The sequence below is a fragment of the Diaphorobacter sp. ED-3 genome, from assembly GCF_027625375.1.
GTDB classification, from domain to species: domain Bacteria; phylum Pseudomonadota; class Gammaproteobacteria; order Burkholderiales; family Burkholderiaceae_C; genus Diaphorobacter; species Diaphorobacter nitroreducens.
Genome location: NZ_CP115182.1, coordinates 665,752 through 720,314 on the forward strand (window position 1 = coordinate 665,752; position 54,563 = coordinate 720,314).

At 68.5% G+C, this 54,563-nt stretch carries 55 protein-coding genes and 1 pseudogene (2 of these 56 only partly in view); 21 read left to right on the top strand and 35 right to left on the bottom strand.

Going from position 1 to position 54,563, the window contains the following annotated elements; all coding sequences use genetic code 11:
* Positions 1 to 778 carry the 3' portion of a M14 family metallopeptidase gene (locus PCQ86_RS03275; RefSeq protein WP_270174856.1) on the top strand. It extends 323 nt beyond the left edge of the window, so only the last 778 of its 1,101 coding nucleotides appear in the window; its start codon lies off the left edge, out of view; it ends in the stop codon at positions 776 to 778.
* A gap of 84 nt (positions 779 to 862) precedes the next feature.
* Positions 863 to 1,120, top strand: a complete 258-nt coding sequence (locus tag PCQ86_RS03280; protein ID WP_220638432.1) for an acyl-CoA-binding protein — start codon at positions 863 to 865, stop codon at positions 1,118 to 1,120.
* Positions 1,121 to 1,204: 84 nt separating this feature from the next.
* On the opposite strand, the gene PCQ86_RS03285 is transcribed toward PCQ86_RS03280, so the two are convergent.
* Positions 1,205 to 2,350, bottom strand: coding sequence for an aminopeptidase (locus PCQ86_RS03285; protein ID WP_270174857.1), 1,146 nt, complete (start codon positions 2,348 to 2,350; stop codon positions 1,205 to 1,207).
* Between the two features lie 74 nt (positions 2,351 to 2,424).
* Here PCQ86_RS03285 and PCQ86_RS03290 point away from each other — a divergent pair, with 74 nt between their 5' ends.
* On the top strand, positions 2,425 to 3,096 hold the full coding sequence (locus PCQ86_RS03290) for a DNA-3-methyladenine glycosylase I (protein WP_270174858.1): 672 nt from the start codon (positions 2,425 to 2,427) through the stop codon (positions 3,094 to 3,096).
* Between the two features lie 69 nt (positions 3,097 to 3,165).
* On the opposite strand, the gene PCQ86_RS03295 is transcribed toward PCQ86_RS03290, so the two are convergent.
* Entirely contained in the window at positions 3,166 to 3,720 is a 555-nt protein-coding gene (locus PCQ86_RS03295; protein WP_253940094.1) for a hypothetical protein, read from the bottom strand.
* 115 nt (positions 3,721 to 3,835) lie between these two features.
* The gene (locus tag PCQ86_RS03300) at positions 3,836 to 4,006 is read right to left on the bottom strand and encodes a hypothetical protein (protein ID WP_270174859.1); all 171 of its coding nucleotides are present in this window, start codon (positions 4,004 to 4,006) and stop codon (positions 3,836 to 3,838) included.
* Positions 4,007 to 4,103: 97 nt separating this feature from the next.
* Here PCQ86_RS03300 and PCQ86_RS03305 point away from each other — a divergent pair, with 97 nt between their 5' ends.
* Genes PCQ86_RS03305 through PCQ86_RS03315 form a run of 3 tightly spaced genes read left to right on the top strand, consistent with a single transcriptional unit; the run spans position 4,104 to position 5,923 of the window.
* Positions 4,104 to 4,238 (top strand): hypothetical protein, encoded by a 135-nt coding sequence (locus tag PCQ86_RS03305; protein ID WP_270174860.1) that lies wholly within the window; start codon positions 4,104 to 4,106, stop codon positions 4,236 to 4,238.
* A 57-nt stretch (positions 4,239 to 4,295) separates the two neighbouring features.
* Positions 4,296 to 5,579, top strand: a complete 1,284-nt coding sequence (locus PCQ86_RS03310; protein WP_011803920.1) for a class I SAM-dependent methyltransferase — start codon at positions 4,296 to 4,298, stop codon at positions 5,577 to 5,579.
* Between the two features lie 20 nt (positions 5,580 to 5,599).
* On the top strand, positions 5,600 to 5,923 hold the full coding sequence (locus PCQ86_RS03315; protein ID WP_011803921.1) for a DUF1840 domain-containing protein: 324 nt from the start codon (positions 5,600 to 5,602) through the stop codon (positions 5,921 to 5,923).
* A 37-nt stretch (positions 5,924 to 5,960) separates the two neighbouring features.
* On the opposite strand, the gene PCQ86_RS03320 is transcribed toward PCQ86_RS03315, so the two are convergent.
* The 9 genes from PCQ86_RS03320 to PCQ86_RS03360 form a co-directional block, all read right to left on the bottom strand.
* Positions 5,961 to 6,998: a Bug family tripartite tricarboxylate transporter substrate binding protein gene (locus tag PCQ86_RS03320; RefSeq protein WP_270174861.1), complete on the bottom strand. Its 1,038-nt coding sequence runs from the start codon at positions 6,996 to 6,998 to the stop codon at positions 5,961 to 5,963.
* Between the two features lie 165 nt (positions 6,999 to 7,163).
* A complete protein-coding gene (locus tag PCQ86_RS03325) occupies positions 7,164 to 8,153 on the bottom strand; it encodes a tripartite tricarboxylate transporter substrate-binding protein (protein ID WP_011803923.1) in 990 nt (329 codons plus the stop codon).
* A 191-nt stretch (positions 8,154 to 8,344) separates the two neighbouring features.
* The gene (locus PCQ86_RS03330; protein WP_220638436.1) at positions 8,345 to 9,592 is read right to left on the bottom strand and encodes a phenylacetate--CoA ligase family protein; all 1,248 of its coding nucleotides are present in this window, start codon (positions 9,590 to 9,592) and stop codon (positions 8,345 to 8,347) included.
* Between the two features lie 92 nt (positions 9,593 to 9,684).
* On the bottom strand, positions 9,685 to 10,494 hold the full coding sequence (locus tag PCQ86_RS03335) for an ABC transporter ATP-binding protein (protein ID WP_220638437.1): 810 nt from the start codon (positions 10,492 to 10,494) through the stop codon (positions 9,685 to 9,687).
* Positions 10,495 to 10,690: 196 nt separating this feature from the next.
* On the bottom strand, positions 10,691 to 12,016 hold the full coding sequence (locus PCQ86_RS03340; protein ID WP_270174862.1) for an ABC transporter substrate-binding protein: 1,326 nt from the start codon (positions 12,014 to 12,016) through the stop codon (positions 10,691 to 10,693).
* Positions 12,017 to 12,092: 76 nt separating this feature from the next.
* On the bottom strand, positions 12,093 to 13,169 hold the full coding sequence (locus PCQ86_RS03345) for a branched-chain amino acid ABC transporter permease (protein ID WP_047350244.1): 1,077 nt from the start codon (positions 13,167 to 13,169) through the stop codon (positions 12,093 to 12,095).
* Between the two features lie 118 nt (positions 13,170 to 13,287).
* A complete protein-coding gene (locus tag PCQ86_RS03350) occupies positions 13,288 to 14,217 on the bottom strand; it encodes a branched-chain amino acid ABC transporter permease (protein WP_011803928.1) in 930 nt (309 codons plus the stop codon).
* Positions 14,218 to 14,227: 10 nt separating this feature from the next.
* Positions 14,228 to 15,013 carry an ABC transporter ATP-binding protein gene (locus PCQ86_RS03355; RefSeq protein ID WP_011803929.1) on the bottom strand — a complete coding sequence of 262 codons (786 nt, stop codon included), beginning with the start codon at positions 15,011 to 15,013 and terminating at the stop codon, positions 14,228 to 14,230.
* Positions 15,014 to 15,035: 22 nt separating this feature from the next.
* The gene (locus tag PCQ86_RS03360; RefSeq protein ID WP_135148009.1) at positions 15,036 to 16,970 is read right to left on the bottom strand and encodes an AMP-dependent synthetase/ligase; all 1,935 of its coding nucleotides are present in this window, start codon (positions 16,968 to 16,970) and stop codon (positions 15,036 to 15,038) included.
* Between the two features lie 224 nt (positions 16,971 to 17,194).
* Here PCQ86_RS03360 and PCQ86_RS03365 point away from each other — a divergent pair, with 224 nt between their 5' ends.
* The 9 genes from PCQ86_RS03365 (at position 17,195) to PCQ86_RS03405 (ending at position 28,424) form a co-directional block, all read left to right on the top strand.
* Positions 17,195 to 18,901, top strand: coding sequence for an ExeA family protein (locus PCQ86_RS03365; RefSeq protein WP_270175414.1), 1,707 nt, complete (start codon positions 17,195 to 17,197; stop codon positions 18,899 to 18,901).
* Positions 18,902 to 18,905: 4 nt separating this feature from the next.
* Entirely contained in the window at positions 18,906 to 19,751 is an 846-nt protein-coding gene (locus tag PCQ86_RS03370; RefSeq protein ID WP_270174863.1) for a general secretion pathway protein GspB, read from the top strand.
* A 158-nt stretch (positions 19,752 to 19,909) separates the two neighbouring features.
* On the top strand, positions 19,910 to 20,716 hold the full coding sequence (locus tag PCQ86_RS03375) for a Crp/Fnr family transcriptional regulator (protein WP_270174864.1): 807 nt from the start codon (positions 19,910 to 19,912) through the stop codon (positions 20,714 to 20,716).
* A gap of 56 nt (positions 20,717 to 20,772) precedes the next feature.
* Entirely contained in the window at positions 20,773 to 21,810 is a 1,038-nt protein-coding gene (locus PCQ86_RS03380; RefSeq protein ID WP_333489937.1) for a pseudouridine synthase, read from the top strand.
* Positions 21,811 to 22,156: 346 nt separating this feature from the next.
* Complete coding sequence (htpG, locus tag PCQ86_RS03385) at positions 22,157 to 24,109, top strand: molecular chaperone HtpG (protein WP_270174865.1); 1,953 nt, start codon at positions 22,157 to 22,159, stop codon at positions 24,107 to 24,109.
* A gap of 141 nt (positions 24,110 to 24,250) precedes the next feature.
* Positions 24,251 to 25,684, top strand: coding sequence for a cytochrome c oxidase accessory protein CcoG (gene ccoG / locus PCQ86_RS03390; protein ID WP_047349430.1), 1,434 nt, complete (start codon positions 24,251 to 24,253; stop codon positions 25,682 to 25,684).
* 152 nt (positions 25,685 to 25,836) lie between these two features.
* The gene (locus tag PCQ86_RS03395) at positions 25,837 to 27,270 is read left to right on the top strand and encodes a cytochrome ubiquinol oxidase subunit I (RefSeq protein ID WP_047349431.1); all 1,434 of its coding nucleotides are present in this window, start codon (positions 25,837 to 25,839) and stop codon (positions 27,268 to 27,270) included.
* Positions 27,271 to 27,273: 3 nt separating this feature from the next.
* Positions 27,274 to 28,284, top strand: coding sequence for a cytochrome d ubiquinol oxidase subunit II (cydB, locus tag PCQ86_RS03400; RefSeq protein ID WP_047349432.1), 1,011 nt, complete (start codon positions 27,274 to 27,276; stop codon positions 28,282 to 28,284).
* The gene (locus tag PCQ86_RS03405; protein ID WP_084001969.1) at positions 28,284 to 28,424 is read left to right on the top strand and encodes a DUF2474 domain-containing protein; all 141 of its coding nucleotides are present in this window, start codon (positions 28,284 to 28,286) and stop codon (positions 28,422 to 28,424) included. The genes cydB and PCQ86_RS03405 overlap by 1 nt, the downstream gene beginning before the upstream one ends.
* A 174-nt stretch (positions 28,425 to 28,598) precedes the next feature.
* Here PCQ86_RS03405 and PCQ86_RS03410 read toward each other — a convergent pair whose 3' ends face one another.
* The 13 genes from PCQ86_RS03410 to PCQ86_RS03470 all read right to left on the bottom strand — a co-directional run bounded on the left by PCQ86_RS03410 (position 28,599) and on the right by PCQ86_RS03470 (position 39,994).
* Positions 28,599 to 30,008 carry an aminotransferase-like domain-containing protein gene (locus PCQ86_RS03410; RefSeq protein WP_047349433.1) on the bottom strand — a complete coding sequence of 470 codons (1,410 nt, stop codon included), beginning with the start codon at positions 30,006 to 30,008 and terminating at the stop codon, positions 28,599 to 28,601.
* A 61-nt stretch (positions 30,009 to 30,069) separates the two neighbouring features.
* A complete protein-coding gene (locus PCQ86_RS03415; protein ID WP_270174866.1) occupies positions 30,070 to 31,110 on the bottom strand; it encodes a serine/threonine protein kinase in 1,041 nt (346 codons plus the stop codon).
* Positions 31,111 to 31,145: 35 nt separating this feature from the next.
* Positions 31,146 to 32,585, bottom strand: a complete 1,440-nt coding sequence (locus PCQ86_RS03420; protein ID WP_270174867.1) for a bifunctional serine/threonine-protein kinase/universal stress protein — start codon at positions 32,583 to 32,585, stop codon at positions 31,146 to 31,148.
* Between the two features lie 43 nt (positions 32,586 to 32,628).
* A complete protein-coding gene (locus PCQ86_RS03425) occupies positions 32,629 to 33,387 on the bottom strand; it encodes a metallophosphoesterase family protein (RefSeq protein ID WP_270174868.1) in 759 nt (252 codons plus the stop codon).
* 130 nt (positions 33,388 to 33,517) lie between these two features.
* Entirely contained in the window at positions 33,518 to 33,934 is a 417-nt protein-coding gene (locus PCQ86_RS03430; RefSeq protein WP_011803942.1) for an organic hydroperoxide resistance protein, read from the bottom strand.
* A gap of 61 nt (positions 33,935 to 33,995) precedes the next feature.
* The gene (locus PCQ86_RS03435) at positions 33,996 to 34,463 is read right to left on the bottom strand and encodes a MarR family winged helix-turn-helix transcriptional regulator (RefSeq protein ID WP_196994469.1); all 468 of its coding nucleotides are present in this window, start codon (positions 34,461 to 34,463) and stop codon (positions 33,996 to 33,998) included.
* Positions 34,464 to 34,859: 396 nt separating this feature from the next.
* Entirely contained in the window at positions 34,860 to 36,041 is a 1,182-nt protein-coding gene (locus PCQ86_RS03440) for a DSD1 family PLP-dependent enzyme (RefSeq protein ID WP_270174869.1), read from the bottom strand.
* Positions 36,025 to 36,669: a histidine phosphatase family protein gene (locus PCQ86_RS03445; protein ID WP_011803951.1), complete on the bottom strand. Its 645-nt coding sequence runs from the start codon at positions 36,667 to 36,669 to the stop codon at positions 36,025 to 36,027. Before PCQ86_RS03445 ends, PCQ86_RS03440 begins: the two co-directional genes overlap by 17 nt.
* Before the next feature lie 22 nt (positions 36,670 to 36,691).
* A complete protein-coding gene (locus tag PCQ86_RS03450; protein ID WP_047350058.1) occupies positions 36,692 to 37,156 on the bottom strand; it encodes a DUF2501 domain-containing protein in 465 nt (154 codons plus the stop codon).
* A gap of 26 nt (positions 37,157 to 37,182) precedes the next feature.
* Positions 37,183 to 37,818 carry a DUF4136 domain-containing protein gene (locus PCQ86_RS03455; RefSeq protein ID WP_442874539.1) on the bottom strand — a complete coding sequence of 212 codons (636 nt, stop codon included), beginning with the start codon at positions 37,816 to 37,818 and terminating at the stop codon, positions 37,183 to 37,185.
* A 44-nt stretch (positions 37,819 to 37,862) separates the two neighbouring features.
* On the bottom strand, positions 37,863 to 38,816 hold the full coding sequence (gene ttcA, locus PCQ86_RS03460) for a tRNA 2-thiocytidine(32) synthetase TtcA (RefSeq protein WP_011803954.1): 954 nt from the start codon (positions 38,814 to 38,816) through the stop codon (positions 37,863 to 37,865).
* Positions 38,817 to 38,820: 4 nt separating this feature from the next.
* The gene (locus PCQ86_RS03465; protein WP_011803955.1) at positions 38,821 to 39,192 is read right to left on the bottom strand and encodes a dihydroneopterin aldolase; all 372 of its coding nucleotides are present in this window, start codon (positions 39,190 to 39,192) and stop codon (positions 38,821 to 38,823) included.
* 16 nt (positions 39,193 to 39,208) lie between these two features.
* Positions 39,209 to 39,994 (bottom strand): SDR family oxidoreductase, encoded by a 786-nt coding sequence (locus tag PCQ86_RS03470; protein WP_270174870.1) that lies wholly within the window; start codon positions 39,992 to 39,994, stop codon positions 39,209 to 39,211.
* Between the two features lie 19 nt (positions 39,995 to 40,013).
* Here PCQ86_RS03470 and PCQ86_RS03475 point away from each other — a divergent pair, with 19 nt between their 5' ends.
* The 4 genes and pseudogenes from PCQ86_RS03475 to PCQ86_RS03490 all read left to right on the top strand — a co-directional run bounded on the left by PCQ86_RS03475 (position 40,014) and on the right by PCQ86_RS03490 (position 43,157).
* The gene (locus PCQ86_RS03475) at positions 40,014 to 41,114 is read left to right on the top strand and encodes a class I SAM-dependent methyltransferase (RefSeq protein WP_442874540.1); all 1,101 of its coding nucleotides are present in this window, start codon (positions 40,014 to 40,016) and stop codon (positions 41,112 to 41,114) included.
* Between the two features lie 45 nt (positions 41,115 to 41,159).
* Positions 41,160 to 41,579 (top strand): annotated as a pseudogene (locus tag PCQ86_RS03480) (ABC transporter permease); the annotation flags it as partial.
* Between the two features lie 276 nt (positions 41,580 to 41,855).
* Positions 41,856 to 42,050: a DUF2905 domain-containing protein gene (locus PCQ86_RS03485; RefSeq protein ID WP_011803958.1), complete on the top strand. Its 195-nt coding sequence runs from the start codon at positions 41,856 to 41,858 to the stop codon at positions 42,048 to 42,050.
* A gap of 96 nt (positions 42,051 to 42,146) precedes the next feature.
* Positions 42,147 to 43,157, top strand: coding sequence for an ROK family protein (locus tag PCQ86_RS03490; protein ID WP_270174871.1), 1,011 nt, complete (start codon positions 42,147 to 42,149; stop codon positions 43,155 to 43,157).
* Positions 43,158 to 43,233: 76 nt separating this feature from the next.
* Here PCQ86_RS03490 and otsA read toward each other — a convergent pair whose 3' ends face one another.
* Genes otsA through otsB form a run of 3 tightly spaced genes read right to left on the bottom strand, consistent with a single transcriptional unit; the run spans position 43,234 to position 47,217 of the window.
* On the bottom strand, positions 43,234 to 44,652 hold the full coding sequence (otsA, locus tag PCQ86_RS03495) for an alpha,alpha-trehalose-phosphate synthase (UDP-forming) (protein WP_270174872.1): 1,419 nt from the start codon (positions 44,650 to 44,652) through the stop codon (positions 43,234 to 43,236).
* A 16-nt stretch (positions 44,653 to 44,668) separates the two neighbouring features.
* Positions 44,669 to 46,489, bottom strand: coding sequence for a glycoside hydrolase family 15 protein (locus PCQ86_RS03500; protein WP_088887714.1), 1,821 nt, complete (start codon positions 46,487 to 46,489; stop codon positions 44,669 to 44,671).
* Positions 46,486 to 47,217, bottom strand: a complete 732-nt coding sequence (gene otsB / locus PCQ86_RS03505) for a trehalose-phosphatase (protein WP_088887713.1) — start codon at positions 47,215 to 47,217, stop codon at positions 46,486 to 46,488. Before otsB ends, PCQ86_RS03500 begins: the two co-directional genes overlap by 4 nt.
* A 126-nt stretch (positions 47,218 to 47,343) precedes the next feature.
* Between otsB and trxC the strand changes: the two genes are divergently transcribed.
* The gene (gene trxC, locus PCQ86_RS03510) at positions 47,344 to 47,781 is read left to right on the top strand and encodes a thioredoxin TrxC (RefSeq protein WP_011803963.1); all 438 of its coding nucleotides are present in this window, start codon (positions 47,344 to 47,346) and stop codon (positions 47,779 to 47,781) included.
* A gap of 144 nt (positions 47,782 to 47,925) precedes the next feature.
* Here the strand turns inward: trxC and PCQ86_RS03515 are convergent, their stop codons facing one another.
* From PCQ86_RS03515 to PCQ86_RS03535, 5 genes are all read right to left on the bottom strand, one after another.
* Positions 47,926 to 49,203, bottom strand: a complete 1,278-nt coding sequence (locus PCQ86_RS03515) for a multifunctional CCA addition/repair protein (protein WP_270174873.1) — start codon at positions 49,201 to 49,203, stop codon at positions 47,926 to 47,928.
* Positions 49,204 to 49,216: 13 nt separating this feature from the next.
* The gene (locus PCQ86_RS03520) at positions 49,217 to 49,390 is read right to left on the bottom strand and encodes a hypothetical protein (protein WP_270174874.1); all 174 of its coding nucleotides are present in this window, start codon (positions 49,388 to 49,390) and stop codon (positions 49,217 to 49,219) included.
* Between the two features lie 119 nt (positions 49,391 to 49,509).
* Positions 49,510 to 50,277, bottom strand: a complete 768-nt coding sequence (locus tag PCQ86_RS03525; protein ID WP_088887710.1) for a metallophosphoesterase family protein — start codon at positions 50,275 to 50,277, stop codon at positions 49,510 to 49,512.
* Between the two features lie 17 nt (positions 50,278 to 50,294).
* On the bottom strand, positions 50,295 to 50,981 hold the full coding sequence (locus tag PCQ86_RS03530; protein ID WP_270174875.1) for a glutathione S-transferase family protein: 687 nt from the start codon (positions 50,979 to 50,981) through the stop codon (positions 50,295 to 50,297).
* 129 nt (positions 50,982 to 51,110) lie between these two features.
* Positions 51,111 to 51,683 carry a 5-formyltetrahydrofolate cyclo-ligase gene (locus PCQ86_RS03535; protein ID WP_270174876.1) on the bottom strand — a complete coding sequence of 191 codons (573 nt, stop codon included), beginning with the start codon at positions 51,681 to 51,683 and terminating at the stop codon, positions 51,111 to 51,113.
* A 14-nt stretch (positions 51,684 to 51,697) separates the two neighbouring features.
* Between PCQ86_RS03535 and PCQ86_RS03540 the strand changes: the two genes are divergently transcribed.
* Positions 51,698 to 53,680 (top strand): lytic transglycosylase domain-containing protein, encoded by a 1,983-nt coding sequence (locus tag PCQ86_RS03540; RefSeq protein ID WP_270174877.1) that lies wholly within the window; start codon positions 51,698 to 51,700, stop codon positions 53,678 to 53,680.
* A 75-nt stretch (positions 53,681 to 53,755) separates the two neighbouring features.
* On the opposite strand, the gene PCQ86_RS03545 is transcribed toward PCQ86_RS03540, so the two are convergent.
* Positions 53,756 to 54,328, bottom strand: a complete 573-nt coding sequence (locus tag PCQ86_RS03545) for a cytochrome b/b6 domain-containing protein (protein WP_270174878.1) — start codon at positions 54,326 to 54,328, stop codon at positions 53,756 to 53,758.
* Positions 54,309 to 54,563, bottom strand: partial view of a PepSY domain-containing protein gene (locus tag PCQ86_RS03550; RefSeq protein WP_011803970.1) — the 3' portion only. 15 nt of this gene lie beyond the right edge of the window; only the last 255 of its 270 coding nucleotides appear in the window; its start codon lies off the right edge, out of view; its stop codon occupies positions 54,309 to 54,311. The genes PCQ86_RS03545 and PCQ86_RS03550 overlap by 20 nt, the downstream gene beginning before the upstream one ends.

Consider the following 54,563-nt stretch of genomic DNA (forward strand, 5'->3'; position numbering starts at 1 on the left):
CGGCTTCGCCCACCTGCGCCGCGTGACGCACGAAAACGTGGACCTGAATCGCAACTTCGTGGACTTCAGCCAGCCGTTGCCGGCCAACCCCGCCTACAGTGCGCTGCACCCCGTGTTGTTGCCGCCCGAATGGCCGCCCAGCGAGGCCAATACGCAGGCCTTGCTCGGTCTGCTGAATGCGCACGGCTTGCAGGCGCTGCAGGCGGCGATCACCCGCGGGCAGTACCAGCACCCCGACGGCCTGTACTTCGGCGGCACGGCGCCCACCTGGAGCAACTGCACGTTGCGCGCCGTGCTGCGCCGCGAGGGCGCGCGCGCCGAACGCATCGCCTGGGTGGACCTGCACACGGGCCTGGGGCCGAGCGGCCATGGCGAGCGCATCCATGCGGGGCGCGACGAGGCGCAGGCCCTGGCGCGTGCGCGCCGCTGGTGGGACGGGGGTGGCGCCACGCCGGTCACATCCACCGAAGACGGCTCCTCCACCTCCGCGCCGCTCACGGGGCTGATGTGCCACAGCGCCTATGAAGAGTGCCCGCAGGCGGAAGTCACTGCCCTCACGCTGGAGTTCGGCACGCAGCCCGCGCCCGCCGTGCTGCAGGCGCTGCGGGCGGACCATTGGCTGCACCGGCATCCCGAGGCATCGCCCGCCCTGGCTGCGCGGGTCCATGCCCAGATGCGCGAGGCCTTCTACACCGACACCGACGCCTGGAAGGGCCAGGTGATCAGCCAGGCGCGGCAGGTGCTGTTCCAGGCCGTGGATGGGCTGTGCATGGCGTGATCCTGGGGAGGCTTTAAAAAAGAACGGTCGTTCGTGTTTTGACTACACTGTGCGGCGATACCAACCCTGAACCGGAGACACTCCATGTCCGATCTGAACGCCACCTTCGAGGCCGCCGTGGCCAATTCCAAGAACCTCAGCGAGCGCCCCGACAACCCGACGCTGCTGAAGATCTATGCGTTGTACAAGCAGGCCACCGCCGGCGACAACGCCGAGAAGAAGCCGAGCTTCTCTGACATCGTGGGCCGCGCCAAGTGGGACGCTTGGGAAAAGCTCAAGGGCACGTCCGGCGACGAGGCCAAGCAGCAGTACATCGACTTGATCGAATCCCTGCGCGGCTGAGCGCTGTGGGCCCGCCAGCGTGCGGGCCAACCGTCCCCCAGGCCGCGAAGCCGCAGCAGGCACGCGGGGGCGGGAAACGCGACGTCAGCCTCCGCCGTGGGCCACCCGGGGCGGCTGTGGCGCCAGCGCCTGCAGCGCGGCGGTGCGCTCGGCCTGCGGCGCCTGGGCCAGCGCCCGCACGGCTGCATGAAAGCGCGGCCAGTCGCGCCCCTCGCGCTCGAACAGCGCCATGAACGCGGGCACCCCTTCGTCATAAGCCGCCTGCGCGGCGAAGCTGGCGTTGTTGGCATCGCGCACCCAACGGTCCAGCGCCGCCAGCTGTGCCTCGGGGACGTGTGCGGCCAGCCAGCGCGCGCGCAGCGTGGCATAGGCCGCGCGGAAGTCCTGCATTGCTTCTTTTTTCATAGCTGATAGCGCTTGATGGTCGGGCGCTACAGCCCCATTTGATGCATAAATCTCGGCCAGCCGCTGGCGCGTTGCCTGGGTCAGCGCGCGCCATTGCGCGCGGCGCTCCTCGCTGGCCGCGAACTGGGCGCGGGTGGCCGGGGTGGCGTGCTGCTGCAGCCAGCGCTGCACGCCCAGCCGCTCCACCGCCGTGGCGTAGGATTCGTTGAACGCGGTATCGCCCTCGGCATACGCCACCTGGTGCGCCAATTCGTGCAGCAGCAGCCGCACGAAGTCGCCCTCGGGCCAGCCGATGAAGGTGGACAGCAGCGGGTCGCCTCCCATCCAGTTGCTGTAGCCCAGCGTGGAATACGCGGGTACGCCGTACACGCTGACCTCCAGTCCGGTGGCCGCCAGGCGCGCGGCCTCGGCCCGTGCGCCGGGCTCGTCGAAGTAGCCGCGGTAGCCGATGCAGCCGGTGATCGGAAAGCACCAGCGGTGCAGCGTGAGCGAATAGGGGCCCGCCGCCACCACGTTCCACACGGCAGCCGTGCGGTCCAGGCGCGCATAGCGGCGGTAGCTGGCATTGTCGGGCAGGGCCAGCTCGTCCACCGCGAACGCCCGGACGCGCTGGGCCAGCTGCAGCCGCTCGCGCAGCGGCGCGGAGGTGTCGGGGTGGGTGATCCACTCCTGCACCGGGCGCGCGGCGTTCATGATCTCCAGGTGCCCGCGCAGGGACTGCCAGTAGTAGCCCAACGTGCCGCCCGACTGGGCGCAGCCGCCCAGCAGCAGCGCGGCTGCCAGCAGTGGCCACGGGCGCCGGGGCGATGGGGTGGATGTGCTCATGGTGGCGGAGGCGGGTGCGGCCAAGCATAGCAAGACGTTCTTGCGCCATGCGACCCAACCCCCACAATGCCCCCATGCTCGAAACCATCGAACCCTCCCCCCCGGACGAGGCCAGTGGCCTGTTCACCGACGAGGGCGGCCATGCGCGCTGCTTCTGGTGCCGCGCCAGCCCGCTGTACCGGCACTACCACGACCACGAATGGGGCTTCCCGGTGACGGACGAGCGCCGCCTGTTCGAGAAGCTCTGCCTGGAGGGGTTCCAGGCCGGCTTGTCGTGGATCACCATCCTGAACAAGCGCGAGGCCTTCCGCGCGGCGCTGGCGCAGTTCGAGGCCGAGCCGCTGGCGGACTTCGGCGCCGCCGAGGTGGACCAGCTGATGGGCAACGCCGGTATCGTGCGCCACCGCGGCAAGATCGAGTCGGCCATCAACAATGCGCGCCGCGTGCTGGAACTGCGCCGCGAGTTCGGGTCGCTGGCGCACTATGTGTGGCGCTATGCGCCCCTGGCCGCGCAGCAGCGGCCCGAGCGCATGACGCTGCCTGCGGTGCGTGCGATGACCACCTCGGCGGCGTCGGTGGCGCTGTCCAAGGATTTGAAGAAGCGCGGGTTCAGCTTCGTGGGTCCGACCACCATGTATGCCTTCATGCAGGCCATGGGGCTGGTCAACGACCACCTGGAGGGCTGCGGCGCACGCGCTGCGGCAGAGGCCGCGCGCGCCGCGTTCACACCCCCCGCTGCGGGCTGATGCGCGCCCCAAAGCCGGCTTAAGGCCTGCTCACGCTATTCGCACTGGCGAAAATAGTGTGAACAGGCCCTAGACCACCGCGTCGGACCGGACCACGATGTGGTCGAACCCCAGATGGTGCAGGCACTCGCGCAGGATGAGCAGCGTGGCCGCGAAGGCGTTGTCCTGCGCAAGGGTGTCCTGCGTGGCGGGGCGCCCCAGGCTGAGGGCGGCCAGGCGGTTGAAGGTGTGCTCCACCGCTTCCAGCGGCAGGCGCAACTCCGGCTGCGCCGGTAGGCCCGCAGCCAGCGCGATCTGGCGTATGCCGCCGTCGGCTGTGTAGAGCGTGGAGCCGGGCGCCAGCAGGTCGCGCACCGGCATCACCGCATCTTCCACCAGCATGATCGCGTGCTCCATCTCGGCCTCCGTGGGCGGCTGGTGGGCAAAGCAGGTGGCGGCCGTCACGCGCGCGCCGATGTCCAGCGTGCGCAGCAGCGCGGGCGCGTCTGCGGCGCCGCTCAGCAGCCGCGTGTGCGCGCCACCGATGTGCAGCGTGGTGAGGGCGTCGGCCATGCCCTCGGCGCGCAGGGCCTGGTACAGCGCGGCGGCATCTTCGGGAGACAGTGGCGCGGGCGTCTGGGGCATGGGGCCTTCCGGTAGCGGGAATGCGGCGATGGTGCGGCACGGGCGGCGTGCAGTGCCGCCCATGAAAAAGCCCTCCGAAGAGGGCTTGCAGGCTAAGCCGGGCAAAAAGGGGCGATCAGCCGCCCTGGTTGGCGCGCTTGCCAGGGTTTTTCTTGCTGCGCGTGGCCACGCCGCGCTCCAGGCTCACGCGCTGGCCGCGGCCTTGGGTGGTCACTGCCATGCCGGGCATGGGGGTGGGACGGGGAGTGCGCTTGCGGTCGGCTTCGGTGACGATTTTGTTGCCCATGATGGCTCCTGAAATGAAAACGGTGAAAACTCCCTATTAGGCCATAGCCGCGAGCGCCCTTCCAAGGCCGAGGGGTGTGCCAGCCGTGATACCAAATATGCTATTAATCAATGAGCTGGTGGCGCATGTCTGGCGGGACATCCACCGCAATTTTGCCGCGGCATTGCCGGTGGCGGTGCGCGCGGCACCTGTCAGACAGCACCTTGCCGGCATGTCGGCCAGCGCCTATTGACGGGCCTGCCCGCGCTCTTCAAGAATGGCAGTTGTCATGGAGACCGAGGGACATGCCATGAAGCATCTGCTCCACTCCCTGGAGGCCAGCTTGGCGCTTTCCCCTGTAGGGGTGGCTGTCGAACTGCCCGACGGCGCGCGCCTGGGTGACGCCAATGCCGACCTGCGGTTGCGTTTTCGCGACCGCATGGCCGTGGTGGCCCTGGCCATGGGCGAGATTGGCAACGTGGGCGCGGCCATCGTCGAAGGCCGCGTAGCGTTGGAAGGCAGCATGCGCCAGTTGATGACGGCGGCCGCGGCGCTGCTCAAGCAGAACCCCACGCACGAGGGACCGGCGACTGGGTGGCAGCGCGTGTTGCTGCGTGCGCGTTCGATGGCGGCGCACACCCTGTCCCATGACGCACGCAATATCCAGTTCCACTACGACCTGTCCGACGACTTCTACGCCCTGTGGCTGGACCCGCGGCGCGTCTATTCCTGCGCCTATTACCGCACGCCTGACATGAGCTTGGCCCAGGCACAGGAGGCCAAGCTGGACCACATCTGCCGCAAGCTCCTGCTGCGTCCCGGCGACCGCTTCCTGGACATTGGCGCCGGCTGGGGCGGGCTGCTGCTGTGGGCCGCGCAGGAGTATGGCGTGGACGCCACGGGCATCACGCTGTCGCGCAACCAGCATGCGCATGTGCAGCGGCTCATCGCGGAGCGCGGCCTACAGGGTCGTGTGCGCATGCAGTTGCTGGACTACCGTGAACTGCAGGTGGAGCAGCCGTTCGACAAGATTGCCTCGGTCGGCATGTTCGAACATGTGGGCCGTTCGCAGATGGAGCGGTACTTCGCCACCGTGCACCGTCTGCTGCGCCCGGGCGGCCTGCTGCTCAACCACGGCATCACGTCGGGCGGGCTGGACAACCCCCGGCTGGGCGCCGGCTTGGGCGATTTCATCGAGCGCTACATCTTCCCCGGCGGCGAACTTCTGCATGTGAGCGCGGTGCTGCACGACATGGCCCGGGCCGGGCTGGAGATGGTGGACACCGAGAACCTGCGTCCGCACTACGCCCGCACGCTGTGGGCCTGGTCGGATGCGCTGGAGGCCCGTCAGGACGAGGCGCGCAGCGTGCTGGTCGCGCAGCACGGCAAGGAACGCGGCGAGAAGGCCCTGCGCGCCTACCGGCTGTACCTGGCGGGCTGCGCCCTGGCCTTCGAGCGCGGCTGGACCGCGCTGCACCAGATGCTGGCCGTGCGGCCCACGGGCCACGTGGAAGATGGCGTGCTCAAGGGTGCGCAGTCCGACTATCCTTTCAGCCGCGCCTACATGTACGAAGGCCCTGCGGCCACCCACTGATCCTTTGTCCTGGAACTTCGATGCTTTTCAAATTCAAATCCCGCGCCACCGCCGACGTCATCATGCTGGAGCCCAATGGCAAACAGCTGCTGGAGATCATCGGCAAGTCGCCGAATGAGCCGCACGGCATCATCACCGCCGCGCAGATTCCTGCCGCCATCCGCGCGCTGGAAGAGGCGGTAGCAGTTGAAGAGGCCGCTGCAGCGGCCACCGCCCCGGACGAGGACGATCAGACCGAGGAAGAGGCCCCTCGCGGCGACGGCGTGCGCCTGCGCCAGCGCGCGGCGCCCTTCATCGACATGCTGCGCCGCAGCGCCGCCGAGGATTGCGACGTGGTCTGGTGACGCGCAGCGCGCCCTGGCGGGCGCGCGCATCCTCTCTTCAATCCACCTTCGCGCCGGACGCCTTCACCACCTGTGCCCACTTGCGGTGCTCGCGGTCGATCAGGCTGGCAAATTCGGTGCTCGAATTGCCGCCGGGAATTGCTCCCTGGGACAGCAGTCGCTCCTTGACGGCAGGGGTGGCCAGCGCCTTGGCCACCTCCTGCTGGACGCGCTGGACGATGTCGGCCGGCGTGCCCGCGGGCGCCAGCAGTCCGAACCATGAACTGGCTTCGAAGCCCTTGAGCGCGGGGCCGCCGGCCTCTTCCATCGTGGGTACGTCGGGCAGTGCGGTGGAGCGTTTCGCGCTGGTGACCGCCAGCGCCTTGAGCTTGCCGCCCTTGATATGGGCCATGGAGGAGGGCAGGTTGTCGAACATCACGTCCATGTTGCCGCCCACCATGTCCAGCAGCGCGGGCGCAGACCCGCGGTAGGGCATGTGCAGCATGTAGGTGCCGGTCATGCTCTTGAACAGCTCGCCGGCCAGGTGGATCGAGGTGCCGTTGCCGCTGGACGCCATGTTGAGCTTGCCCGGGTTGGCTTGGGCATAGCGGATGAAGTCCTGCACGTTGTTGATGCCCAGGCTGCGCGCCTTCTCGGTGTTCATGACCATCACGTTGGGCACCGACGCGACAAGCGTGACGGGCGCGAAGTCCTTGATCGGGTCGTAGGGCAACTGCTTGTACAGCGCGCGGTTGATGCCATGCGTGCCCACGGTGCCCATCAGCAGCGTGTATCCGTCGGGGGCGGACCTGGCCACCAGTTCGGCACCGATGTTGCCTCCCGCGCCGCCGCGGTTGTCCACGATGAACTGCTGGCCAAAGGCCTTGCCCAGCTCGGGCGCAATGGCGCGCGCCAGGATGTCGGTGGTACCCCCGGCGGCGAACGGCACCACGATGCGGACCGGCTTGGCCGGCCATGGGCTGGCTTGGGCATACGCGGCGCCCGTGGCGCCCAGGCCCAATGCAAGAAGCGCCCCGATGGCGTGCAGGGCCTGGCGGCGCGGTGGGGTGCGGCGTGGGGTGGATGTGTGCGGCATGCGGTCTTTCCAAAAAGCGTGAAAGAAGGCTTCGGTTGTAGGCGCCGCAGCCGCGCAGGGGCAGCAGGATTACCCGCAGTTCCCATGAAAAAACGCCCGGTGCGCGGGCACCGGGCGTTGGCAGGAAAGGCGGGCGGACGGACGCGCCCGCCGCGCTGGCGCAGATCAGTCGGCGTAAGTGCCGGCTGCCTTGATCACCATGCCCCACTTTTCGATTTCGGACTGCACGAACTTCTTGTGTTCGGCCGGCAGCACGCGCTTGTCGGCCACCACCACGGCGCCCAGGCCTTCCTGCTTCTTGATGAAGTCAGGATCCTTCACGGCCACTTGCAGCGCTTCGTTGATGCGCGTCAGCACGGCGGCGGGCGTGCCCTTGGGGGCATACAGGCCATGCCAGACGGAGACGTTGAAGTCTTTCAGGCCGCTTTCCTGCAGCGTCGGCAAGTCCTTGAGCGACGGCATCGTCAGGCGCTGGTTGGTGGTCACGGCAAAGGCCTTGACCTTCTTGCCCTCGATCTGCGTCGTGGTGTTGGTGGTCTGGTCGCACATCAGGTCGATCTGGCCGCCAATCAGGTCGGTGATGGCGGGCGCCGCGCCCTTGTAGGCCACGGGCGTCATGTGCGACTGCAGCGCGTGCTGGAACATCAGGCCGCACAGATGGCCGGCCGAGCCCAGGCCGGAGTGGCCCAGGTTCACCTTTTCCTTGTTCTGCGCAATCCAGGTGGCCAATTCCTTGTAGTTCTTGGCCTCCAGCGTCGGGCGCGAGATGATGGTCATGGGCACGTCGTTGACGATGCCCAGGAACTCGAAGTCGTTCAACACGTTGAACGACAGCTTGCGGTACAGCGTGGGGATGGTGGCCATGCCGATGTGATTCAGCAGCAGGGTGTAGCCGTCCGGCTGTGCACGGGCCACCTTGGCTGCGCCAATGGTGCTGCCTGCACCGGCGGCGTTTTCGACGACGACCGTGGCACCGCCCAGGGGCTTGCGCAGGGCCTCTGCCAGGTCACGGGCCACGCGGTCGGTGGGGCCGCCGGCCGAGAAGGGCACGACGATGGTGATGTTCTTGTCCTTGACCGGATAGGCCTGGGCGGATGCGCCGAATGCAGCCAGGATGGCGGCCGCTCCCACGGCGATCTTGAATGTCGTTCTCATGATGCTCCTTGGAAAAGAGGCGCAATCATAGAGAGAAACGGCGTGCCGGACATCAAGGAAACCCCCGAGGCCGCACCGCCTGACAAATGGGCGACGTTTGACCCCAGGGGGTTGACGCGGCTGCGGGCGGCTTGTGTGCCGCGCACGACGCCGTGGCGACGGACGGCGCCGGCCGGCCGCCCCGCGGGGCATCAGCGGTAGCTGCGCGCGTCTTCGATGACCTTGCCGTCGTTGGGCAGGCTGCCGGGAGGCACCATCTGCACGTCGCCGCGCAGCTTGGTCACTTCGCGCAGCGCTTCGGCCAGTTGCTGGGCCATGCCTGCGGCGGTTTCCGTGGTCTCCACCTGCAGCACCATCTGGTCGTTGGCCATCTCGCCGCTGACCACCAGCCGCGCGCGCTGCACCTGGGGGAAGCGCTTGACCACGCTGGCAATCTGGCCGGGGTGCACGAACATGCCGCGCACTTTGGTGGTCTGGTCCGCGCGGCCCATCCAGCCCTTGATGCGGGTGTTGGTGCGGCCCGTGGGGCACTGGCCCGGCAGTACGGCCGACAGGTCGCCGGTGCCGAAGCGGATCAGCGGGTAGTCGGGGTTCAGCGTGGTGATGACCAGCTCGCCCACTTCGCCCTCGGGCACCGGGTCGCCGGTGCCCGGGCGCACGATCTCGACGATCACGCCCTCGTCCAGCACCAGGCCTTCGCGCGCGCTGGTCTCATAGGCGATCAGGCCCAGGTCTGCCGTGGCGTAGCACTGGTAGCCCGTCACGCCGCGCGCGGCCAGCCAGTCGCGCAGCGAGGGCGGGAAGGCCTCGCCCGAGACCAGCGCCTTGGTCACGCTGGGCAGCGCCACGCCGTGTTCGTGGGCCTTGTCGAGGATGATCTTCAGGAAGCTGGGCGTGCCGATGTAGCCGGCCGGGCGCAGCTCGGCCATGGCCTGCACCTGCTGCTCGGTCTGCCCCGTGCCGCCCGGAAAGACCGTGCAGCCCAGTGCGTGGGCGCCGGTTTCCATCATCGAGCCGGCAGGCACGAAGTGGTAGCTGAAGCTGTTGTGGATCAGCTCGCCGGGGCGAAACCCCGCGGCATACATGGCGCGTGCCATGCGCCAGTAGTCCGGCCGCGCGCCCTCGGGCTCATAGATGGTGCCGGGGCTGGCGAACACGCGGGGCATGTGGCGCCCGAATGCCAGGGCGCTGAAGCCGCCGAACGCATTCTGGCCGCGCTGCGCCTGCTGGCGCTCCAGCAGTTCGTACTTGCGCGTGACGGGCAGGCGGGCCAGCGCGGCGCGGTCGGTGATGGTGGTGGCGTCCACGCCCGCCAGGATGTCGGCGAAGGCGGGGCTGGCCTGCTGGGCGTGGGCGATCTGCCGGGGCAGGGCCGCCATAAGGGCGGCTTCGCGCTCGGCGGGGGCGCGGGTTTCCAGGGCGTCGTAGAACATGCTCATGCCTGGGGCTCCTGTCGTTGGGAGGGGTTTAGGGCGAAATCGGCCTTCAGCGCTTGCCTGTCAAGCGCTAGCAGCTATTAATTTGAGAGTAATTAGGCCAGCCAGCGCTTGCGGCGCTTGTAGCTCTTGACGTCCTTGAAGCTCTTGCGCTCGCCGCCGCCCACGCCCAGGTAGAACTCCTTGACGTCCTCGTTGCTGGCCAGCTCCTGCGCGGGCCCGTCCATGACGATGCGGCCGCTTTCCATGATGTAGCCGTAGTCGGCGTACTTCAGGGCCATGTTGGTGTTCTGCTCGGCCAGCAGGAAGGTGGTGCCTTCCTTGGCGTTGAGATCCTTCACGATGTTGAACACCTCTTCCACGATCTGCGGCGCCAGGCCCATCGAGGGCTCGTCCAGCAGCACGATGGAGGGGTTGCACATGATGGCCCGGCCGATGGCGCACATCTGCTGCTCGCCACCCGAGGTGTAGGCCGCCTGGCTGGTGCGCCGCGTCTTCAGGCGCGGGAAGTAGGTGTAGACCTTCTCCAGGTTGGCCGCGATCTCGGCCTTGTCGGTGCGGGTGTAGGCGCCGGTGAGCAGGTTTTCCTCGATGGTCAGGTGGGCGAAGCAGTGGCGCCCCTCCATGACCTGCACCACGCCGCGCTTGACCAGGTCGGCGGGCGAGAGGTTCTGGATCTGCTCGCCGCGCAGCTCGATGCTGCCCTTGGTGACCTCGCCGCGCTCGCCCTTGAGCAGGTTGGAGATCGCGCGCAGCGTGGTCGTCTTGCCCGCGCCGTTGCCGCCCAGCAGGGCGACGATGCCCTTCTCGGGCAGTTGCAGCGACACGCCCTTGAGCACCAGGATCACATGGTTGTAGATGACCTCGATGCCATTGACGCTGAGAACGATGTTTCTGGACTCCATAGCCTTGCCCTTGTAGTGGTGCCAATCGGCAGGGCTGTCGCCACAGCCCTCTCGATTGGCGGCTGCCCTGCGCAGCCGCTTGAACCTGGCGCAACCCGCGCCAGCGGGCGCCGTGGAACGGGTCTTGCCCGACCACCGGCGCCATCCCCCTTCCCGACGAGAAGGACGATGGCGCGCAGCGCCTCAGGGGACGTCCTTAGGACTGGCAGTCGCCCGCTTCGCGCCGGGACATCTTCTTGTCGGCGAGGTACTTGTCCGCGCCGGCCTTGACCATAGGCTTGATGACCTGCTCATCGGCCTGGTACCAGTCGGACGAGAACTTCCACTGCTTGCCGTCCCAGGTGTGCACGCGGGCCCAGGTAGAACCCATGTGGTCCGCGCAGCTGGTGGACAGCGGGCGCATCAGGTCGGTGAAGCCCAGCGCGTCCAGTTTTTTCTGGTCCAGCGCCAGGTTTTCCATGCCCCAACGCACCTGCTCGCCGGTCATGACCTTGCCCTTGCCGAAGCGCTCCTGCGCGCGGCGCACGGCCTCCACGCCCAGCATCTGGATGATCACGCCGCGCGTGTACAGCACCGAGCCCACTTCGTCCTTGGGGCCCGTGCCCTGGTTGGCGCCGTGCACGTGCTTGAGGATGTCCTGCATGACCTTGGACTGCGTGCCATGGCCGTTGAGCGCCAGTGCGTGGTAGCCCTTGGCGCCATCGCCCACGTCGCGCACGTCCGGCTCGGCACCGGCCCACCACACGCCGTACATCTTGTCGCGCGGGTAGCCCGTGGCCTGGGCTTCCTTCAGGGCGGTGGAGTTCATCACGCCCCAGCCCCACAGCAGCACGTAGTCGGGGCGGCTCTGGCGCACCTGCAGCCAGGTGGCCTTCTGCTCCACGCCGGGCGCGGTCACGGGCAGCATCTGCAGCTCGAAGCCGTGCATCTTGGAGCGCTCCTGCAGCAGGGGGATCGGCTCCTTGCCGAACGGGCTGTCGTGGTAGACCAGCGCGATCTTCTTGCCCTTGAGCTTGTCCAGGCCGCCGGCGTTCTTGCCGATGTGCTGGATCAGGATGTCGGCACCGGTCCAGTAGCTGCCCATGTAGGGGAAGTTCCACTTGAACGCCATGCCGTCCTGCGCGACCGACAGGCCGTAGCCCAGCGTCATCAGCGGGATCTTGTCCACGGGCGCCTTCTCGGTCAGCGCGAAGGTGATGCCGGTGGCCTGCGGGTCGAACAGCGTCACGCCGGGGCGGCTCTTGAGGCGCTCGTAGCACTCCACGCCGCGGTCGGTGGCGTAGCCCGTCTCGCATTCCTCGAACGTGAGCTTCACGCCGTTCACGCCGCCGTCGCGCGCGTTGATCATCTTGATGTAGTCCTGCTTGCCGTTGGCCCATGGCACGCCGTTGGGTGCGTAGGGGCCCGTGCGGTACGACAGCAGGGGGAAGAACTGTTCCTTGGCCTGGGCGGCGGCGGCGCCTGCAAAGCCGGCCAGGGTGCAGGCCACCGTGGCGGCCGCAGCGAGTCGGGTGAATTTCATGGTCTTGTCTCCTTGTGGTTGGATGGAACGTCGCCTGAATTGCGCCGGTCGGCGCGGAACACACCTTGCAATGGCATCAATGGGGGAAGGGCCACACGCGCATCTTCTGCTTGCCGATGGACCACAGCTTGGCCAGGCCGTGGGGCTCCACGATGAGGAACCACACGATCAGCGCGCCGAAGATCATCAGTTCCGCATGCGACACGGCGGCGGTGGAGATGTCCACGCCGAACAGGCCGGCCACCGCGGGCAGGAACTGGTTCAGGAAGATGGGCAGCACCACGATGAAGGCCGCGCCGAAGAACGCGCCCATGATGGAGCCCATGCCGCCGATGATGACCATGAACAGCAGGCGGAACGACATCTCGACCGAGAACGCCGCCGGCTCCCACGAACCCAGGTGCACGAAGGCCCACAGCGCGCCCGCCATGCCGACGATGAAGGAGCTGACAGCGAAGGCGCTGAGCTTGGCGTACATCGGGCGGATGCCGATCACCGCGGCGGCCACGTCCATGTCGCGGATGGCCATCCATTCGCGGCCGATGGCGCCGCGCACCAGGTTCTTGGCCAGCAGGGCCACGACCACCAGGAGCGTCAGGCAGAACAGGTACTTGGCCATGGCGCTGTCCAGCGGCATGCCGAAGACCTGCAGGTTGCTGACCGAGACCGAGCCGGAGTCGGAATTGTTGGTGAACCATTTGATGCGCAGGAACATCCAGTCGCTGAAGAACTGCGCCGCCAGCGTGGCCACGGCCAGGTATAGCCCTTTCACGCGCAGGCTGGGTAGCCCGAACAGGATGCCGAAGAACGTGGCGCACAGCCCGCCCAGGATGAGGGCCGCGACCAGCGGCATCCCGGGGAAGCGCACGAAGAAGTTGAAGGCCCCGTAGGCGCCCACCGCCATGAAGGCGCCCGAGCCCAGCGAGATCTGCCCGCAGTAGCCCACGAGGATGTTCACGCCCAGCGCGGCCATGGACATGATGACCAGCGGGATCAGGATGGCGCGGTAGAAGTAGTCCGACGCCATCGCGGGCACCGCCACGAAGGCCACAGCCAACAGCAGCAGGATGGCGATGCGGTCCTGGGTGATGGGAAAGATCTGCTGGTCGGCCTTGTAGGTGGTCTTGAACTGGCCGTTTTCGCGGTAGAACATTATTTACTCCAAATCTTTCAACCAAGGGCGATGATCTTTTGGCTGCGGGCACTGTGTGCCCTCGCCGGAAGACCATCCTTCGCCTGCGGCGAAGAACCCTGCGGGTTGATTGCGTATGTCATACGCGATCGATGATCTTCTCGCCGAACAAACCTTGGGGCCGGAACAGCAGGAACACGAGGGCCAGCACGTAGGCAAACCAGATCTCGATGCCGCCGCCCACGAAGGGGCCCAGGTACACCTCGGAGAGCTTCTCGCCCACGCCGATGATCAGCCCGCCGATGATGGCGCCCGGCACCGAGGTCAGGCCGCCCAGGATCACGACCGGCAGCGCGCGCAGCGCCACCGTGGTCAGCGAGAACTGCACGCCCAGCTTGGAGCCCCAGATCATCCCGGCCACCAGTGCCACGACACCGGCGACACACCACACGATGACCCAGATGTGGTTGAGCGGGATGCCGATGGACTGCGCCGCCTGGTGGTCGTCGGCCACGGCGCGCAATGCGCGGCCGGTCTTGGTCTTTTGAAAGAAGATGCTCAGCACCACCACCAGGGCGGCGGCAATGCCTGCGGCAATCACGTCTTCCTTGTTCACGAGCACGCCGCCCTCGAACACGGTGTCCAGCAGGAACACCGGGTCCTTGGGCATGCCGATGTCGATCTTGTAGATGTCGCTGCCGAAGAGGGTCTGGCCCAGGCCTTCCAGGAAGTAGGTGATGCCCAGCGTGGCCATGAGCAGCGTGGCGCCTTCCTGGTTCACGAGGTGGCGCAGCACGAGGCGCTCGATGAACCAGGCCACTGCGAACATGCACAGGCCCGCGATCAGGAACGCGGCCAGATTGGCCACGATGGGGTTGCTGATGCCGGTCCACGCCGGGATCCACTCGGCAAAGCGCGCCATGGCCAGGGCCGCGAACAGCACCATGGCACCCTGCGCGAAGTTGAAGACGCCCGAGGCCTTGAAGATCAGCACGAAGCCGAGTGCCACCAGCGCGTAGAGCATGCCGGCCATCAGGCCGCCGATCAGGGTTTCGAGAAAGAATGCCATTTGCTTGCCCTCAGTGGCTGGTGCCCAGGTAGGCGCGAATCACGTCTTCGTTGTTGCGCACTTCGTCCGGCGCGCCGTCACCGATCTTTTTGCCGTAGTCCAGCACCACGACGCGGTCGCTGATGTCCATCACCACGCCCATGTCGTGTTCGATGAGGACGATGGTGGTGCCGAACTCGTCGTTCACATCCAGGATGAAGCGGCACATGTCCTGCTTCTCCTCCACGTTCATGCCGGCCATGGGTTCGTCCAGCAGCAGCACCTGGGGTTCCATGGCGAGGGCCCGGCCCAAGTCCACGCGCTTTTGCAGGCCGTAGGGCAGCTGGCCGACGGGGGTCTTGCGGTGCGCCTGGATCTCCAGGAAGTCGATGATGTGTTCGACCTTCTCGCGGTGGGCGATCTCCTCGCGCTCGGCCGGTCCGATGCGCAGTGCCTGCAGGAGCAGGTTGCTTTTGATCTTGAGGTTGCGCCCGGTCATGATGTTGTCGATCACGCTCATGCCCTTGAACAACGCCAGGTTCTGGAAGGTGCGCGCGATGCCCATCTCGGCGACCTGGCGGCTGTTCATGTGGCCGAAGGTCTGGCCGCGGAAGGTGATGGAGCCCTCGGACGGCGTGTACACCCCGTTGATGCAGTTGAGCATGGAGCTCTTGCCCGCGCCGTTGGGGCCGATGATCGAGCGGATCTCGTGCTCGCGCACGTTGAATGAGATGTCGGTGAGCGCCTTGACGCCGCCGAACCGCAGGCTGATGTTCTTGACGTCGAGGATGACGTCGCCAATCTTCTTGCTGGTCATGTGTCTGCTGCCTCGTTGCGTGTCAGGCGGCCGCCCGGGTGGCGGGGAAGGTCTTGGCGTCGGTGATCTTCAGCGTGGCGCTCACGCTGCCCTTGCGCCCGTCCTCGAACTTCACCTGCGTTTCGATGAACTGCTCGGCCTTGCCCGTGTACAGCGCATCCACCAGCACGCCGTACTTCTCGGCGATGAAATTGCGGCGCACCTTGCGTGTGCGGGTCAGTTCGTCGTCGTCGGGGTCCAGCTCCTTGTGCAGCACCAGGAAGCGCGCGACCTGCGTGTCGGCCATGCCGGCTTCGGCGGCCAGGTCGGCGTTCACCTGCGAGATGCAGTCGGCGATCAGCTCGATCACCTTGGGCTTGGAGGCCAGGTCCACATAGCCGCCGTAAGGGATGCCCTGGCGCTCGGCCCAGTTGCCCACGGCCTCGTAGTCGATGTTGATGAAGGCACAGACCTGATCGCGCTGGTTGCCGAAGCAGACGGCTTCCTTGATGTGCGGGAAGAACTTGAGCTTGTTTTCGATGTAGTTGGGCGCGAACATGGCGCCGCTGGCCGTCTTGCCCACGTCTTTGGCGCGGTCGATGATGCGCAGCTGGCCGTTGGCGTCGATCACGCCGGCATCGCCGGTGTGGAAGTAGCCTTCGGCGTCGATCACCTCGGCGGTGGCGTCGGGCCGCTTGTAGTACTCCTTGAGCACCGACACGCCCTTGACCAGCACCTCGCCGTTGTCGGCGATCTTCAGCTCGATGCCGGGGGCCGCCTGGCCCACGGTGTTCAGGTCCACCTGGCCATCACGCTGCAGGCAGACGTAGGCGCAGGTTTCCGTCTGACCGTAGAGCTGCTTGAGGTTGATGCCGATGGAGCGGAAGAAGCGGAACAGGTCGGGCCCGATGGCCGCGCCTGCCGTGTAGGCCACGCGGATGCGCGACAGGCCCATCACGTTGCGCAGCGGTCCGTAGATGGCGAGATCGGCCAGGCGGTACTTGAGGCGGTCCATTGCGCCCACGGGCTTGCCGTCCAGGAGATCGGAGCCCACGCGGCGCGCCAGCTGCATGCATTTCTCGAACAGCCAGCGCTTGGGCGCAGCGGCGTCTTCCATGCGGATGGAGACCGACGTCAGCATGCCTTCGAACACGCGCGGCGGGGCGAAGTAGTAGGTGGGGCCGATCTCGCGCAGGTCGATGGAGACGGTGCTGGCCGACTCGGGGCAGTTGATGGTGAAGCCGGCCACCATCCACTGCGCGAGCGAGAACAGGTGGTCCCCCACCCATGCCGGGGGCAGGTAGGAAATCACGTTGTCCTGCGGGCCCAGGCGGTCCACCTCCACCGCGCCTTGCGCAGAGGCGATGAAGCTGGCATGCGTCTGGCACACGCCCTTGGGCTTGCCCGTGGTGCCCGAGGTGTAGAGGATCACCGACACGTCCTGCGGGTCGATCTGCTCCACCAGTGCATCCCATGCGCCGGGGTGGGCCTTGTCCCACTCGGCGCCGCGCGCCACCAACTGCGCGGTGCTGATGAGGCCCGGCTGGTCGTAGTGGCGCAGGCCGCGCGGGTCGTCGTAGATGATGTGCTGGATGCCGGATACCGATTCGCGCACTTCCAGCAGCTTGTCCACCTGTTCCTGGTTTTCGGCAAACGCGAAGGCAATCTCCGCGTCCTGGATGACGAAGGTCATCTCAGCGGCCACGGCGTCCTGGTACAGCGGAATCGGCACGCCCCCCACGCTTTGCACGGCCACGAAGCCCATGTACAGGTGTGGCCGGTTGTCGCTGATCAGCGCCAGGTTCTGGCCCTTGGCAAAGCCCAGCGACAGCAGGCCGCAGGCCATGTGGCGCACCTCGGCCGCGGCGTCCTTCCAGCTCCAGGTCTGCCAGATGCCATATTCTTTCTCGCGCAGTGCTGCAGCGTCGGGGCGCTGGGCGGCGTGCTGCAGCAGTAGATGGGGGAATGTGGTCTTCATTCCGGTTCCTATCAGGGTCTGTGGAGGGCAGCGCACGGGAAACAAGAAGTCCGCTGCCGGTTTGCAACCAATGGTAGAAACGACTTTGACGTTATCTTGTCTTTGCGATGACAATTCAAGGGTTAGTCCTCAGGGGTCTAACCCTGACCACCCTCGACAGGTGGTGATCGCGGGAGGCTGAGGGGTTCATGGGCGCGACAGGCGAGGGCGCTATGCTCGCCGCCATGTACGCCCCGTTCTTCGGACTCGAACACCCGCCTTTTTCCATCGCGCCCGACCCGCGCTACCTCTTCATGAGCGAGCGCCATCGCGAAGCCCTGGCCCACCTGCTGTACGGCCTGGATGCGGGCGGCGGCTTCGTGCTGCTCACGGGCGAGATCGGCACCGGCAAGACCACGGTGTGCCGCTGCTTCCTGGAACAGATTCCGCCGCAGTGCAACGTTGCTTACATCTTCAATCCGAAGCTCACGGTGCCTGAGCTGCTGCGCTCCATCTGCGACGAATTCGGCGTGGCGCACCGCCCCGCCATACCGGGGGCGGAGACCGTGAAGGACTGCCTGGACCCGCTCAACGACTTCTTGCTGCAGCAGCACGCGGCGGGGCGCAACAACGTGCTCATCATCGACGAGGCGCAGAACCTCGCACCCGATGTGCTGGAACAACTGCGCCTGCTCACCAACCTCGAGACCAGCGAGCGCAAGCTGCTGCAGATCATCCTCATCGGCCAGCCCGAGCTGCGTGCGATGGTGGCGGCGCCGGAGCTGGAGCAGCTCGCGCAGCGCGTGATCGCGCGCTACCACCTGGACGCCTTGAGCGCCGACGAAACACGCCAGTACATCGCCCACCGCCTGGCCGTGGCCGGGTTGCAAGGGCCGCTGCCTTTTCAGCAGCGGGCGCTGGCGCGTGTGCACGCGCTCACGGGTGGCGTGCCGCGGCGCATCAACCTGCTGTGCGACCGTGCACTGCTGGGTGCTTACGGCGCGGGTGTGCGCGAGGTGACCGATGCCATGGTGCGCCGCGCCGCGCGCGAGGTGTTCGACGCGCCCGCCACGGTGCGCCCCGGCGCGGCAGGGCGCTGGCTCGCCGCTGGAACCGGTGGGCTGGTGGGCGCGGCGGCGCTGGGCGGGCTGGCCTGGGCGCTGGGCTGGTGGCCGCTTGCAGACGGTGGCGCCGGCTCCACGCAGGCACAGACACAGACACAGAGGCCGGCCATCGCCGCGTCGGCTGCGGCCGTGCCCGCGTCATCCCCCGCCTCGGCTGCTTCTGCACCCGACGCGCCGGCCCTCCCGCCGACGTTGGCGCAGTTCCTGGCCATCCAGCCCGTGGCGCAGGCGCCGGCGGCCTGGCAGGCGCTGGCCCGGCAGTGGCAGGCGAGCGTGCCCGACGGCGCCACGGACCCCTGCGCCGCGCTGGCGTCCGAGGGCCTGCGCTGCTACCGCAGCCGCCGCGCCAGCCTGAACCTGCTGCGCCAGCTTGATCGGCCCGTGCTGCTGATGCTGCGGCCTGCCGAGGGCGATGCGCAGGGCGAGGCCCTGGCGCCTGAGGTGGCGGTCTTGCTGCGCCGGCTGGATGACGGCACCGCCACGCTGGAAGGCGTGCAGGGCCAGACGCTGCAGGTGCGCGTGACGGAGCTTGCGCCGCTGTGGCGCGGCGAGGTTGCCACGCTGTGGAAGGCCCCTGCCGAACTGGCCGATTCGGGCGACGTCACCGCCACTGCCGCGGGCGCCGCCTGGCTGGACCAGCAACTGGCGGCCGCCGGCGCGGGCACCGCCGCAGCCCGTACCGCAACGCCCGCCGCGCGCCGCGCGCGCATCCACCAATTTCAGCTGGGCCAGGGCCTCACGCCCGATGGCCGCGCTGGTCCCTTGACCCTGATGTTGCTCAACCGCGCCGCAGGCGTGCCGGAGCCGCGTTTGCTCAGCGGAGCCTGAACCCATGTCCTACATTCTCGACGCGCTGCGGCGCGCCCAGGCCGAGCGCGGCCGTGGCAGCGTGCCCGGCCTGCATACCCCCGCGTCGCCCGTGGCGGTGCCCACCGTGCAGCGCGCCGCACCGGCGCGGGGGCTGCCCTGGATGGTGCTTGCAGCGCTGGCGGGCGTAGGGGCGGCAGCCGGCGCCTGGTGGCTGGTGCGTGCGCCCAGTGCGACGGTGGCCGCGGTAGTGCCTGCGCCCGCCCCCGCGGTACCGGCGCCTGCCGCTCCAGTCTCCGCCGCGCCGATGGCCGTACCGGCCCATGGGGCAGCGCCTGCGCCCGAAACTGCGCCCGCAACCACACCAACACCAACACCAACACCAACACCAACACCAACACCAACACCAACACCAACACCAGCGCCAACACCAGCGCCAACACCAGCGCCAACACCAGCGCCAGCGCGAGTACCGGCATCGGCATCAGCACCAGCATCCAAACCCACGCCCGAGCGCTCTGCCCGCGCCGAAGCGCCTGCCCCCCGGCCCGAGCGCAGCGCGCCGGCCCCCGCGGCGCCTGCCCGCGCACAGGCCCCGCGCGCTGCGCCGCCGGCACCCGCGCCGCAGGAATCGACGGGAACCGTCTTTGCCCAGGCCGACCTGCCGGCGAGCGTGCGTGAGCAACTGCCCACCCTGCAGCTCGCGGGCGTGACCTACTCGTCCAATCCCGTGTACCGCATGGTGATCGTCAACGGCCAGGTGCTGCACGAGGGGGATACCGCCGCCCCCGGCCTGGTGTTGGAGCGCATCGAGCCGGCGCGCACCGTGTGGGCGTTCCGCGGCTACCGCTATGCCTTGCCGACGCAGTGATGGGTTTGTAGTCAAACAGGACTTGATCCCAGAATCAGTAAGCGCGAGCAGCTATTAAATAAATAGCATCCGAGTGTGTCGATACCTCGGACCGGCCAGGCGTTGGTTCGTGGTATTCCCGCTGCCCCGCTGCGCGCTTTGACCGCATGCTTGCGCGCATGAGCCAAGACGCCTCCCTGCACCAGCGGCGCCGCCCGCCCACGGCCCAAGAACTCAGCGGCATTCCCTGGATGGCGTCGCTGCAGCCCGCCGAGCGCGAACGGGCGGTGGCCGCGCTGGCCGTCGGCGATGCCCAGCCGGGCGACTACGTGTGCCGTGTGGGCCGGCCGGTGACGTACTGGTTTGGGGTGGTCGAGGGCCTGCTCAAGATGAGCGCGGACAACGCCGACGGGCTGACGATGACCTTCACCGGCGTGCCGCCCGGCGGCTGGTTCGGCGAAGGCACGGCGGTCAAGCGCGAGCCCTACCGCTACAACATCCAGGCCCTGCGCAGGAGCGTGGTGGCGGGCCTGCCCATCGACACCTTCCATTGGCTGCTGGACCATTCCATCGGCTTCAACCGCTTCGTGATGAACCAGCTCAACGAGCGCCTGGCGCAGTTCATCGCCGCGCGGGAAATCGACCGCCTCACCAACCCCGACCTGCGCGTGGCGCGCAGCCTGGCGGCGCTGTTCAACCCCGTGCTCTACCCGGGCGTCGGGGAAGTGCTGCGCATCACCCAGCAGGAGCTGGCCTACCTGGTCGGCCTGTCGCGCCAACGTGTGAACGAGGCCCTGGCGACCCTGGAAGCGCAGGGGGCGATCCGCGTGGAGTACGGCGGCCTGCGCGTGCTGGACCTACAGGCGCTGCGCACCAGCCTGTTCAGGCGGATGGAGCCGGCGGACGCGGGCCGCCCCGGGCCCCGGCGCCGCGCTTCACCGCGCAGGGCGCCGGCCGACGAGAACGAGCCCGCCGCCATGATCTGAAGGCGCGGTGGATGGGGTGGGGCGCGGCGCGCTCCATGGCGCGAGACAATAGCGCCATGCCCGAAACGCCCGCCCGTCCCCCCGCACGGTCCGTCCCCGCACCGTCCGCTTCTGCTTCCCCCACTCCGCTGCGCCCGCGGCTGGTGCTGCGCAAGCAGACCACGCCCGCAGCACCTGTGGCTACCGGCAAGGCGCCGGGCCGGTCCGCAGGCCGGACGGCCGGCACGGCCGCACCCAGCGGCGCGGCAGGCGCCCCCCGTACGGCGAGCCGGCACGCGCCGGCCGCGCCGCGCCCTCCTGCCACCCGTGCGCCCGCTGGCGCTGCGCAGGCGCCTGCAGACGGCCGCATGCGCCTGAACAAGCGCATGGCCGATCTGGGGCTGTGCTCGCGCCGCGAGGCCGACGACTGGATCGCCCAGGGCTGGGTGCGCGTCAACGGGCAGGTGGCGGCCATGGGGCTGCAGGTGGGGCCGCACGACCGCATCGACGTGGACCGCGCGGCCCAGGGCCACCAGCGCCAGCAGGTGACCATCCTGCTGCACAAGCCCATGGGCTATGTGAGCGGCCAGGCCGAGGACGGCCACACGCCGGCCGTGGCGCTGATCAACCCACGTACGCACTGGAAGGACGATGAGAGCCGCACGCGCTTTTCGCCCGCGCAACTCAAGGGCCTGGCACCCTGCGGGCGGCTGGACATCGACTCCGTGGGCCTGCTGGTGCTGACGCAGGACGGCCGCGTGGCGCGCCAGCTCATCGGCGAGGACTCGACGGTGGACAAGGAGTACCTGGTGCGCGTGCAGTACGGCGATCGCGCGCAGGATGTGCGCGCCGTCTTCCCCGCCGACAAGCTGGCGCTGCTGAACCATGGCCTGGCGCTGGACGGCCAGCAGCTCAAGCCGGCGGTGGTGGAGTGGCAGAACCCCGAGCAACTGCGCTTCGTGCTGCGCGAGGGCAAAAAGCGCCAGATCCGCCGCATGTGCGAGCTGGTGGGCCTCAAGGTGGTGGGCCTCAAGCGCATCCGCATCGGCCAGGTGCTGCTGGGCAAGCTGCCGCCGGGCCAGTGGCGCTACCTGGCGCCGGGTGAGCGCTTTTAAGCTATTAAATCAGGAGCTGTTAGCGCTCGCCAAAAGGGCGTTTGCAGTTCAAAACCCTTTGAAATGCAGAAAAGGAGAGCGCAAGCCGCTCTCTTTTTTGATGGCTGCGGTGGGCGTTCAGTCGCTGCTGCCGCTCGACAGCGGTGCGTTGTAGATCACCGCGCCCAGGATCGCGCCGACGCTGGGGCATGCGGCCAGCGTGGCATCGGTTGGTGGCAAATCGCCGTGCCGCGCCCCTTGAAGCCGGGCGCGGCGCCCCCACCTGCGCATGCGTTCCGGCTGCGCCGGAGAACATGGTTGAATCCCCTGTGATTTCTTTCCCGTTGCCCTTGTTTGAAAAACACCTATGAGCAAGCACACCCATTCCTTCCAGGCCGAAGTGGCGCAACTGCTGCACCTGGTCACGCATTCGCTGTATTCCAACAAAGAGATCTTCCTGCGCGAGCTGGTCTCCAACGCCTCGGACGCCTGCGACAAGCTGCGCTTTGAAGCGCTGAACAATGCCGCGCTGTACGAGGATGCGCCCAACCTGGAGGTGCGCGTGTCCTTCGACAAGGAAGCGCGCACGCTGACCATCACCGACAACGGCATCGGCATGAGCGAGCAGGAGGCCATTGACCACCTGGGCACGATCGCCAAGAGCGGTACGCGCGACTTCATGAACCGCCTGTCGGGCGACCAGAAGGCCGACGCGCAGCTGATCGGCCAGTTTGGCGTGGGCTTCTACTCGGGCTTCATCGTGGCCGACCGCATCACGGTCGAGAGCCGCCGCGCGGGCCTGCCCGCCAGCGAAGGCGTGCGCTGGGCCAGCGGCGGCGCGGGTGACTTCGAGGTAGAGGCCATCGAACGTGCGGCGCGCGGCACCAGCGTGATCCTGCACCTGCGCGAGGATGCCGAGGAGTTCCTCAACGCCTGGAAGATCAAGCAGGTGATCGGCAAGTATTCCGACCACATCAGCCTGCCCATCCTCATGGAGAAGGAGGAGTGGAAGGAGAGCGAGAAGGAAGGTGAGCCGGGCCAGATGGTGAAGACCGGCGAGTGGGAAACCGTGAACAAGGCCAGCGCCCTGTGGACGCGGCCCAAGAAGGACATCACCGACGAGCAGTACCAGGACTTCTACAAGTCCATCAGCCACGATTTCGAGAACCCGCTCACCTGGAGCCACAACCGCGTCGAGGGCAACACCGAGTACACGCAGTTGCTGTACATCCCCGCCAAGGCGCCGTTCGACCTGTGGAACCGCGACAAGAAGGCCGGCGTGAAGCTGTACGTCAAGCGCGTGTTCATCATGGACGACGCCGAGTCGCTCATGCCCAGCTACCTGCGCTTCGTCAAGGGCGTGATCGACTCCGCCGACCTGCCGCTGAACGTGAGCCGCGAGCTGCTGCAGGAAAGCCGTGACGTGCGCCTGATCCGCGACGGCTCGGTCAAGCGCGTGCTGTCCATGCTCGAGGACCTGGCCAAGCACGACAAGCACGAGGCAGCGGCGGAAGGCGCCGATGGCGTGCAGGACGTGGTCAGCGCCGAGGACAAGGCCAAGGAAGGCAAGTACACCCAGTTCTACGCCGAGTTCGGCGCCGTGCTCAAGGAAGGCCTGGGCGAGGACTTCGCCAACCGCGAACGTCTGGCCAAGCTGCTGCGCTTTGCCTCCACCACATCGGATACGCCGAGCGTTTCCTTTGCCGACTACAAGGCGCGCATGAAGGAGGGCCAGGAGGCCATCTACTACATCACCGCCGACACGCTGGCCGCCGCCAAGAACAGCCCGCAGCTCGAAGTCTTCAAGAAGAAGGGCATCGAGGTGCTGCTCATGACCGACCGCGTGGACGAGTGGGCGCTGAACTACCTGCAGGACTTCGACGGCACGCCCCTGCAGTCCGTGGCCAAGGGCGCGGTGGACCTGGGCAAGCTGCAGGACGAGGCCGAGAAGAAGGCGGCCGAGGAGGCCGCCGAGGCCTTCAAGCCCGTGCTCGCCAAGCTCAAGGAAGCGCTCAAGGACAAGGCCGAGGACGTGCGCGTGACCACGCGCCTGGTTGATTCGCCCGCTTGCCTGGTGGTACAGGAAGGTGGCATGAGCACGCAGCTCGCGCGCCTGCTCAAGCAGGCCGGCCAGAGCGCGCCTGACGCCAAGCCCGTGCTGGAAGTGAACCCCGAGCATGCGCTGGTCAAGAAGCTGGACGGCAGCGTGCACTTTCACGACCTGGCACACATCCTGTTCGACCAGGCGCTGCTCGCTGAGGGCGGCCTGCCTGAGGACCCGGCCGCGTACGTAAAGCGCGTGAACGCGCTGCTGGCCTGAGCGATGGGAGGGATGGCGGCATCTGGTATGCCTGATTGGGGCGCATCTGCTGCTGTACCCGCCGCGTCGCGCGCGCGATAGTCCCTGACAGGCGCGGGGGCCCGCTGTGGTGTCGCCCGGCGCCACAGCTCAGAGGCCCCCATGTCCCATCCAGAGCGCCTGCCCCGCAACGGGGCGCCGCGCAAAACCATACCGATCGTTCCCGAGTCCACTTCGCTGTACGAGGCGCAGCAGAAGATCTATCCGCGCTCCATTCGCGGCACCTTCGCGCGCTGGCGCTGGCTCATGGTGTGGGCCACGCAGATCGTGTTCTACGGCCTGCCATGGCTGGAGTGGGGGCAGCGCCAGATGGTGCTGTTCGACCTGGGCGCGCGGCGCTTTTACCTGTTCGGCCTGGTGCTGTACCCGCAGGACTTCATCTACCTCACGGGTCTGCTCATCATCTCGGCGCTGGCGCTGTTTTTGTTCACCGCCGTCGCCGGGCGGCTGTGGTGCGGCTTTGCCTGCCCGCAGACGGTCTATACCGAAATCTTCCTGTGGATAGAGCACCGCATCGAGGGCGACCGCAGCGCGCGCCTGCGCCTGGACAACGGCGGCTGGACGGCCGAGAAGCTGTGGAAGAAGTCGGCCAAGCAGTTGGTCTGGATCGCCTTCTCGCTGTGGACCGGCTTCACCTTCGTGGGCTACTTCGTGCCCATCCGTGAACTGGGTGGCGAACTGCTGGCGCTGCAGGGCGGCTGGCAGATCTTCTGGGTGCTGTTCTACGGCCTGGCCACGTACGGCAACGCGGGCTTCCTGCGCGAGCAGGTGTGCAAGTACATGTGCCCGTATGCGCGCTTCCAGAGCGCGATGTTCGACAAGGACACGCTGATCGTCACCTACGACGCGCAGCGCGGTGAGACGCGCGGGCCGCGCAGCAAGACGGCCGCGCCCGCGCGCGGGCAGGGCGATTGCATCGACTGCACGCTGTGCGTGCAGGTCTGCCCCGTGGGCATAGACATCCGCGAGGGGCTGCAGTACGAGTGCATAGGCTGCGGCCTGTGCGTGGATGCCTGCAACAGCGTGATGGACAAGGTGGGCCTGCCGCGCGGCCTGATCCGCTACGCCACGCACAACGGCATGGCCAGCCGCTGGAGCGCTGCGCAGATGCTGCGCCGCGTGGCGCGGCCGCGTGTGCTGATCTATACGGCGGTGCTGGTTGCCCTGAGCGTGGCCATGCTCGCCAGCATGGCGCTGCGCACGCCGCTCAAGGTGGACGTGGTGCGCGACCGCGCCGCGCTCTCGCGCATCGTGGCGGGCGGCAAGCTGGAGAACATCTACCGCCTGCAGATCATGAACGCCACCGAGGCGCCGCAGCGCTACCGCATCGGCGCCAGCGGCATCGCGGGGCTGGAGGTGGCGTCCGAACCCGAGGTGGAGATCGGCGCCGCGCAGGCGCGCTGGGTACCCGTGCGCCTGCGCATTCCCTACGGCTCCATGCCACCGGGTTCGCACCCGGTGCTCTTCGATGTCGAGGCGCTCGGCGACACGCCGGCGCGCGTGACGGAGAAGGCCATCTTCCTGGTGCCGCGATGAGGTGGTCTGGCCGCCAGGGGCGCGGCGGCCTGCCCTCGACAGGGTGGGCGTGCTGGCGGATACTGCGGCGCTCCAGGCATCGCGCCTGGGATGCAACAGGAGCCGTCGAACCACCCATGTGCACCGCGCTGTACGTTTGAAGGAGACGCGCAATGCTTGGATTCACCGCGCTGGAACTGGCCCGCATCCAGTTCGGCTTCACCATTTCGATGCACATCATCTTTCCGGCCATCACCATCGGGCTGGCGAGCTACCTGGCCGTCCTCGAAGGGCTGTGGCTGTGGCGCAAGAACCCGGTGTACCGCGACCTGTACCACTTCTGGTCGAAGATCTTCGCGGTCAACTTCGCCATGGGCGTGGTTTCGGGGCTGGTCATGGCCTACCAGTTCGGCACCAACTGGAGCCATTACTCGGCCTTCGCGGGCAGCATCACCGGGCCGCTGCTGGCCTACGAGGTGCTCACGGCTTTCTTCCTGGAGGCGGGCTTTCTCGGCGTGATGCTGTTCGGCTGGCGCAAGGTCGGCCCCGGCCTGCATTTCTTCGCCACCGTGATGGTGGCCCTGGGTACGCTGGTGTCGGCCACCTGGATCCTGGCCTCCAACAGCTGGATGCAGACGCCCCAGGGTTTCGAGATCGTCAACAACGTGGTGGTCCCGACGGACTGGTTCGAGGTCATCTTCAACCCGTCCTTTCCCTACCGGCTCGCCCACATGACGGTGGCGGCGTTCCTGTCCACCGCGCTGTTCGTGGGCGCGTCGGCGGCGTGGCACCTACTGCGCGGCAACGACAACCCGCGCGTGCGCACCATGCTGTCCATGGCCATGTGGATGCTTCTCGTGGTGGCGCCCGTGCAGGTCGCCATCGGCGATTTGCACGGCCTGAACACGCTTCAGCACCAGCCGGCCAAGCTGGCGGCGATGGAGGGGCACTGGGAGAGCAAGCCGGGCGAGGGCGTGCCGCTCACCCTTGTCGGCTGGCCCGACATGGAGGCCGAGACCACGCGCTACGCGCTGGAGATTCCCCGGCTCGGCAGCCTGATCCTCACGCACTCGTGGGACGGGCAGTACCAGGGCCTCAAGGAGTTCGCGCCGCAGGATCGGCCCAATGCCGCCATCGTGTTCTGGAGCTTCCGCCTCATGGTGGGGCTGGGCATGCTGATGCTGCTGCTGGGGCTGTGCAGCGCCTGGCTGCGCTGGCGCCGCGGGCTGTACCGCTCGCGGCTCTTTCTGCGCTTTGCGGTCTGGATGGGACCGACGGGGCTGATCGCCATCCTCGCGGGCTGGTTCACCACCGAGATCGGCCGCCAGCCCTGGATCGTCTATGGCGTCATGCGCACGCAGGACGCGGTGTCCAACCACTCCGCGCTGGTGCTGGGCACCTCGCTGATCATCTTTGTCGTGGCGTACTTCATCGTGTTCGGCATCGGCACGCGCTACCTGCTCAAGCTCGTGGCCCTGGGGCCCGACGTCTATGACGATACGGGCGATGACGGCTCCGATGCGCCGCAGCGCCGGCCAGCACGGCCGCTGTCCGCCGCCCCGGACGCACCGGCCGGCGCCATCCACACCACTCCTCGGAAGGGCTGAACCATGGGCATCGATCTACCGGTCGTCTGGATCATCATCATTGCCTTCGGGCTGATGATGTACGTGATCATGGACGGGTTCGACCTGGGCATAGGCATCCTGTTCCCGTTCGTGAAGGCGCGCGAGGACCGCGACGTCATGGTCAACACCGTGGCGCCCGTGTGGGACGGCAACGAGACCTGGCTGGTGCTGGGCGGCGCCGGACTCATGGCCGCCTTTCCGCTGGCCTACGCCGTGGTGCTCAGCGCGCTGTACCTGCCGCTGCTGCTCATGCTGCTGGGCCTCATCTGGCGTGGCGTGGCCTTCGAGTTCCGCTTCAAGGCGGACGAGCACCACAAGCCCTTCTGGGACATCGCCTTCATGGGCGGTTCCTACGTGGCCACGTTCTTCCAGGGCGTGGTGCTGGGGGCGTTCCTGAACGGCTTCGAGGTGCGCGATGGCGTCGCCACGGGCGGCGCGCTGGCCTGGATCACGCCGTTCAGTCTGTTCACGGGGCTGGCGCTGCTGCTGGCCTATGCGCTGCTCGGGGCCACCTGGCTCATCATCAAGACCGAGGGCGCGCTGCACGATCGCATGGTGGCGCTGGCCCGCCCGGCCACGCTGGCGCTGCTGGCGGCCATCGTCATCGTGAGCGTGTGGACCCCGCTGACCCACGCGGCCATCGCGCAGCGCTGGTTCAGCTGGCCCAACCTCGCGTTCTTCGCGCCCGTTCCGCTGCTGGTGCTGGTCACGGCCGTCGGCATCCTGCGCAGCCTGCGCGGCGGCAATCCCGGCGCGGCGCCGTTCCTGCTCACGCTGTGCCTGCTGTTCCTGGGCTACAGCGGCCTGGGCATCAGCCTGTGGCCGCACATCATCCCGCCGGCCATCACCCTGCGCGAAGCGGCCGCGCCGCCGCAGAGCCTGGGCTTCACGCTCGTGGGCGCGCTGCTCATCATCCCGATCATCCTGGCCTATACGGCCTGGTCGTACTACGTGTTCCGAGGCAAGGTGCGCCCGGGCGAGGGCTACCACTGATGGCGCCGCCCGCCCCGCGCAAGCCCTGGCTGCGGCGCATCGGCTGGCTGGTGCTGATCTGGGCCGCCAGCGTCACCACCCTGGGCATCGTGGCGTGGTTGCTCCGGGGACTGATGGGCCTGGCGGGCCTGACCGCCTAGCTCACACCGTGCCTCCCTCAGAGCGTCACGCAACCCGCGACGCATGAAACTGGCGCTACCCAAGCCAGGGCAGCCGAGCAAGGGCCGCCCCGCAGCGAGGGCTGCGTCCCCCTTCCCGCATCGCGTAGCGATGCGAGAGAAGGGGGAAGGCGCGTAGCGCCACAGGGGGTTGTTTCACTTCACCGCGAGGCGGCCCAGCGTGGCCAGCGCGGCTTCGCTGCGCGCGTTCCATTCCTGGCCGTAGTTCAGCCGCAGGCAGTGCGCGAAGCTGCGCGAGGCCGAAAAGATCGGGCCCGGCGCGATGCTGATGCCGTGCTGCAGCGCCTGACGGTGCAGCCGCAGCGTGTCGGTGCCATCGGGTAGCTCTAGCCACAGGAAGTAGCCGCCCGCCGGCTGCGTGGCGCGCGTGCCTGGCGGGAAGTGCGCGGCCACGGCCTCGGCCACGAGCGCCTGGCGCGCGGCCAGGGTTTGGCGCAGGCGGCGCAGGTGCTTGTCGAAGCCGCCGCGCTCCAGATATGTGGCCAGCGCCAGCTGCACGGGCGCCGATGCGCCCAGCGTGGTGGTCAGCTTCTGGCGCGCCACGGCTTGCGCGAAGCGGCCCGGCGCGGCCCAGCCGATGCGATAGCCCGGCGCCAGGCATTTGGAGAACGAGGAGCAGTGCAACACCAGCCCCTCACGGTCGAAGGCCTTGGCGGGCAGCGGGCGCCTGTCGCCGAAGTACAGCTCGGCATACACGTCGTCCTCGATCAGCGGCACGCCGTGGCGCGTGAGCAGCTCCACCAGGGCCTGCTTCTTGGCCTCTGGCATCAGGCCGCCCAGCGGGTTCTGGAAGGTGGTCATGAGCCAGCAGGCCCTGGGGCCGTGGCGCGCGATGGCGTGCTCCAGCGCCGCCAGGTCTATGCCCTCGCGCGGGTGGGTCGGCACCTCAATGGCCTGCAGGCCCATGCGCTCCAGCGTCTGCAGCGCCGCGTAGAACGTGGGTGATTCGACCACCACGGAGTCGCCCGGGCGCGTGACTGCCGCCAGGCACAGGTTCAACGCCTCCAGCGCGCCGTTGGTGACGATGATCTCGTCGGTGCGCACCTGCAGGCCGTCGGCAAGGTAGCGCAGCGCGATCTGCCGGCGCAGCGCCGGGTTGCCGGGCGAGAGGTCGTCCACCGTGCTCCACGGGTCGAGCGCCTGGGCGCTGGCGGCCACGGCTTGCCCCAGGCGGGACAGCGGGAACAGCAGCGGGCTGGGAAAGGCCGAGCCGAAGGCGACCACGTCGCGCGCCATGCTGGCTTCGAGCACCTCGAACACGAGTTCGCTCACGTCCACGGCGATCGACGCGTCCTGCGGCTGCGAGGCCAGCTCCGGCTCGGGCGGGCGCTTGCGCGCGCCCTCGCTCACGTAGTAGCCCGAGCGTTCGCGCGCACGCACCAGGCCGCGCGCCTCCAGCAGGTAGTAGGCCTGGAACACCGTGGAGGCGCTGATGCCGCGGCTTGTGCAAGTGTGGCGCACCGAGGGCAGGCGGTCGCCGGGGCGGAGCACGCCGTCACGGATGGAAGCTTCGATGTCCGCCGCGAGGGCCTCATAGCGTTTCATGCGGCCGATTCTAGGAGGCCGTTCCTGCGGTCCCGCCCGCAGCGCTGAGGCGGGCGCCGCCTCATGCGGCCAGCGGCTCCTCCTGCATGGCCTCGATCTGCTCATGCAGCATGTCCACCTGGCCGCGCCAGTAGTCGCTGCTGCCGAACCAGGGAAAGTTGATCGGAAAGATCGGGTCGCTCCAGCGCCGCGCCAGCCACGCGCTGTAGTGGATCAGGCGCAGTGTGCGCAGCGGCTCGATGAGCGCGAGCTCGCGCCGGTCGAAGGGGCGCAGCTGCTCGTAGCCGTCCAGCAGTGCCGATAGCTGTACTGTGCGCTGGCGGCGCTCGCCCGACAACAGCATCCACAGGTCCTGCACGGCCGGGCCCATGCGCGCGTCGTCCAGGTCCACGAAATGCGGGCCGCCGTGGCCGGCGTCGTCCACGGGCGTCCACAGCACGTTGCCGGGGTGGCAGTCACCGTGCAGGCGGATGTTGCTCGCGTCTTTCAAGCCAAATTGGCCCGTAGCGCCCGATAGACAAGCGCCAGCAGCTATTAATTCGAGAGCTTGTTCGCAGGCATCGCGCCATGCCGTCTGTTGGTCCAGGGGAATGATCTGCGTGCCGATCAGCCAGTCGCGCGGCTCTTGGCCCAACGTCTGCAGGTCCAGCGCCGGGCGCTGCGCGAAGGGCCGGGCTGCGCCCACGTTGTGGATGCGTGCGAGGTAGCGGCCCAGCCACTCCAGCACCTCGAAGTCGTCGAGCTCGGGCGTGCGCCCGCCGCGCCAGGGACTGACGGCAAAGTCGAAGCCCGCATGCCGGTGCAGGCTGCGGCCGTGCAGCAGCAGGGGCGCGACCACGGGCACCTCGGCATCGGCCAGCTCCTGGGCGAAGGCGTGTTCCTCCAGGATCTGCGCCTCGCTCCAGCGCCCCGGGCGGTAGAACTTGGCCACCACGCGACTGCCGTCTTCCAGCGTGGCCTGGTACACGCGGTTCTCGTAGGAGCCCAGGGCCATCAGCCGGCCGTCGCCATACAAGCCGACGCTGGCCAGCGCGTCCAGCACCAGGTCGGGCGTGAGGCTGGCGTAGGGGTGGAGCGTGTCATCGGTGTGGGGCGCGGTCATGGCGTGATTGTCACGCTTGCGGCAGCCACGCGGGGTCACTGGCCCAGCGCGTCGAAAGGCAGTTGCTGCTTGACCAGGATGACGGTGCAGGGGGCATCCCGCGCCACGCGGATGGGCACGGTGTCGATGAAGCGCTGCAACTGCAGCCCGTGCGTCGCCGCCCCCAGGATCATCATGCTCACGCGGTTGCCCTCGGCATAGCGGACCAGGGCCTGGGCCACGTCGCTGGCCTCCAGCACGTGGTAGCTGGCGCTGTGGCGCGACAGGTCCAGCCCCGCCGCCCACTGCTTGAGCCGCGCCAGGTGCGTGCGGTGCAGCATGGTCTCGCTGCGCGTGCTGTCGGACGTGCTGCTGGCCGAGGGCGAGATCACCGTCACGCAGGCCAGCCGCGCGCCGGGGCGTATGCCCAGCGAACGGGCAACCGCTTCGCGCAAGGAGTACAGCGTGGCGTCCGTCACGTCGTCGTGCGGCACGGCCACCATGAGGATGGGCACCTCGGCGATCTGGCGCGCCGGCAGCGGGCTGGGCTGGTAGTGCATGCCCGCAGCCTTGATCCAACGCTTGAAGTGCGCGCGCACGCCGGGCCCGCGCAGGCGCCGGCCGCGCTCGGTGATGGGCACCTGGTCGGGGTTGGCCAGGTCGAAGGCCAAGTGCGCGGCCGAAGGGTAGCGCTGCGCGGCTTCGGGTTCCAGACAACGCAGGATCACCTCCTGCAGCCACTCGGGCAGGTCGGGGCGGTACTGGCGCGGCGGCGCAGGTGTCATCCACAGGCGCTGGCGCATGCCGCCCTGTGTGGTGGGCGAGCCGAAAGGCAGTTCGCCCGTGGCCATCTCGTAGAGCATGACGCCGATCGCGAAGATGTCGCTGCGCAGGTCGCCGCGCACGCCCACCACCTGCTCGGGCGCGATCCAGGTGGGCGAGCCCACGGCCTGGCGCATTTCCTCGGCCAGCAGGTCGGGGTAGTGCGCGTGGCAGGACAGGCCGAAGTCCAGCAGCACCACGCTGCCGTCGGGGCGCAGCAGCACGTTGGCGGGCTTCAGGTCCAGGTGGCAGACGTTCTGCTGGTGGATGCTGTGCGCGGCCAGCGCCATGGCGCCGCCGATGCGGGCGATGGTCTCCGCACTGCGCGCAGCGGTGTCGCCCGGCGGGCGATCGTCCAGCCAATGCTGCAGCGTATCGCCCTGCACGTATTCCATGACCAGGTAGGGCAGCCGCATCAGGTCACCCGCCGCCACGAAGCGCGGCGCGTGGTGGCCCGACAGCGTGGGCAGGATGGTCAGCTCGACCTCGAAACCCACGATGTTCTCAGCCCCGTCGCCTGCCGTCATGCGCGGGATCTTCATGGCCATGGGAAAGCCCGGGTCGCGCGACGCATTGGCATAGCCCACGCGGTAGATGTGCGCCATGCCGCCCGCGTGGATGCACTCATGCACCACGAAGCCGTCGATCTCGGTGCCGGGCGTGAGCAGCTTCATGGGGCGGTGGTGTGTCTGGTCCTGAAGGGTGGAAAAGGCGGGCTCAGCGCCCGCGCTCCAGCCGGTCGGCAAAGAACGTGGGAAGACCGCTGGCGCGCACGGCGGCCGCGGCGGCGGCATGGTTGTAGGCCACGCGCTGGAAGGTGATGGTGGCGGCGTCCGGGTCGAACAGGGCATACATGGCGCGCGTGTCGCCATCGCGCGGCTGGCCGCACGAGCCGGCGATGGCCAGCCACTGGCGGTGCGGCGGCACGGGCACGGGCACGCCCGGCTGGGGCGAAAAGCGCATCAACTTGGCCGTGGGCGTGAGGAAGTACAGCGCCTGCTCATGCACGTGGCCGCAGAAGACGTAGCGGATGGACGGGTCGATGCGCGTGGCGGCGGTCATGCAGCGCTCGGCGGCGTTGCTGTCGGTGATGTAGTGCCAGCGCTCGGGGCCGTCGGCGCTGGCGTGCACTAGCAGCGCGCCGGGCCCCAGGCGCTCGGTCAGCGGCAGGCCGGCCAGGAAGGCACGCTGGCGCTCGTCCAAGTGCGGATGGGTCCACTGCGCGCTCTGGTCGCCCAGGTTCTGGGCAACGGCGGGCGGGGCGAGGGCGGCCGCGTCATGGTTGCCGCGCACGCACAGTGCGCCCGCGGCGGCCAGTTGCATGGCCCGGTCGAGCACCGGGCCGGGGTCCGCGCCATAGCCCACCAGGTCGCCCAGCAGCGCGAACTGCTGTGCACCGTGTGCTCGCGCATGCTCCAGGCAAGCGTCGAAGGCGGGCAGGTTGGCGTGGATGTCGGACAGCAGGGCGATCTTCATGGCGCGGGCAATGCAGGCGAAGCGGGGGACAGACCGCGCATGATGAACCCGTAAGCTGAGCGCTCGCTTGCAATGGGTATCCCGCCAGACTAGGGAAAACGCGGAGAACTGCGCCGCCCGCTACGGTGCCTCAGGCCAGGGTCAGCGTCACGTCGATGTTGCCGCGTGTGGCGTTGGAGTAGGGGCAGACCTGGTGCGCGTCGTTGACCAACTGCTGCGCCTGGGCGCGGTCCATGCCGGGCAGGTGCACCTTCAGGCGTGCGGCGATGCCGTAGGCATTGGGGATCGTGCCCAGGTCCACCTCGGCGTCGATGGCCAAGTCCTGGGGCAGGGTCAGCTTTTGCTTCGCGGCGACGGCCTTGATGGCGCCGATGAAGCAGGCCGAGTAGCCGGCGGCGAAAAGCTGCTCGGGGTTGGTGCCCGTGCCGCTGCCGCCGGGCGAGGACAGCTGGACCTGCAGCCGCCCGTCATCGCTGCGCGATGCGCCGTCGCGCCCGCCGGTGGTGTGGGCGCGGGCGGTGTAGAGAACCTTGTCGAGCGTGGTCATGGGTGCATCCTTTCAGAGTGGAACAAAGGCCCCGCCAACGGGGGCATGAGGGAAAACGGTGTCAGGCCTGCGGCTGCACGAGCCGGTCGCGCAGCGCATGGAGCTGCGCGGTCAGGGCGCCAATGTCGGCGGGTGTGCACTGCGTGCGGGCCAGCACGCAGTGCGGGATGGGCTGGGCGCCATCACGCAGCGCACGCCCCTGGCCGGTGAGCGTGATGCGCACGCGGCGCTCGTCCTGCACGTCGCGCAGCCGCACCAGCAGGCCTGCGGCTTCCAGGCGCTTGAGCAGCGGCGTGAGCGTGCCCGAGTCGAGGAACAGGCGCTCGCCCAGCTCGGAGACGGTGAGCCCGTCACGCTCCCACAGCGCCAGCATCACCAGGTACTGCGGATAGGTCAGGCCCAGGGCGTCAAGCAGCGGCTTGTAGAGCTTGGTCATGGCCAACGACGCGGAATACAGCGCGAAGCACAGTTGGTTGTCCAGCAGTAGCTCGGGCGGGCTGGGTGGCGTGGCGGGTTTGCGGGAGGGCATGGGCTCTATTATTGCCAGCGATTAAATTGATCACAATTTAATTGCTGGTTCCATCCAGTGCGGTAGGGAGATTGCGCGTTGTGCCAGCAGAAAGGGCGAGATGGCAGTAAGGAAATTGATGCACAAGCGCTCATCTTTTAGGAGCTTTTTGCGCGGATCCAGATTGGCCCGAAGGCCTATTTCTCCCTTTTTACCGTCTGCCGAGGCGCCTTGGAACGTCGGTCGCGTGTGCGATCCAGCGGTGCGGCTTGGTGGGTCGCCGCACTGCCATGGATGCGGTAGCGCTCTTGGTTTTGGCTATGGAGGTGACAGCGTGCAGACTTTGCGTGCCCGCATCGATCACGTACTCGCCGCAGCCGCCATGGACGAGCACTCGGCAGTGCTCAAGCTTGGCGCTTACGTCACCGCGCCGCGGGCATCCACGCGAATGATGCGCTCCACCACGCCGTGCGCCAGGCCACCACGCACGCCTATCAGGTAGTCATGCAGGTTCACCGTGGGGTCACAGTGGCCGGGTACCAGCCACAGCATGCGGCCCAGGGCCGGCAGGCGCGCCTTGGGGCCAGCTGCGTGCAGGACGCCGTGTTCGTCGCCGCCGTTGGCGTAGCGCAGGTCGCGTTCCGGCGGCAGGCCCCAGACCAGGGGCAGGCCGGAGTCGATGGCGTGGCTCTTGTGCCCTGCGTCGCACACCACGTGCGTGGGTCGCGCAGAGATCACCTGCGTCTTCACGAACAGCGCATGCTCGAAGGCGGGCTGGGCGCCTTCGCGTTCATTGGCGGCGTAGTCCGCGTCCATGAAGAGGAACGAGCCGGCCTGCAGTTCTCCATACACCCCGCTGGCGGCCTCGTGCACCAGCGTGCCGGTGCCGGAGCCCGTGACCAGCGGCACGGGCAGGCCCGCGGCCTCGATCAGCGCGCGGGTATCGGCGGCGGCCTGCACTGCGTGGACGATCGCCACGCGCCGCTCGGCCGCGCCGCGCAGGTGCTGTGCGCTGCCGTGGTAAGCCTGCAGGCCTGCGAAATGCAGGCGCGGCTGGGCTGCCACGGCCTGGGCCAGGGCGAGCGCCGCCGGGCCGGGCGGCACGCCGCAGCGACCCTGGCCGACGTCGATCTCCACGAACACGTCGATGCCGGCGTCGCTGCCCGCCACGCGCATGGCCTCGGACAGGCGGGTGATGCCTTCTTCGCTGTCCACCGCGATGCCCAGCCGGCCGCCGCGGGCGGCCAATTGCGCGGCCAGGCGTGCCGCGCGCAATAGTTTGGCTCCCCCCAGTACCTCGTTGCTGATGTACAGGTCGGCCACGCCGCCGGCGGCGAGCGCCTCGGCCTCGGACACCTTCTGCACGCAGTGGCCGCGCGCGCCGGCCTTTTCCAGTTGCAGGGCGATCTCTGCGCTCTTGTGCATCTTGGCGTGGGGGCGCCAGCGCACCTGGTGCTTGTGCGCGAATTCGGCCATGCGCTGGATGTTGCGCTCCATGGCATCCAGGTCGACGACGAGTGCCGGCGTGTCGATCAGGTCCACGCGCAGCCCGACGGTGGCGCGCAGGTGTTCGGGCAGATGCTCAGGAGTGGATCTCATCGCGGCTCGCGTTCTCCAGGTGTTGCGTGTCGGCCCAGCCCACCAGGGTGAGCCCGTTGCCCTCGGTCCACAGCAGCCGGTTGATGGCGGCGTTGGTCAGCTGCCAGGTGCGTGGGGCCTGCAGGTCCAGCCGCGTGGCCAGGCGGTAGAGCACGTCCATCACCCCGCCATGGGCCACCAGCACGATCTGCTCTCCGGCGTGGCGCGCGGCAATGCCGTCCACCGTGACAGCAATGCGCTCGCGCAGCATGTCCAGCGACTCGCCGCCGCCGTCGGGCACGAAGTGGGGATCGCGCTTGCGCCAGCGCAGGGCCTGCTCGGGGGATTCGGTCTCGATCTGCTGGAAGGTGCGCCCCTGGAAGCTGCCAAAGCTGCGCTCGCGCAGGCCGGGCACGGGCGTGAGGGGCGCTCCCGTGGTGCGGGCCACGGCTTCGGCCGTGGCGTAGGCGCGCTGCAGGTCGCTGCTGTAGATGGCGGCCACCGCTTCGTCGGCCAGCGCCTGCCCTACCTGCCGGGCCTGCCACAGGCCGGTGTCGTTGAGCGGTATGTCCAGATGGCCCTGGATGCGGGTGTCCACATTCCAGGCGGTTTCGCCGTGGCGGATGGCGATGATGCGGGTGGCGTGCATGGAAAAGAGCGCAGGCGTGGGGTCAGAGCAGGGAACTGGCGTTGTCGAGCACGAAGTCGCAGGCCTTTTCCTTCAGGTCGCCCTTGAGGCGGTTCAGGTTGAACTGCTTGCCGTTGGAACCGCTGACCATGCCCGACAGGCCGCTCAGGTAGCCCTCGTCACGGGGCTCTGGCTGGGCCGCGCCCAGGCCCATCTTGCCCAGCAGCTGCTGTTTGACCAGTGCGGCCTTGTCGGCATTCAGATAGTTGTTCTTCATGCAGTAGGTGATCACGCCGGCAGCGTTGCTGGGGGTGGCCGATCCACTCAAACCCATGGCGGACAGGGCCGACGGCGCAGCGCCCCCACCCAACATTCCGCCGAGCGTGGAGGGGCTGGCACCCCCGCCGGTCGCGCCGCGCAGGGTGTCGCCCAGGCCGGATGCCTGGGCGACCATGCTCGCGGTGCCCAGGCAGGCGCACAGAACAAGGTGTCGGATGGAGCTTCGCATGGCGGGTCCTTTCAGGTCGGGGGGAGTCAGCGTTGTGGCGTGATTTCTGTGCGGACCTTGCGCTGGCCCGCTGGGGGGCGCGGGAAGCCGGTGAGCGCCTGGTCGAACAGCACGCCGTAGATGGCGGGATCATCCGTCCACACGTCCTCGTACACGGCCGAGGTTTCGTACACCACCTGCTGCGAAGCGGCGTCGCGCAGCATCAGACTGACCTTGCGGCGGTAGAGGGTGGGCGGGCCGTCCATCATCCAGCCCATGCCGCCAAAACCCCAGCCACCGCCGTAGCCCAGGCCCCAGCCGAAGCGGCCGTAGAACGGATCGGGCGCATAGGGCCAGTAGCGCGGCGTGGCGTAGCCGCCCTCGGCACCGATCTGTGCAACCAGCCGTGGCTGGGTGTCGTCGCGGCGCAGGCCCACGCGCGCAAGCGCCTGTTCGGCCAGGGCCTCGATGGGTGCAAACGCTGCGGCCTGCGCCTGCTGCGAGGGCAGCCGCTCGAAGCGGTAGGTGGGTGGGCTGGGCAGAGCGCTGAGGGTGGAGAAGCTGCTGACGTCGCTCTCCACCAGGCGCGGACCGGCGCAGCCGGCCAGCAGTGCGGCCGCGGCGCTCAGCGCGAGGGCAGGAATGTGGCGCAGGAAGGCCATGGCGGTATCTCCCCGGGGCATCAGGCCCCGCGCCTGTGATGGTACGGCGTTGCGCGGCGCTGCGTTCAGCCCAGTTGCACCACCTGCAGGCCAGGCAGCGCGGGTGCGACCGGAAATTCCTCGTGATCGAACGCCATGTCGCCATTCGGGTCGGCAATACCGGTGGCCTTGGCGTTCTTGAAGTCGTGCAGGTGGGGGTCCATCAGGTGCGTGGTCACCACGTGGCCCATGGCGCGCAGCATGCTCTCGATGCGGCCCGGGAACTTCTTGTCCCATTCGCGCAGCATTTCGTTGACGGCCACGCGCTGAAGGCCGTCCTGGCTGCCGCACAGGTTGCAGGGAATGATGGGGAACTGCTGGTACTGCGCCCAGCGCGCCGTGTCCTTCTCGGGCACGTAGCACAGCGGGCGAATCACCACATGCTTGCCGTCGTCGCTGACCAGCTTCGGCGGCATGCCCTTCATGCGGCCGCCGTAGAACATGTTGAGCATCAGCGTGGCGACGATGTCGTCGCGGTGGTGGCCCAGCGCCAGCTTGGTGCAGCCCAGGTCGTCCGCCACCTTGTAGAGGATGGCGCGGCGCAGGCGCGAGCACAGGCTGCAGGTGGTCTTGCCCTCGGGCACCACGCGCTTGACGACGCTGTAGGTGTCCTGGTTCTCGATGTGGTACTGCACGCCGATGCTCTTGAAATAGTCCGGCAGCACATGCTCGGGGAAGCCGGGCTGCTTCTGGTCCAGGTTCACGGCCACGATGTCGAACTTCACCGGCGCGCGCTTTTGCAGCTTGCGCAGGATGTCCAGCAGCGTGTAGCTGTCCTTGCCGCCGGACATGCACACCATGATCTTGTCGCCTTCCTCGATCATGTTGAAGTCGGTGATGGCACGGCCCACCTCGCGGCACAGGCGCTTTTCCAGCTTGTGGGACTCGCGCTCGATCTTGCGTGTGTCGGCCGCATCGGGCGCGGCATCTTCGCCGGCCCAGTCGGCGGCGGTGGGAAGGGTGTTGTTGGCGGTGTTCATGGGTTTACCACTGTCCTGTCTCGACGCGAATGGCGACTTCGCAGTCATCAAAAATTTCCAGTTTGGCGATCTTCACACGCACGCCCAGCACGCCGGGCAGCTGCATCAGCCGGTTGGCCAGCTTGCCGATCAGGCTCTCCAGCAGGTTCACATGCTCGGCCGTGCACTCGTCGATGATGATCTGGCGCACCTTGCGGTAGTCCAGCACGTGCTGGATGTCGTCGTCGCGCGGCGCCAGGGGCTGGGTGCCCAGGTTCAGCTCGGCGTCCACCTGGATGGGCTGGGGCGCGTTTTTTTCGTGCGCGAGGATGCCCAGGTTCGCGTCGAAGCGCAAACCGGTGAGCGTGAGGATCTGGGTGCCGGCGGCGGTGTGCATGGCGGGGCGTGCGGGTTCACATCAGGGAGAAGTCGCGCTCGAAGCGCATCAGGTGCTGGCCGCCGTCCACCAGCAGCGTGGTGCCGGTGAGCGAGCGATTGTCCAGCGCGAAACGCACGGCGGCGGCCACGTCTTCCGGCGTGGACGAGCGGCCCAGCGGGCTCAGTGCGTGCATGCGCTCAAAGCGCTCGCCCGTCAGCAGATGGCTGGTGAGGGTGAGCCCCGGCGCCACGCCCACCACGCGCACGCGCGGCGCGAGCGCCATGGCCAGCATGGTGCCGGCGGCTTCCAGCGCGGCCTTGGAGAGGGTGTAGCTCAGGAAGTCCGGGTTCTGGTTCCATAGCTTCTGGTCCAGCAGGTTCACCACCGCGCCTTGCACGTCGGCTTCGCCCTCGGCGGCGCGCTGCTCCAGATGGGCATGCAGCGCCTGCGCCAGCAGCACGGGTGCGCCGGTGTTGCTGCGCAGGTGCTGCTCCAGCAGCGCGTAGCTGAAGCTGGCGGCCGTGTCGTGTTCGAACAGCGAGGCGCTGTTGACCACCGCATCCACCGCACCGAAGTGCGCCACCACGCGCGGCAACAGGGCGCGCACGGCCGCTTCATCGGCAAAATCAGCATCAAAATGGGCACTAGCGCGCGACAGTTCTGCGCAAGCAGCTACGGTTTCAAGAGCGTCCTGTTGCGAAGACCGGTAATGCACGGCCACCTGCCAGCCCCCGGCCGCCAGCGCCAGCGCAATGCTGCGGCCCAGGCGCCGGGCGGCGCCTGTCACCAGCACGGTGCGGGGGCGGGGAGGAGAGGTCATTGGGGGGACAATCGGGCGCGTGACGAGCAAACCCACAATTTTACCGAGCGCCCTGCAGACCCATGTCGCCAAGGCCATTGCCGAGGCGGGAGGCTGGATCGGCTTCGACCGATTCATGGCGCTGGCGTTGTACACGCCGGGCCTGGGCTATTACGCGGGCGACCTGCCGAAGTTCGGCGCCATGCCCTCCAGTGGCAGCGACTTCGTGACCGCGCCCGAGCTGTCGCCTGTCTTCGGCCGCGTGCTGGCCCGCCAGGTGCGCGAGGCGCTGGACGCCACCACCACCGACGAGGTCTGGGAGTTTGGCGCTGGCAGCGGCGCGCTGGCCGCGCAGTTGCTGGGCGCGTTGGGCGACCGCGTGCGGCGCTACACCATCGTGGACCTGTCGGGCAGCCTGCGCGCGCGCCAGCAGGCCACGCTGGCGGCCTGGGGCGACCGCGTGCACTGGGTCGACCGCCTGCCCGATCAGATGCAGGGCGTGGTGGTGGGCAACGAGGTGCTGGACGCCATGCCCGTGCAACTGCTGCAGCGCCGCGCGGGCCTGTGGCACGAACGCGGCGTGGCCCTGCACTGCACGGAGGGCGGCTTCGTGTGGGAGGACCGTCCCACCCCGCTGCGCCCGCCGGTGGAGATCGGCGGCCCGCACGACTACCTCACCGAGATCCACCCCCAGGGAGAGGCCTTCATGCGCACGCTGGCCCAGCACCTCGTGCGCGGCGCGGCCTTCCTGATCGACTACGGCTTTGGCGAGGACGAGTACTACCACCCCCAGCGGCACATGGGCACGCTGGTGTGCCACCGCGGGCACCAGGTGGATTCCGACCCGCTGGCGGACGTAGGCCTCAAGGACATCACCGCGCACGTCAACTTCACCGCGATGGCCCTGGCCGCGCAGGACGCGGGGCTGCAGGTGCTGGCCTACACGACGCAGGCGCACTTTCTCATCAACTGCGGTCTGCTATCCGAACTGGAGCGGCTGACGCAGGCCCAGCGCGCCCAAGCGGCCAAGTTGATGATGGAGCACGAGATGGGCGAGCTGTTCAAGGTGCTGGCCGTGGGCGCAGGCGCGCCGTGGCGGCCCCTGGGCTTTGCGCAGGGTGACCGGAGCCACCGGCTCTGAGGGTTCTACAGGGGCTGTCACGATGTCCGCTTTACCCCACGATCCGAGGGCAGCCTGGTCTTCGTGCTGGTGCATTCCGTTCTGTGGCCGCTGGCGCTCAACACCTACGCGGGCTTTCAAGGCGTGCCCGAAACGCTGCGCATGGCGGGGCGCAACTACGGCCTGAAGGGGCTGCGCTACGTGTTGCAACTGCTGGTGCCCGCGGCGCTGCCGTCCATCCTGTCGGGGTTGAAGATCGGCTGGGCCTTCGCCTGGCGCACGCTGGTCGCGGCGGAACTGGTGTTCGGCGCGTCTTCGGGGCAGGGCGGCCTGGGCTGGTACATCTTCCAGAACCGCAATGAGCTCTACACAGACAAGGTTTTCGCGGGCCTCGCCATGGTGATCGCCATCGGCCTGGCGGTGGAGAACCTGGGCTTTCACACGCTGGAGCGCCTGACGGTGCGGCGCTGGGGCGTGCAGCGCTAGGGCCTGTGAACACTATGGAAGGGGATCGCATTGCCTCGCAAAGAAGGTGGATGCAAGGCGCTTGCGCGCCGCAAGGCTCGTGCCTTGCCAGCGCGGGCAACGAGGCAACCCGAAGGGAAGCTCATGACAGCCCCCTCGGTGTTGCGTTCCTTGTGCGTGCGGGCGCACGCACTGCGGCACGCGCCTTGATGGGCAGGCTGTCATGAGCTTCGCGACTCCTTCCATCACAGGCCCTAGCGGCACGCCACGCGGGCTGCAGGCGCCTACACTCGGCCCATGCTGCGCTGGCTTCTCGTCGTCTTCCTCGCCCTGGTGCTCATCAACGGGCTCACCCCCTGGCTGCGCCGCCTGGGGCTGGGCCGGCTGCCGGGGGATTTTCAGTTCCGCCTCTTCGGGCGCGACTGGTTCATTCCGCTGGCCAGCACCGTGCTGCTGAGCTTCCTGCTCAGCCTAGCGGTCAAATGGTTGTGAGCCTTTTATGGCGCTAACCCTCGCTGGACAAGCGCGAGCAGCTATCAATTGAGATAAACGCTTTTGCCCTACAGCCGAGGCGGCCGCGGTTGCGCCATGATGGGCCCCATGCCGCAGCAACCTCCTACCTCCCAGTCGCCGGGCCTGCATGCCGGCGTGGACATTGGCGGCACCAAGGTGGCCGTGTGCCTGGCGGACCCTGCCCACGGCAGCGGTCCGCCGGTGTTGCTCACGCGCGTGGCGGAGCCCACCGCCAAGACCGGTGCGCCGGATGCGCTGGCCCAGCAGGTGCTTCGGCTGCTGGATGCCGCCTGCACGCGGCAGGGCATCATGCGTTCGGATCTGGCGGGCGTGGGCGTGGCGTCCTGCGGGCCATTCGTGCGGCATGCGGGCATGGTCGAAGTGGTCAACCCCAACATCTGCGGAGGGCTCGCCGGTGCGCCGCGCGGCCTGGGCAACGACTGGACCCGGGTGCCGCTGCAGGCGCCCTTGGCGCAGGCGCTGGGCGCAGACCGCGTGCATGTTGCCAACGATGCCGTGGCCGCGCTGCAGGCCGAGCGGCTGTGGGGAGCGCTGCGGGGGGAGGACGATTGCGCCTACGTGACCTGGAGCACCGGCATCGGCGTCGGCCTGTGCGTGGACGGCTGCGTGCTGCGCGGCAAGAACGGCAACGCGGGCCATGCCGGCCACAGCTACGTGGGCGACCCCGACGCGGGCAGCGACGTGGCGCTGTGCGGCTGCGGCAACCAGGGCGATGTGGAGGCGCTCGTCGCGGGCAGTGCGCTGCCGCGCCGACTGGGCCGGGAGGCGCCCGCGCTGATGGCGGCGGCGGACGCGGGTGACGCTGCCGCGCTGGCCGAAGTGCAGGCGCTGTGCGTGCTGATGGGACGGCTGCTGTACAACCTGGTGGCCACGTTGGACCTGCGGCGCATCAGCCTGGGCGGTGCCGTGTTCCTGCACCACCAGGCGCTGCTGCTGCCGCTGCTGCGTGCGCAGCTGGCGCGCTACTTCCCCGCGCTCACCGCCGGGGTAGAGCTGGTGCCTGCGGGGCTGGGCGCCCAGGTGGGCGACTACGCGGCGTTGGCTCTGCTGCAGCAGCCGGGCTGAACTCCACAGCTGCAGCCTTGACCGGCTGGGGCGTGGCGGGGCCGCTGCGCGCAGGACGCGTGCACCCAGACAACCCTCAAGTGGCTGCCACGGCCCCAGCCGGCGCGGTGGCCGGCGGCGCAGCCTCGTCGCGCAGCGCCTGCAGGAAGCTGTTGCGCCACCAGTGCACGTCCTGGCGCTGGATGCGTTCCATGAGCCGTTCATGGCGCCACTGGCGCTCGGACAGCGGCATGCGCAGCGCGGTCTGGATCGCGTCGGCCATGCCCTGGGTGTCGTAGGGGTTGACCAGCAAGGCCTCCTTGAGTTGCTCGGCCGCGCCGGCAAAGCGCGACAGCACCAGCACGCCCGGGTCCTCGGGCTCTTGCGCCACCACGTATTCCTTGGCCACCAGGTTCATGCCGTCGCGCAGCGGCGTGACCAGCCCCACGCGTGCCGCGCGGCACAGGCCGGGCACGCGCTTGCGGGCGACGGTGCGGTGGATGTAGCGCAGCGGCATCCAGTCCAGGTCGCCATAGTCGCCGTTGATGGCGCCGCACAGGCCCTCCAGCTCCTGGCGCAGGTCGGCATAGGCGTGCACGTCGTCGCGCGAGGGCGAGGCGATCATCACCAGCGTGGCGCTGTGCTCGTTCTCGGGGTAGCGTTCCAGCAGCTGGCGGAAGGCGCGCACGCGGTGCGGGATGCCCTTGGAGTAGTCCAGCCGGTCGATGCCCAGCAACAGTTGGCGGCGTGAATACTCCGCGCGCAGGGCTTCGCAGGTCTGCACGGCATCGGGTGCGCGGCCCAGGCGCTGGAACTCCTGCACATCGATGCCGATGGGGAAGGCCGCCACGCGCACGGTGGCGTTGAAGGCGCGCAGGCGCTGCCCGTCCAGCTCTTGCGCATGGGCTTCGTTGACCATGTAGCGTGTGAAGTGGACGACGTCGGCCTCGCTTTGCAGGCCCACCAGGTCGTAGGCAAAGAACGAACGCATCAGCCACTCGTGCTGCGGCAGCGCGGCGAGGATGAGTGGCGGCGGAACGGGCGCATGCAGGAAAAATCCGATGCGCTGGCGGCAACCCAGCGCACGCAGCTCCGCCGCCAGCGGAATCAGGTGGTAGTCGTGCACCCAGATCACGTCGTCCTCGCGCAGCAGCGGCAGCAGCTTGCGCGCGAACATCTGGTTCACGCGGCGGTAGCCCTCGCTGTAATTGGCACTGAAGTCGGCCAGGTCCAGCCGGTAGTGCAGCACCGGCCACAGCACGCTGTTGGCGTAGCCCTGGTAATAGGCCGCGTGGTCCGCCTGGCACAGGTCCACGGTGGCCAGGGTCACGTTGCCGGCCTGGTGTGTTTGCAGCGCACCTTCGCCGGGCGTGCCGTCCGCGGTGACCGTGCCGCTCCAGCCGAACCACAGGCCGCCCGTGCGTGCCAGTGCGTCGCCCAGGGCCACGGCCAGGCCACCGGCAGCACTCTTGCGCGGGTCGGCCAGGCGGTTGGAGATGACGACGAGTCGGCTCATGCAGGAAGGCTCCAGGTCAGATCACGCTGTCCCAGGGGGCGGACAGCCGCATGGCGGCATTGATGATGCCCACCATGGAATAGGTTTGAGGGAAGTTGCCCCACATCTCGCCCGTGGCGGCGTGGGTGTCTTCGGACAGCAGCCCCAACGGGTTGCGCACGGCCAGCATGGCCTCGAAGATCTCCTGCGCCTGCTCGCGCCGGCCGGTGCGCGCCAGCGCGTCGATGCGCCAGAAGGTGCAGATGTTGAACGCGGTCTCGGGCTTGCCGAAATCGTCCGCGGCTTCGTAGCGGCGCATGAAGGGGCCGTCGCACAGCGTGTGTTCCATGGCGTCCAGCGTGCTCACGAAGCGCGGGTCGGTGGGGTGGATCAGGCCCACCTCGGCCATCAGCAGCACGCTGGCGTCCAGCTCGCTGCCGCCAAAGCTCTCGGCAAACACCTGGCGCTTGGCGTGCCACGAGCGCTCCAGGATCTCGCCATGCATGCGCTGCGCATGCTGCTGCCAGTAATGGGCGCGCTCGGGCAGTTGGAGGGCGCGTGCGATCTTGGCCAGCCGGTCGCAGGCCGCCCAGCTCATGAGGGCTGACGAGGTGTGGATGCGCGCGCGCGTGCGCAGCTCCCACATGCCCGCGTCGGGCTTGCCGTACACCTGCACGGCCAGCTCGCCCACGCGCTCCAGGCGCTCGAACTCCGCGGCGCCGGCGGGGTGCAGCAACCGCCGGTCGTGGAAGGACTGCGCCGCGCCCAGCACGATGTTGCCGTACACGTCGTGCTGGAAGTGCTCTGCCGCCTGGTTGCCCACGCGCACCGGGCCCATGCCGCGGTAGCCGGCCAAGTGGGGCAGGACGGATTCGGGCAGCTCGTGCTCCAGCCCGATGCCATACAGCGGCTGAATGTGGCCGCTGCCGGTTTTGGCCACGATGTTGCCGAGCCAGCGCAGGTAGTCCTCCATGGTGCCCACTTCCGAGAGGCTGTTGAGCGCGCGCACCACGAAGAACGCGTCGCGCAGCCAGCAGTAGCGGTAATCCCAGTTGCGGCCGCTGTGCGCGGATTCGGGGATGCTCGTGGTCATCGCCGCGACGATGGCGCCCGTGTCCTCGAACAGCGACATCTTCAGCGTGATGGCCGAGCGGATCACGGCCTCCTGCCACTGCAGCGGCAGATGCAGGCGCTGGGTCCAGTGCTTCCAGTACGACACGGTCTCTTGCTCATAGTGGCGTGCGGTGTCGCCAATGCCGCCGGAGAGCGTTTCGTCTGCACCGAGCAGGAAGTTGTATTCGCGCCCCGCTACAAAGGGCTCGCCCGAGAGCACGTAGGCCACGGGCGCGTCGGTGTTCAGCCGCAGCGTGAAGTCGCCCCCCACGTAGCGGATGTGGTTGCTGCCGCGCGTGAGGGCGGGCTGGGCCATGCCCCAGTCGTAGCGCGGCTGTACCAGCACCCGGATGCGCGGTGCCCCCCGCACCGGTCGCACGCGGCGCACCAGCATCACGGGGCGGAAGGCGCGAGAACGTGCGAAGAAGCGCGGGCAGAAGTCGGTCACCTCCAGGCAATTGCCGTGCGCGTCGGTCAGGTGCGTGCGCAGCACGGCGGTATTGGGCTCGTACCACTGCTCGCTGCTGGCGAAGTCCTCTAGCTCGATGGCGAAGCGGCTGCCATCGGGGCCGGGCTGGACCAGCGCATTGAACACCGGGTCGCCGTCAAAGCGTGGCATGCAGCTCCAGACGATGCAGGCGCGCGCATCCACCAGCGCGCTGATGGTGCAGTTGCCGATCATTCCCAGCGCCAGCGACGGTGCGGCCATGGCGGTGGCGCCCACGTGAGGTGCTTTGCTCGTCATGTGATCTCCTCGCCCACGGCGTGCTGCAGCCACTGGCGCACGGCGGCGGGCGTGGCCAGCCGCGCGTGGGCGCGCGTCGCGCCTTCGCCCACCTTGATGCCCAGGCCCCCCAGCGACTGCGCGGCGGCAAAGCCGGCTTCGTCCGTCACATCGTCACCCACGAACAGCGGCGCGCGCCCGGCGAAGGGAGCCAGGCGCATGAAGTCCGTGATCGCGCGGCCCTTGTCCGGCCCCACGGGCTTGACCTCGTACACGAACTTGCCGTGCAGCAACTCGGCGCCCGGCACATCGCGCAGCGCCTGTGTGATCGCCTGCAGGCACAGCGCCTGCAGTTGCGGCGCCTGCCGGTAGTGCAGCGCCAGGCCGGCGCTCTTGGCCTCCAGCAGCAGCTCGGGGTGCTGGGCCATCAGCGGGCGCAGCGCGGCCAGCAGCGGCTGCAGTGGCAGCGCCGGCAGGCCGCCGCTGCGCCCGTTGCCCAGGCGGTACTGCGCGCCATGCTCGCAGGCCACGGGCAGGCGCAGCGGGTCCAAAAAATGGTCGATATCGGCCATGGTGCGGCCGGTGACGATGGCCAGCGCCCCCTCCAGCCGCACATGCAGTGCTTGCAGGCAGTCCACCACGCCGGGTGGCAGCTGCACGGCATGCGGCTGTGCGGCAATGTCGGCCAGCGTGCCGTCGAAGTCGAGGAACAGGGCGTGGCGGGAAGTCGGCAGAGGCGGCGTGGGCATCGCCCGCAACCTTAACCCTGCACGTGCGCGGCCACTGTAGGCCGGCGACCCGCTGGGCCGTAGGCATTGAAAACCTGACCCCTTACCCGCAATTGCCTGGTTTCGCCAACCCCCGCGAGGTCCTCCATGAGCTCCCCCGAAGCACTGCATGTCGTCTGCCCCCACTGCCACACCACCAACCGCGTGCAGGCCGCGCAACTGGGCAGTGCGCCCGACTGCGGCAGCTGCCATCGGCCACTGTTCACGGGCGAACCGCTGGCGCTGGATGCGGCCAGCTTCGACCGGCACGTGGCGCGCAGCCACCTGCCGGTGGTGGTGGACTTCTGGGCGCCGTGGTGCGGCCCCTGCCGCCAGATGGCGCCAGCCTTCGCACAGGCTGCGCGCGAGTTGGAGCCGCGCATGCGGCTGGCCAAGCTGGATACCGAGGCGCACCCCGCGATCGCGGCGCGCTACGGCATCCGCAGCATCCCGACGATGATCCTGTTTCGCGGCGGTCAGGAGGCAGCGCGCATCTCCGGTGCGCTGGGCGCGGCCGATATCGCGCGCTGGGTGCAGTCGGTGTAAGGCGCTGCGGAACCAACCCTCGCGTGGCGCTCGCCCCTGTTGTGGGGCCGCGGCGCTGACGATTCGCCATACGAATGGCTGTTGCTGCGTACCCGCGGCCAATCCTCACCGGGAATCCTCACCAGGGCCAGGCACCACAGGTGCTCAGCCAGCGTCGCCCCGAGGCTCTGGGGCAGGCTGCGCGGTGGTGTGAAGCCAGTCGGCCACGGCCTGTACGCGGGCGGCGTGAATCATCTCGCCCACCTTGGGGCCGCTCAGGCCCAGTTGCGCAGCGTGCGCAGCCACGCTGCTGGTGGTGACCGACTGCACGGCCGCGAGCGCGGCGTTGATGCGCGCGCGCTGCGGGTAGGGCCGATCGGCAAAACCCAGGCGTCCGCGCGCATCGCATTCGCAGGCCAGCAGGATCTCGTCCAGCCGCGCGGGTTTGCGGATGGCGTCGCAGCGCTCCAGCAGGCGCACCAGCGCGGCAGCGCCCAGGTCGCCGCTGCGGTGGATGTTGCCGTGCTCGCGCGCCACCACGTCGGCCAGTTCGCGGCATTCCACCGGCACGCGCAAGCGTTCGCACACGGCCTTGAGCAGCCGCGCGCTGCGCTGCTCATGGCCGATATGGCGCGGCAGCACGTCGTGCGGCGTGGTGCCTTTTCCCAAGTCGTGCGTGAGGCAGGCGAAGCGCACGGCGAGCGGGGCCTGCAAATGGGCTGCCATGTCCAGCACCATCATCAGGTGCACGCCGGTGTCCACTTCGGGGTGGTATTCGGGGCGCTGGGGTACGCCCCACAGGCGCTCGACCTCGGGCAGCACGACGGCCAGCGCGCCACAGTCGCGCAGCACGTCGAACATGCGCGAGGGCTGCGGCTCCATGAGCCCGCGCGCCAATTCCTGCCACACGCGCTCGGGCACCAGGTGGTCGGCCTCGCCGTCGTGCACCATCTCGCGCATGAGCTGCATCGTCTCGGGCGCTACGGTGAAGTCGGTGAAACGCGCCGCAAAGCGCGCCACGCGCAGGATGCGCACCGGGTCCTCGCGGAAGGAGTCGGTCACATGGCGCAGTACCCGCGCCTGCAGGTCGCGCGCGCCGCCATAAGGGTCAAACAGGTCTCCAGCGCCCGTCCAGTCAGCGCTGGCAGCTATTGCATTGATAGTAAGGTCGCGCCGTGACAGGTCTTCTTCCAGTGTCACGTCGGGCGACGTCTGCACCACGAAGCCGCGGTAGCCGCGCCCGCTCTTGCGCTCGGTGCGCGCCAGCGCGTATTCCTCGCGCGTCTCGGGGTGGAGGAAGACGGGGAAGTCGCGCCCCACGGGCAGGTAGCCGCGTGCCACCATGTCGTCGGGCGTGGCGCCGACGACGACCCAGTCGTGGTCATTGACGGGGCGGCCCAACAGCCGGTCGCGCACGGCGCCGCCCACCATGTAAATCTGCATGGGTGCAGTGTATTCAACCTGGAATCGGTCGCTGTCCGCACGTCATCGCCAGGACTGCCGCCCCGCTGGACGAGGCAGGGCGCAGGTGGCAGTAGCCGAAGCATTCTTCGCTGCGCAGATCGTCCTCGTCGATGCCGGCGTCGTCCGCCGCGCGCAGCGTGCGACCACGGCCGGTTTGCAGGCGCAACCCACAGGCTTGTCCAGGTGAAAAGCCATGGTGCCCTCGGCCAGCGGAACGCGGGCACGCAGGTGGGTGGTGTCGTCGGCCGTGGTACAGGCCTTTCGGCGCGTTGGCCTGACTGGTGGTTACGCCACCTCTACAACCAGGTGGGGGTTGAACCGCGCGTTCTCCACCTGCCCATCCTTGGCATAGCCGCGCGGGTTGCACAGCACGCGTGTGCCGTGCAGCCGGTAGTCGAAGCTGTCGTGCGTGTGCCCATGCACCCACAGCCGCGCGCCGCTGCCCTCGACCAGGGCCTGTGCGTCGGACACGAAGGCGGCGTTGATGGGCGAGCCCGCAAAGCGCGGGTGGATGCTGTGTGGCGAAGGCGCGTGGTGGGTGACGACCACGGTGGGGCCGGCAAAGGGCTGGGCGAGTTCGCGCGCCAGCCAGCGGGCGTTGGCGTCGAACAGTTCGGCCGCATGCTGGGGCGTGAAGAGCGCCCCGCCGTCTTCACCACCCGCGCGTATGCGGCTGAAGTCGCGCATGAACTGCTGGGCCTGGGCCATGGCCTCGGTGCGGGCGGCGCCATCGCCGGCCACGCGGAAGTCGCTCCACAGGGTGCTGCCGATGAAGCGCACGCCCTGCAGCACCAGGCTGCGGTTGTCCAGCAGGTGCACGGGGCTGCCTTCGCACAGACGGCGCAGCTCTTGCGCGGTGTCCTGCAGGCTGGAGCCGTAGAACTCGTGGTTGCCCGGCACGTACAGCACCGGCTTGGCGAAGCCCTGCGCCCAGGCCACGGCGGCCGCGGGGCGGGCAATGTCGCCCGCGAGGATCACCACATCCGCGTCGGTGCGCGGATGCTCCATGCCCTGCACGCCCAGGTGCAGGTCGGACAGGATGTGCAGTTTCATGGCACTGCGCCGGCGGGCTAGCCGCGCCGTGCGCGGTAGGGCTCGTCGAACGGCACGAAGTCCTGCTCGGCCAGTGCGCCGTCGATCCAGGCCTTCACGCCCGGCAACTGCTGCACGCGCTGCACATAGGCGGTGATGTGTCCAGGCACGGGCAGGGCAAAGGTGGCCAGACGCATGCACACCGGCGCATAGAACGCGTCGGCAATGCTGAACTGGCCGAACAGCATGGGGCCGCCGTGCTGGTCCAGCAGCTCGCTCCACATGTCCACCAGGCGCTGCACGTCGGCGCGCACGGCGGGCTGGTCTCGCCACACGATCTCGCCCACTTCGGGCAGGCGGGCCTCGATGTTCATGCCGCAGTGGCTGCGCAGCGCGCCGAAGCCACTGTGCATCTCGGCCACCACGCTGCGGGCGCGGGCGCGCGCGGCCTTGTCCTGGGGCCACAGGTGCTTGTCGGGGTGCTGCTCGGCCAGGTATTCGGCGATGGCCAGGCTGTCCCAGACGGTAATGTCCCCATCCACCAGCACGGGCACCTTGGCCACGGGGGTGACGGCCTTGAGCTGGCGCTTGAACTGCGAATTGGCATCGAAGCTGTCAAAGCGCACGGGCACTTCCTCGAACGCGATGCCGGCCTGGCGCAGCAGCACCCAGGGGCGCATGGACCAGGAGGAGTAGTTCTTGTTGCCAATGTAGAGCTGGAGCATGGAGGGGTTCCTTGATCCTGTGGTGCTACGTTAAAAAGAGCTGCTCGCGCCCGTAATCACAGGGTTTGAGCTCGTTATTTGCTTGAAAGCACCGTATGCCAAGCGCAAATCGCTCTTGTTTTTGAAGCGTCAAACCGGCCAGACCACGCCGTTGTCGTTGAGTATGGCGTCCAGCGGCAGATCGTGTGCCTCGGGCTCGAAGTCGTCCAGGTAGCCGTGGGTGAACCCCAGGCCCACGGTGGCGGGGCGGGGCTGCAGCGTCGCCAGCGTGCGGTCGTAGAAGCCCCCGCCGTAGCCCAGGCGGTAGCCGCCCGGGCCGTAGCCCACGCAGGGCACGAACAGCAGCGTGGGGTGGATGAGCTCGGTGTCCTTGGGCTTGGGGATGCCGTAGGCGTCTTCCTCCATGGGGCAGCCGGGATACCAGGCGTGGAAGGTGAGCGTCTTGTGCACCTTGTCCACCACGGGCAGGCCGATGCGGCGCAGCTGGGGCTCGTCCAGCAACTCGCCATCTTCCTTCCAGCGGTGCAGCGCGGGCAGCGGATCGAACTCACCCTTGATCGGCCAGTAGCCGCCGATGATGGTGTCCGGGCGGTCCACCAGCCAGATGCGCATCACGCGTTGCAACTGGTCGGCGCGCTGCAGGCGGTCCGGCAGATTCAGGCGCTGTTCTACCAATGCGCGGCGCAGGGCTGCTTTGTCCATCACATAATCCCCCAATGCTTTGGATGAAGATTCTGACACCGCTGATCGCCGGCGCTGCCCTGGCCACCGCCGCGCCGTGGGCCGGGGCGCAAAACCGCGGCGATGACACCGTCCTGGAGATGCAAAAGGCCTTCCGCAAGGGCGACAAGCAGAGGCTTGCCGCGCTGCTGCCGGGCGCGCGCGGCCATGCCCTGGAGCCCTGGGCCGCGTACTGGGAACTGCGTGCGCGGCTGGAGGAGGCCCAACCCTCCGAAGTGACCGCCTTCCTGCAGCGCTGGGCTGGCACCTACCAGGAAGACCGCCTGCGCAACGACTGGCTGCTGCTGCTGGGCCAACGCCGCGACTGGGACCAGTTCGCAGAATTTCACCCGCAGTTCCGCATGGGCGATGACCGCGAGGTGCATTGCTACGCGCTCGCGATCGAGCAGATCAAGGGCACGGCTGCCGAGAGTGCCGGCGCTGAGATGCTGCGCCACTGGTATGCGCTGCGCGAGCTGGACGACGGCTGCTCCAGTGCCGCCGCCGAGATGCTGGCCGCCAAGAAAATCAAGCCCCTGGACGTGTGGCGCAAGGCGCGTCTGGGCGCAGAGGCCAACCGCCTGCGCGTGGTGCGCAAGGCGGTGGAAATCGTCGCGCCCGATGCGCTGCCGCAACTGCGCGAGGCGCTGGATTCGCCCACCAAGTACCTCACGGGCCGCGCCACGGCGCGTGGCAAGGAGCGCCAGGAACTGGTGGTGCTGGCGCTGACCCGCATGGCCATGAGCGATGTCGCCAACGCCGCCAGCCTGCTGGACAGCAAATGGGGGCCGCACCTGTCGGCCGAGGAGCGCAACTGGCTCTGGGGCCTGATCGGCAAGCAGGCCGCCACGGCGCTGTCGCCCGATGCGCTCAGCTACTACGCCAACGTGGGCCGCGACGCCGACCTGACCGACGACATGCTGGCCTGGCGCACGCGCGCCGCGCTGCGGGCCGGGCAATGGAAGCTGGTGGGCCGCAGCATCGATGCCATGAGCCCCGCGGCGCGCCAGGAAAGCGTCTGGACGTACTGGAAGGCGCGCGCCCTCATGGCCAACCGCCCCGGCGACGACGATCGCGCGGCCGCGCGCCAGCTGTATGCGCGCATCGCCGGCACCACGGGTTTTTATGAACAGCTGGCGCTGGAGGAGCTGGGCGAGCGCGTCACGCAGCCCCCGGCGCCCGCACCGCTGACCGAGGAAGAAAAAGCCACCGCGCGCGCCAACCCCGGCCTGAACCGTGCGCTGTACGCCATCCTGATGGGCCTGCGCAGCGAAGGCGTGCGCGAGTGGAACTACACCACCAACCTGCACACCCCTGGCGGCATGGGCGAGCGCGAGCTGCTGGCGGCGGCCGACTTCGCCTGCCAGCGCGAGGTGTGGGACCGCTGCATCAACACCAGCGAGCGCACCAAGGGCGTGATCGACGCGGCGCAGCGCTTTCCGATGCCGTTCCGCTCCGCCGTGGTGGAGCGCGCGCGCGGCATCGGGCTGGACCCGGCCTATGTCTATGGCCTGATCCGCCAGGAAAGCCGCTTCATCATGGATGCCCGCTCGGGCGTGGGCGCGTCGGGCCTGATGCAGGTGATGCCCGCCACCGCGCGCTGGACGGCGCGCAAGATCGGCCTGGAGGGCTTCTCCCCCCAGCAGCTCTACGACCGCGACACCAACATCACCATCGGCACCGCCTATCTGAAGCTGGCGCTGGACGACTTCGACGGTTCCATGCCCCTGGCGGCGGCAGCCTACAACGCCGGTCCGGGCCGCCCGCGCAACTGGCGCAACGGCCCGGTGCTGGACGCGGCCATCTGGGCCGAGAACGTGCCCTTCAGCGAGACGCGCGACTATGTGAAGAAGGTGCTGGCCAACACGGTGAACTACGCCGCCATCCTCACCGGCCAGCCGCAGTCGCTCAAGAGCCGGCTGGGCACGGTGGGCCCGCGCGACGCGCGCGCGCCGGAGCCGAACAAGGATCTGCCTTGAATCTGCCTTGAGGGCCTGCTGCGCTATATAAAAAGGAGCTTTTAGCGCTTGCTGGATAAGCGCTGGAGCCATTTTTCATGCCACATCGTCACCCCGCGGCGGCGCCTTGCGGCCGGTGACCATGGCGCGCACCAGGTTCTCGCGGTGCTGCAGGCAGGTCCATAGCACACCGCCCACATGCAGGGCCACGCAGGCCAGCAGGGCCCAGCCCAGCGACTGGTGCAGGTGGGCCAGCCAGCCATAGCCCCAGAACCGGTCGGTGGTGTAGAGCCAGCCGGTGAAGCCCAGCAACGCCATGATCGCCAGCAGTGCCAGCACCATCCAGGCGCCCAGCGGGTTGTGGCCGAGGTAGCGCGGCGCATGGCCCGCCAGCGCCAGGCGCGCATAGGCCAGCGTGGCCGCCGGCGTGCGCACGAACTGGGCGAAGCGCGCATAGCGGCTGCCGCCGAATCCCCACGCCACGCGCGCGGCCAGCAGGGCCAGGGCCACGTAGCCCACGCGCTCGTGCAGCGGGCCGGTGTCGTCGCTGCTCCACCAGGCCATGGCCACGCACGCGGCCAGGCCCCAGTGCAGCAGGCGCACGGGCCGGTCCCACACGCGCAGCGGTGCGCCGGTGGCGCGCGCACCGTCAGTCTTGAACGCGCTCAAGCGTCTTGGGGTCGAAGAAGGCTTCCACCCGCTTGCCCTGCGGGTCTTTGCCGTAGACCTCGTAGCAGGTTTCGGTCTTTTCCATGCGGCGCACGGTCCAGCCTTCCTTCACCAGCTTCTGCTCCAGCTCGGTGTGCGGTCGCCATTCGGCGGGGGGATGCTCGGGGCAGGTGACCTTGCCGTGGGCGAAGGCGCTGCTGGCCGAGACGGCGAGCGCCAGGGCGGCGATGTGCGG

Bases quoted from the DNA above. Each gene is read 5' to 3' on its own strand.
- PCQ86_RS03540 (WP_270174877.1), top strand. From the start codon at position 51,698: ATGCTTTGGATGAAGATTCTGACACCGCTGATCGCCGGCGCTGCCCTG.
- PCQ86_RS03425 (WP_270174868.1), bottom strand. From the start codon at position 33,387: ATGAAGATCGCCCTGCTGTCCGACATCCACGCCAACCTGCCCGCCTTC.
- PCQ86_RS03530 (WP_270174875.1), bottom strand. From the start codon at position 50,981: ATGCTCCAGCTCTACATTGGCAACAAGAACTACTCCTCCTGGTCCATG.
- PCQ86_RS03355 (WP_011803929.1), bottom strand. From the start codon at position 15,013: ATGACCAGCAAGAAGATTGGCGACGTCATCCTCGACGTCAAGAACATC.
- PCQ86_RS03325 (WP_011803923.1), bottom strand. From the start codon at position 8,153: ATGAGAACGACATTCAAGATCGCCGTGGGAGCGGCCGCCATCCTGGCT.
- PCQ86_RS03410 (WP_047349433.1), bottom strand. From the start codon at position 30,008: ATGAAACGCTATGAGGCCCTCGCGGCGGACATCGAAGCTTCCATCCGT.
- PCQ86_RS03435 (WP_196994469.1), bottom strand. From the start codon at position 34,463: ATGCCCTCCCGCAAACCCGCCACGCCACCCAGCCCGCCCGAGCTACTG.
- PCQ86_RS03485 (WP_011803958.1), top strand. From the start codon at position 41,856: ATGCTGCGCTGGCTTCTCGTCGTCTTCCTCGCCCTGGTGCTCATCAAC.
- PCQ86_RS03430 (WP_011803942.1), bottom strand. From the start codon at position 33,934: ATGACCACGCTCGACAAGGTTCTCTACACCGCCCGCGCCCACACCACC.
- PCQ86_RS03280 (WP_220638432.1), top strand. From the start codon at position 863: ATGTCCGATCTGAACGCCACCTTCGAGGCCGCCGTGGCCAATTCCAAG.
- PCQ86_RS03440 (WP_270174869.1), bottom strand. From the start codon at position 36,041: ATGAGATCCACTCCTGAGCATCTGCCCGAACACCTGCGCGCCACCGTC.
- PCQ86_RS03515 (WP_270174873.1), bottom strand. From the start codon at position 49,203: ATGCAGATTTACATGGTGGGCGGCGCCGTGCGCGACCGGCTGTTGGGC.
- trxC (WP_011803963.1), top strand. From the start codon at position 47,344: ATGAGCTCCCCCGAAGCACTGCATGTCGTCTGCCCCCACTGCCACACC.
- PCQ86_RS03365 (WP_270175414.1), top strand. From the start codon at position 17,195: ATGTACGCCCCGTTCTTCGGACTCGAACACCCGCCTTTTTCCATCGCG.
- ccoG (WP_047349430.1), top strand. From the start codon at position 24,251: ATGTCCCATCCAGAGCGCCTGCCCCGCAACGGGGCGCCGCGCAAAACC.
- PCQ86_RS03415 (WP_270174866.1), bottom strand. From the start codon at position 31,110: ATGACCGCGCCCCACACCGATGACACGCTCCACCCCTACGCCAGCCTC.
- PCQ86_RS03450 (WP_047350058.1), bottom strand. From the start codon at position 37,156: ATGCGAAGCTCCATCCGACACCTTGTTCTGTGCGCCTGCCTGGGCACC.
- ttcA (WP_011803954.1), bottom strand. From the start codon at position 38,816: ATGAACACCGCCAACAACACCCTTCCCACCGCCGCCGACTGGGCCGGC.
- PCQ86_RS03350 (WP_011803928.1), bottom strand. From the start codon at position 14,217: ATGGCATTCTTTCTCGAAACCCTGATCGGCGGCCTGATGGCCGGCATG.
- PCQ86_RS03340 (WP_270174862.1), bottom strand. From the start codon at position 12,016: ATGAAATTCACCCGACTCGCTGCGGCCGCCACGGTGGCCTGCACCCTG.
- PCQ86_RS03315 (WP_011803921.1), top strand. From the start codon at position 5,600: ATGCTTTTCAAATTCAAATCCCGCGCCACCGCCGACGTCATCATGCTG.
- PCQ86_RS03360 (WP_135148009.1), bottom strand. From the start codon at position 16,970: ATGAAGACCACATTCCCCCATCTACTGCTGCAGCACGCCGCCCAGCGC.
- otsA (WP_270174872.1), bottom strand. From the start codon at position 44,652: ATGAGCCGACTCGTCGTCATCTCCAACCGCCTGGCCGACCCGCGCAAG.
- PCQ86_RS03295 (WP_253940094.1), bottom strand. From the start codon at position 3,720: ATGCCCCAGACGCCCGCGCCACTGTCTCCCGAAGATGCCGCCGCGCTG.
- PCQ86_RS03380 (WP_333489937.1), top strand. From the start codon at position 20,773: ATGCCCGAAACGCCCGCCCGTCCCCCCGCACGGTCCGTCCCCGCACCG.
- PCQ86_RS03525 (WP_088887710.1), bottom strand. From the start codon at position 50,277: ATGAAACTGCACATCCTGTCCGACCTGCACCTGGGCGTGCAGGGCATG.
- otsB (WP_088887713.1), bottom strand. From the start codon at position 47,217: ATGCCCACGCCGCCTCTGCCGACTTCCCGCCACGCCCTGTTCCTCGAC.
- PCQ86_RS03395 (WP_047349431.1), top strand. From the start codon at position 25,837: ATGCTTGGATTCACCGCGCTGGAACTGGCCCGCATCCAGTTCGGCTTC.
- PCQ86_RS03330 (WP_220638436.1), bottom strand. From the start codon at position 9,592: ATGAGCATGTTCTACGACGCCCTGGAAACCCGCGCCCCCGCCGAGCGC.
- PCQ86_RS03405 (WP_084001969.1), top strand. From the start codon at position 28,284: ATGGCGCCGCCCGCCCCGCGCAAGCCCTGGCTGCGGCGCATCGGCTGG.
- PCQ86_RS03285 (WP_270174857.1), bottom strand. From the start codon at position 2,350: ATGAGCACATCCACCCCATCGCCCCGGCGCCCGTGGCCACTGCTGGCA.
- PCQ86_RS03455 (WP_442874539.1), bottom strand. From the start codon at position 37,818: ATGCCCCGGGGAGATACCGCCATGGCCTTCCTGCGCCACATTCCTGCC.
- PCQ86_RS03310 (WP_011803920.1), top strand. From the start codon at position 4,296: ATGAAGCATCTGCTCCACTCCCTGGAGGCCAGCTTGGCGCTTTCCCCT.
- PCQ86_RS03465 (WP_011803955.1), bottom strand. From the start codon at position 39,192: ATGCACACCGCCGCCGGCACCCAGATCCTCACGCTCACCGGTTTGCGC.
- PCQ86_RS03320 (WP_270174861.1), bottom strand. From the start codon at position 6,998: ATGCCGCACACATCCACCCCACGCCGCACCCCACCGCGCCGCCAGGCC.
- PCQ86_RS03535 (WP_270174876.1), bottom strand. From the start codon at position 51,683: ATGGACAAAGCAGCCCTGCGCCGCGCATTGGTAGAACAGCGCCTGAAT.
- PCQ86_RS03370 (WP_270174863.1), top strand. From the start codon at position 18,906: ATGTCCTACATTCTCGACGCGCTGCGGCGCGCCCAGGCCGAGCGCGGC.
- PCQ86_RS03290 (WP_270174858.1), top strand. From the start codon at position 2,425: ATGCTCGAAACCATCGAACCCTCCCCCCCGGACGAGGCCAGTGGCCTG.
- PCQ86_RS03305 (WP_270174860.1), top strand. From the start codon at position 4,104: ATGCTATTAATCAATGAGCTGGTGGCGCATGTCTGGCGGGACATCCAC.
- PCQ86_RS03490 (WP_270174871.1), top strand. From the start codon at position 42,147: ATGATGGGCCCCATGCCGCAGCAACCTCCTACCTCCCAGTCGCCGGGC.
- PCQ86_RS03345 (WP_047350244.1), bottom strand. From the start codon at position 13,169: ATGTTCTACCGCGAAAACGGCCAGTTCAAGACCACCTACAAGGCCGAC.
- cydB (WP_047349432.1), top strand. From the start codon at position 27,274: ATGGGCATCGATCTACCGGTCGTCTGGATCATCATCATTGCCTTCGGG.
- PCQ86_RS03420 (WP_270174867.1), bottom strand. From the start codon at position 32,585: ATGAAGCTGCTCACGCCCGGCACCGAGATCGACGGCTTCGTGGTGCAT.
- PCQ86_RS03470 (WP_270174870.1), bottom strand. From the start codon at position 39,994: ATGACCTCTCCTCCCCGCCCCCGCACCGTGCTGGTGACAGGCGCCGCC.
- PCQ86_RS03445 (WP_011803951.1), bottom strand. From the start codon at position 36,669: ATGCACGCCACCCGCATCATCGCCATCCGCCACGGCGAAACCGCCTGG.
- PCQ86_RS03300 (WP_270174859.1), bottom strand. From the start codon at position 4,006: ATGGGCAACAAAATCGTCACCGAAGCCGACCGCAAGCGCACTCCCCGT.
- htpG (WP_270174865.1), top strand. From the start codon at position 22,157: ATGAGCAAGCACACCCATTCCTTCCAGGCCGAAGTGGCGCAACTGCTG.
- PCQ86_RS03375 (WP_270174864.1), top strand. From the start codon at position 19,910: ATGAGCCAAGACGCCTCCCTGCACCAGCGGCGCCGCCCGCCCACGGCC.
- PCQ86_RS03500 (WP_088887714.1), bottom strand. From the start codon at position 46,489: ATGACGAGCAAAGCACCTCACGTGGGCGCCACCGCCATGGCCGCACCG.
- PCQ86_RS03335 (WP_220638437.1), bottom strand. From the start codon at position 10,494: ATGGAGTCCAGAAACATCGTTCTCAGCGTCAATGGCATCGAGGTCATC.